This window comes from Pseudomonas sp. URMO17WK12:I6 (assembly GCF_003253625.1).
Classification (GTDB): Bacteria; Pseudomonadota; Gammaproteobacteria; order Pseudomonadales; family Pseudomonadaceae; genus Aquipseudomonas.
In genome coordinates this window covers 1-57,171 of sequence record NZ_QKYZ01000024.1, presented here as the reverse complement: position 1 = coordinate 57,171, position 57,171 = coordinate 1, and the positions used below count along the sequence as shown (strand labels likewise).

Below are 57,171 nucleotides of genomic sequence, written 5' to 3'. Positions count from 1 at the left end.
TGGCGGTCAGGGTGAAGTCGCCCGCTGGCGGGAACAGCATGATGCTCGCTCCGACGTGCAGTTGATCGTGCAAATGGTTGGAGGCGCGGCCACCGGTTTCGCGCTTGACGCTGATGCGGTACTGGCCCTTGTTGGCCAGCGCCGACAGCGAATAATTACGCCGGATTTCTTCGCCGTCGAGGATCAGTTTCATGCCGATGTACTGGCCGGGCTCGGCCGCGAGAATCGGCCCTTTATCCGCCGGTTCGAAGTAGAACGAAGTGATTTCCGAGCTTTCCTCGACCTTGGCCGCCACGATGAATTCCCGCGCGCCGCGCCAGCCGCCCGGTGCCTGGGCTTTCTGGTCGTAGATACTGGCTTCGGCACCGATCAGGATTTCGGCCAGTTGGTTGTAGGCCGCGCCCCAGGCGCTCATCACTTCAGGCGTGGCAATTTCGTCGCCCAGTACTTCAGAGATGGCTCGCAACAGGCAGCTGCCCACGATCGGGTAATGTTCCGGGAGGATTTGCAGGGCCACGTGCTTGTTGATGATCTTGGCCACCAGGTCGCCCAACTGATCGAGCTGGTCGATGTGCCGCGCGTACATCAATACACCATTGGCCAAGGCGCGAGGCTGATCGCCGCTGGCCTGGTGGGCCTGGTTGAACAGCGGGCGGACTTCCGGGTATTCGGAGAGCATCATGCGGTAGAAGTGAGTGATCAATGCCTCGCCACCGCTTTCCAGCAGCGGTACGGTGGACTTGACGATGGCACGGTCTTGAACGCTAAGCATAAGAGCAACTCCTGGGCTTTATATGAATACCCTTTGCTTATCAGTTTTCATGCCAACAATTAAAACCTTAAAAATCAAACAGTTAAAAACAAAGTAGTCATATCGACACTCATCCATTTATAGTCATAGCGACTACACGGAGTCATTATGACTGCAAAATTACTGCTCACGACCCTGCTGCCCCTGGTCTCCGACCTGTCCCGCGAGCTGCCCGAAGGCGAGCGCTATCGGCGCCTGCTCGAAGCCATGCGCGCCCTGCTCCCTTGCGATGCCGCCGCCCTGCTGCGACTCGACGGCGAATGGCTGGTGCCGCTGGCTGTGGACGGGTTGAGCACCGACACCCTCGGCCGCCGCTTCAAGGTCAGCGAACACCCGCGCTTCGAAGCGCTGCTCAGCAGCCCCGGCCCGACCCGCTTCGCCGCCGACAGCGACTTGCCCGATCCTTATGACGGCCTGGTCGATGGCCTGCACGAGCATTTGGAAGTCCACGACTGCATGGGCTGCCCGCTGTTTATCGACGAGCGCCCGTGGGGCCTGCTGACCCTCGACGCCCTCGACCCTGAGCGCTTCGAGCCGATCGAACTGGATGCCCTGCAAGCCTTCGCCAGCCTCGCCGCCGCCACCGTAAACGCCGCCGAGCGCATCGAACGGCTGGCCAATCGCGCCGAAGACGAACATCAGCGCGCCGAGGTTTACCGCCAGGCCAGCGGCCAGCAGAACCGTGAAATGATCGGCCAGAGCAAGACTTACAAGCGCCTGATGGAAGAGATCAATCTGGTGGGAGGCAGCGATCTCACTGTGTTGATCACCGGGGAAACCGGGGTCGGTAAAGAGCTGGTGGCCCAAGCCATCCACGCCGCGTCGCCCCGGGCCGACAAACCGATCATCAGCCTCAACTGCGCCGCCCTGCCGGACACCCTGGTGGAGAGCGAACTGTTCGGCCATGTGCGTGGCGCCTTCACCGGCGCGATGAATGATCGTCGCGGCAAGTTCGAACTGGCCAATGGCGGCACGTTGTTCCTCGATGAAGTGGGCGAACTGTCGCTGGCGGTGCAGGCCAAATTGCTCAGGGTGCTGCAGAGCGGGCAATTGCAGCGGCTGGGGTCGGACAAGGAGCATCAGGTCGACGTGCGACTGATCGCAGCGACCAACCGCGACCTGGCCGAGGAAGTACGCAGCGGCCGCTACCGCGCCGACTTCTATCATCGCCTGAGTGTTTACCCGCTGCTGGTGCCCGCATTGCGGGATCGCGGTCGGGATGTGCTGCTGCTCAGTGGCTACTTCCTGGAGCAAAACCGCTCACGCATGGGCCTCAACAGCCTGCGCCTGACCAGCGATGCCCAAGCGGCGTTGTTGGGGTATGGTTGGCCGGGGAACGTGCGGGAACTGGAGCACTTGATTGGCCGCAGCGCGTTGAAGGCGCTGGGTAATTGCACGCAACGGCCGAAGATTCTCAGCTTGAGCGCGGCGGATCTGGATTTGCCCAATAGCGGCGTAGAACAGGCAGCGGAACCCGTGGTCGCTGCGCCGGTAGCTGAGTTGATTCCAGGGGATTTGCGTGAAGCCACCGAGCACTATCAGCGCCAACTGATCAGCGCTTGCCTGGAACGACACCACCACAACTGGGCCAGCGCGGCGCGGGAGTTGGGCCTGGATCGGGCGAACCTGGGGCGAATGGCCAAGCGGTTGGGCATGAAATAGTTTCACCAGAATGAAGTAATACCCTTGTGGCGAGGGAGCTTGCTCCCGTTGGAGTGCGCTGCGCTCCTAAATCAGTCACCGCGTTGTATCAGGCAATACGCAGTTGCCGGTTTTGCGACTGCTACGCAGCCGAGCGGGAGCAAGCTCCCTCGCCACAGGGGGCACCGTTTGGCTGGCAATAGGCATTTCCCCTAAAGCCAGCCCCCAACAAGTCGATAACCCGGCATCGATAGCTGTTGGCGATGCTCATAATCGCCTCACCTTTTCCACAGAAGGTTTTTATGTCTTCCAACAAAGCCCGCGCAGATTCACTTTCGCTTCTGCTGTTTACCTTGCGCAGCGGCAAGCTGATGGCGATCAACCTGCTGAAAGTCAGCGAAATCATCCCCTGCCCGCCGCTGACCAAGCTGCCGGAGTCGCATCCCCACGTCAAAGGCATCGCCACCCTGCGCGGCGCGTCGTTGTCGGTGATCGACCTGAGCCGCGCCATCGGCGAACGACCGCTGGAAGACCCGAACGGTGGCTGTCTGATCGTCACCGACGTCAGCCGCTCCAAGCAGGGCCTGCACGTTCAGGCGGTGAGCAAGATCGTCCACTGCCTGACCACCGACATCCGTCCACCCCCCTTCGGCTCTGGCGGCGTGCGCTCGTACATCACCGGCGTGACGTCGGTCGACGGTACGCTGGTGCAGGTGCTGGACATCGAAAAGGTCATCCACGGCATTGCGCCGGCGCAGATCGAAATGGCCCCGACCGAACTGAGCATGGAAGAGGCTGAAGTACTGGGCAATGCGCGAATTCTGGTGGTCGATGACAGCCAGGTCGCACTGCAACAATCGGTGCACACCCTGCGCAACCTCGGCCTGCAATGCCACACCGCCCGCAGCGCCAAGGAAGCCATCGACTGCCTGCTGGACCTGCAAGGCACCGCCCAGCAGATCAACCTGATCGTCTCGGACATCGAAATGTCGGAGATGGATGGCTATGCCTTCACCCGCACCTTGCGCGAAACCCCGGACTTCTCGCACCTCTACGTGTTGCTGCACACCTCGCTGGACAGCGCGATGAACAGCGAGAAGGCTCGACTGGCCGGGGCCAACGGGGTGCTGACCAAGTTCTCCTCGCCAGAACTGACCAAGTGCCTGATCGAGGCGGCCAGGGTCGTCGCCGAACAAGGTCACTGAGTGTGGCCGAGGACTTTTGTTTTCTGATGCGGCGCAACCTCGCCGAGGGTGTGCCGCCTTTCACTTGGCCAAACGACATTGAGTTGACCGAGTACCGTCCCGAACTCGCCGAAGCCGTTCATCACTTGATGGAACTGGGTTATCGGGAAGGCGGCGGTCGCGTGCCGGCGCTGGAAGTCTGGCAACAGCGTTTCGAAACCGATCCTGAATACGATCCTACCCTGTGCTTCATCGCTCTGGATGCCAAAGGCATCGTCGGCGTCGCCCAGTGCTGGACCAGTGCCTACATCAAGGACTTGGTGGTGCACCCGCGTGCTCGAGGCCTCGGACTTGGCCGTGCGCTGCTGCTCCATGCTTTCAAGGTGTTTGCGCAGCGCCGCGAAGGTTTTGTGGATTTGAAGGTGCGGGAAGACAACCTTCGGGCGCGGGGTTTGTATGAAAGTGCCGGGATGTATGTGGTCCGCCGGGAGCCTGTGCCTGTCTGACAGACCGCTTTCGCGAGCAAGCCATCAGGCATACTCCGACCTTGACCACTACACGCCAAGGATGCCTGATCATGAAAGCCACCACCCTGACCTTCCTCTGTCTCACCACCCTCGCCGCCCATGCCCACGCCTCCAGCCCCGATGCCTGGGCCGCCTTCGACAGAGCCGTGCTCGCCAGTTGCACCAAGGCCAGCGGCCTGAAAAACCCCCAACCCGTCGGCAACGCCGCGCAGTTCGATGACCGGGTCGGTTATACCGCACTCCTGCTGCAAGGCCAGTACCCGCAAAAACACATGAAAGGCCAGCAAGGCACCGAGCTGTGCCTCTACAACAAGAAAATCAAAACCGCCTACGTCACCGAATGGGACTCCATCCGTCCAACGGCAAAAGCGCAGTGACTGGCGCATAACTTGCTTCGGCACTGGCCTTTGCGGTGGCTTTCTGTCGCCGTTTCATGCCCTCACAGGTCACTGGCCGTTCAATGAATACACCGTTTTCCTGCGTCGGTTGTGGCAAATGCTGCACCGACCACCATGTTCCCCTGACACTGGCCGAAGCCCGCATGTGGGCGGCCGATGGCGGCCAGGTGATCGTGCTGGTGGAAGCCTTTCTCGCCAACGGCCTGGGCCTGCCAACACAACAACGCGAACACGCCGAACGCCGTTCGGCGCTGGTTCGCAGTGGCACTTGCGAAGCGCATGTGGCGATCACCTTTGCCGCCTACAACGTCGGCCCCTGCCGGAATCTTGACGAAGACAACCTCTGCCGCATCTACGAACGCCGCCCGCTGGTGTGCCGCATCTATCCGATGGAAATCAACCCGCACATCCCGCTCAACCCGGCAGCAAAGGATTGCCCGCCCGAGTCATGGGACAAAGGCCCGGATCTGATTGTTGGCGGTGAACTGGTCGATCAGGAACTGGCGGGATTGATCCAGCGCTCCCGCCAAGCGGATCGCGATGAGATTCAGGCCAAGGATGCGATATGCGCGCTATTGGGGATTCAAACGACAGCGCTGAAAGGCGATGGGTTTACCGCTTATCTGCCGGACATGACTGCGTTTGCCATGGTGATCGATCAGCTGGCGCAGCAACCGCAGGCCGGGGCGGGCGGTGAATGGCTGTTTCATCTGTCTGGCGATGATATCGCCGGGCAAGTGCTGGCGGCCGGGGCGCAGGTGGTGACTGAAGCGCCGCTGAACTATGCGTTTATTTCGTTGCGGGCAGCGTAAACGCCAAACCGCCGCGCAGCATCCGTGCGCAGCGGTTCTTTTACTTTAGCGAGCAGCAACCGCCAGGCATTCGACCTCCACGCGCGCATCCAGCACCAGCTTTTGGCCAGCGAATGTCGTGCGAGCAGGCAAACGGTCCGCCGGAAAATAGCGGCTATACACCGTATTCATCGCAGCAAAATCATTGATGTCTGCAAGGATGACCGTGCATTTGACCAGCTGAGACAACGTCGAACCAGTGCGGTGTAATGCGGTTTGCAGATTCTCCATGGTCTGGGTCATCTGCGGGACAATCCCGCCCTTGACCAACTCGCCATCGGAGCCCGTCCCGAGCACGCCGGACAGATAGAGGGTGGTGCCGGCTTGCACCGCTTCGGAGAATGGCAAGCCTCCTTCAGCAGGGAAATAGCGTGGCGAATCTGGCACGGTGGGCGGTAGGTACCGCCCGGTAATCGCCTGGTACTGGCCATTCTGCTTGAGACGCTCAAGGGCCGCATTCAGCTCATCGCGCAAGGCGGTGTCGGATTTTCGCACAGCCATCGCCACGCCACTGCCCAGCATGGGGTCCTTGAGCGCAGGCCCGGCAAAATCAAATCCTTGCCCCTGAGGCTGACTTAAAAACGCCTGGGTGATTTCAATCGAGTCTTGCAGGGTCGCGTCGATCTCACCCGCCAGCAGGCTGGCTATCAGTTGACTGTTGAAATGAAAACTGCGCACCGTCACTCCCGCGGGAGCCCAACGGGACTTGGCGAACGCCTCACGGCTGGTGCCTGTCAGAACGCCGACACGCTTGCCTTTGAGCGATAGCGCATCCGGGTGCAGATTCGCCCCTGTACGCGCCACCAGACGGCTGCTCAAGGGATAAAGATTATCGGTGAAGTCGAGCCGTTCTCGACGCGCCGGCGTTGCCGTCATGGGCATGATCACATCGAAACGGTTGGCCTCCAGGGCCTGGATGTTGGTGGCGTAATCCTGATCAACCCAGACACAGCGTTTTTTGAGTTCGGCACATAGCGCATTACCCAGTTCGATGTTCAATCCGACCAGCTCACCTTTGTCGTTGCGACTCTCGAAGGGGGGAACCAGGGCCTCGACCCCGAAACGGATCTGTGTATTGGCCGCAGACGAAACACAGCCGGCGGTCAGGACCACCAGCGACAACAGGGAGAAGATTTTTACCAAAGGCATTTCGGTGACCGTCATCAAGCATTCAGGGACATGAATCTTTGATGAGTGGTCACCGACTTCCCAGAGGACAAATCGCTCATCCTTGTGGGAATTGTCTCAATGACAGAAGGAACTGCTACCGACAAAAAACGCCTGGCGGTCAGCGTTTGCCCATCGAACGACGAGTGCCGGGAGGCGCTGCGCCCGGGGTCTTGGTGTGGCCGTTCTTGGCGCCATTCTTGTACCAAGGCTGGCTGGCGCTCTTCGCGGCGGCCAGTTCGCCCGGCTTGAACGGAAACTTGAACGCTGGGATCGCCGCTTTGGTTTCGCTGTCGGCGCTGGAGTCGACGCTGTCGGGCAGGTCTGCCTGGTCGTCGCGCAAAGCGTCGGCAACCGGCGGTTGTGTCGGGGAAGTCATGAAAGCTCCGGGTGATGCTAAAGAGTCGGGCCCGGTAGGCGAGCCGCGAAAGGCGGCAGTATACCTGTGTCGGAGGCCGCAAGCTTCAAGCCGCGAGCGAGTCCGTCGGGTTTTGTGCTGACGGACCTGCCGCCTTCGCGGGCAAGCCTCGCTCCTACAGGTCATGTGTCGATCACATCGAATTCTGTAGGAGCGAGGCTGCCCGCGAAGAACGATAACGCGGTCAATCTGACTGAACGCCTGCCTACGTCTGCGGATCGACGTTATCCAGCGCCCGGTTCACCGCCAGCTCCGCCAGCATGATGCTCTGTTGAATCGCCAGCGCCATGTAGCGCTGCGGGCCGGTCAGGTCGTTGGCGAAATCGCTGGCCAGGACACTCGCCGTGGCTAACGATTCGTAGGCGTGGGCCAGGAGGCTTTCGGTATCCATATTCGGGGCGACGATGAACATGGTGCTGGGGCGGCGTTTTTTTTCGGTGTAGGGCGTTGGGGGATCGAGGTAGTAGTCGAGCGCGCGTTTTATGGCTTCGCGGTCTTTGAGTAATTCTTCGGCGCGCAGGGTGTCGGCGATAGGGTTGGTTTTATTGAAGTTCGAATCAGAATTACCGTCATCCATCTGTAGCTCCTAATCTCAATTGGAGCCATCACTTACCGTTATGGTCGTGAGGCTTTCGCCTACTTATTGCGGGGATCTCACGCCCGGTCGCTGAATGTGCAGCGACAGCCAAAGACTAGAGAGCCCGCTTCCGACGGACAACCTGAAAGATACGTGGGAAAGGTCTGCGTTCAGGCACATCCATTAAACATTCAAAAGCGGAACGCGGAGCGTCCCTGGAGGCGTTCCCACGCAGGAGAGTGGGAACGATCATTCAGGGACAGACGAAAGAGATGGGTCGGCTGTCAGGCCGCCTTCGCGGGCAAGCCTCGCTCCTACGATGAAGCGGCGTACACCCGCCAAACTACAGGCCGAGCGTTAGCTCGCCTGCCGCTTTTGATCTTGATTCACCCGCCCCTTCGGGAGGCCTCGTTCCGGTGTTCATCTGGGGATTGGCGCGCAGCGCCGTTCGACGCAGTCGAACACATCGCATGTAGGTTGAAGCGAAGCCAACCGTAGGGCGATGCCCCCAGATGGATACCGGAGCGAAGGAACGCCGAGCCTTAGCGAGGGGCCGTACGTTCGGGGCGAGACCTTTTGGTTACTTTTGGCTGGGCCGGCATTCCGGGCGTTTGCCAAAAGTGACCCGCTGTAAGAGCGGAACCATAAGTGGCCGTTACCGCAGAAATGGATATGTACTCAGTCAGCAAGAACCTGGTCGGCTATAAGGCCGCCAAGATCAAAACAAGATCCCGGTCCAAACTGACAGAGCCGTCAGTTACCAGTCACGCTCCTGACCGGCGAACAGGTTTATAAAGGAAGGTATAAACCTGACAAAACCAGACCACTCAGCCCGGCGCCCCACTCGCATGCGAATTCAGAAAAAAACCGCCCTGCTCGCCGCCCTTCTGATCGCCCTGGCAGCGACGGGCGTTTGGTACGCCACCAAACCCGCCGCCACCAAACTGGCCGCCCCCACCGCCATTCCCGTGCGGGTGGTCAGCGTCGTCGAAAAAGATGTGCCCCGCTACGTCAGCGGCATCGGCTCGGTGTTGTCCTTGCACAGCGTGGTCGTGCGCCCGCAAATCGACGGCATCCTCACCAAACTGCTGGTCAAGGAAGGCCAACTGGTGAACCAGGGCGACCTGCTGGCCACCCTCGATGACCGCTCGATCCGCGCCAGCCTCGACCAGGCCCGGGCGCAACTGGGCGAAAGCCAGGCGCAACTGCAAGTGGCCCAGGTCAACCTCAAGCGCTACAAACTGCTCAGTGTCGACGACGGCGTGTCCAAGCAGACCTACGACCAGCAACAAGCTCTGGTCAACCAACTCAAAGCCACCGCCCAAGGCAATCAGGCCTCCATCGACGCCGCTCTGGTGCAGCTTTCCTACACACAGATTCGCTCGCCAGTCACCGGTCGCGTTGGTATTCGCACAGTCGATGAAGGCAACTTCCTGCGCATGACCGACACCCAAGGTCTGTTCACGGTGACCCAGATCGACCCGATCGCCGTGGAGTTTTCCCTGCCGCAGCAAATGCTGCCGACCCTGCAAGGCCTGATCAACAATCCACAGCAAGCACCGGTCAAGGCTTACATCGGCGCTGACACTGACGGTGAAACCGGCAACCTGCTGGGCGAAGGTCACCTGACCCTGATCGACAACCAGATCAACGCCAACACCGGCACCATCCGCGCCAAGGCCGAATTCGCCAACCCCGCACAGAAACTCTGGCCGGGCCTGCTGGTGACGGTAAAGATTCAGACAGCGCTGGATAAAAATGCGTTGGTGGTGCCGCCCACGGTCGTACAACGCGGGCTCGATCAACATTTCGTGTACAGGGTCAACGGCGACAAGGTCGAAGCCGTGCAGGTACAGATGGTTTATCAAGGCAGCGGCCAGGACATTATCAAAGGCGTTAAACCGGGCGACGTGCTGGTCAGCGACGGCCAATCGAGACTCAAACCCGGCTCGACGGTTCAGGTACTGAGCGAGCCACCGCAAGTGGTCCAGTCGGAGCCAAAACCATGAAGGGCCACGGTTCCATTTCCGCGTGGTGCATCGATCATCCGGTGGCGACGGTCCTGCTGACCTTTGCCCTTATATTGCTCGGCGTCATCGCCTTCCCGCGACTGTCGATCGCGCCACTGCCGGAAGCGGAATTCCCGACCATTCAGGTGGCCGCGCAGCTGCCCGGTGCCAACCCGGAGACCATGGCCTCGTCGGTGGCCACGCCGCTTGAAGTGCAATTCAGCGCCATCCCCGGCGTGACCCAGATGACCTCGAGCAGCGCCCTGGGCTCGACCATCCTGACCCTGCAATTCACCCTCGACAAAAGCATCGACACCGCCGCCCAGGAAGTCCAGGCCGCGATCAACACCGCCGCCGGCAAACTGCCCAAAGATATGCCCAACCTGCCAACCTGGCGCAAGGTCAACCCGGCTGACAGTCCGGTGCTGATTCTCAGCATCAATTCACCGCAAATGCCCGGCACCGAACTCAGCGATCTGGTGGAAACCCTGCTCGCCCGTCAGATCAGTCAGATCGACGGTGTAGGCCAAGTGAACATCACCGGTCAGCAACGTCCGGCGATTCGCGTGCAGGCCTCGGCGGACAAACTCGCCGCCATTGGCCTGACCCTGGCGGACATTCGCCTGGCGATCCAGAAAACCAGCCTCAACCAGGCCAAAGGTGCGTTGTACGGCGAGTCGAGCATCTCGACCCTGTCCACCAACGACCAGTTGTTCCACCCCGAGGATTACAGCCAACTCATCGTTTCCTACAAGAACGGTGCCCCAGTTCATCTCAAGGACGTGGCCAAAGTGGTCAACGGTTCAGAAGATGCCTACATCCAGGCCTGGGCTGACGGCCAGCCGGGGGTGAACCTGGTGATTTTCCGGCAACCGAGCGCCAACATCGTCGAGACCGTTGATCGTATTCAAGCGGCCCTGCCGACGCTGAATGCCATGTTGCCGGCCTCGGTGCAGGTCAAGGTGCTGATCGACCGCACCCAGACCATCCGCGCCTCGCTGCATGAAGTGGAAGTCACCCTGCTGATCGCGATCCTGCTGGTGGTGGCGGTGATGGCGCTGTTCCTGCGGCAACTGTCGGCGACCCTGATCGTGACAGCGGTGCTCGGTGTGTCGCTGACTGCCAGTTTCGCCCTGATGTACATCATGGGCTTCAGCCTGAATAACCTGACGCTGGTGGCGATCGTGGTGTCCGTCGGGTTTGTGGTCGACGATGCGATTGTGGTGGTGGAAAACATTCACCGGCACCTGGAGGCCGGCGACGGCATGCGCGAGGCGGCGATCAAAGGCGCCGGCGAGATCGGTTTTACCGTGGTCTCGATCAGTTTCTCGCTGGTGGCGGCGTTCATTCCGCTGCTGTTCATGGGCGGCGTGGTCGGGCGGCTGTTCAAGGAGTTCGCCTTGACCGCGACCTCGACCATCCTGATTTCGGTGGTGGTGTCCCTGACCCTGGCACCGACGCTGGCCGCGCTGTTCATGCGCGCACCGGTGCATCATGCCCACAGCAAGCCGGGTTTCGGCGAGCGCTTGCTGGCGCTGTACGATAAGGGCCTGCGCCGCGCCCTCGCCCATCAGACATTGATGATCGGTGTGTTCGGCCTGTCGCTGGGGCTGGCCATTGCCGGTTACATCTTCATCCCCAAAGGCTTCTTCCCGATACAGGACACCGGATTCGTCCTCGGCACCACCGAAGCAGCTGCAGATATTTCCTACGGCGACATGGTGAAAAAACACTTGGCGATGGCCGAAATCGTCGCCGCCGACCCCGCCGTCGAGACGTTCTCGCACTCGGTCGGCGTTTCAGGCAGCAACCAGACCATCGCCAACGGCCGCTTCTGGATTTCGCTGAAAAAGCGTGGCGACCGCGATGTATCCGCCAGCCAGTTCATCGACCGGATTCGCCCGCAACTGATGAAAGTCCCGGGCATCGTGCTGTACCTGCGCGCCGGACAAGACATCAACCTTAGTTCCGGCCCGAGCCGCGCCCAGTACCAATATGTGCTCAAGAGCAACGACGGTGCCCTCCTGAGTACCTGGACCCAGCGCCTGACGGAAAAACTGCGCAGCAACCCGGCGTTCCGTGACATTTCCAACGACTTGCAACTGGGCGGCAGCATCACCCACATCAGCATCGACCGCAGCGCGGCGGCGCGTTTCGGCCTGACCGCCAGCGACGTCGACGAAGCGCTGTACGACGCCTTCGGCCAGCGGCAGATCAATGAATTCCAGACCCAGACCAACCAGTACAACGTGATTCTGGAACTGGACACCAAACAGCGCGGCAAGGCCGAAAGCCTCAACTATTTCTACCTGCGCTCGCCGCTGAGTGGGGAAATGGTGCCGCTGTCGGCCCTGGCGAAATTCGATGCGCCGACCATCGGCCCGCTGTCCATCGCTCACGACGGAATGTTCCCGGCGGCCAACCTGTCATTCAACCTGGCTTCCGGCGTGGCGTTGGGTGATGCGGTGATCATGCTCAACCAGGCCAAGGCTGACATCGGTATGCCGGCCGCCATCAGCGGTAACTTCCAGGGCGCGGCCCAGGCGTTCCAGAGTTCGCTGGCCAGCCAGCCGTGGTTGATTCTGGCGGCGTTGGTGGCGGTGTACATCATTCTCGGCGTGCTGTACGAAAGCTTCGTGCATCCACTGACGATCATTTCGACCCTGCCTTCGGCGGGGCTCGGGGCGGTGATCATGCTGTGGATCTGCGGCCAGGACTTTTCGATCATGGCGCTGATCGGGCTGGTGCTGCTGATCGGTATCGTCAAGAAGAACGGTATCCTGATGATCGACTTCGCGCTGGATGCCCAGCGCAACCGTGGCCTGCCACCGCTGGAGGCAATCCATGAGGCCTGCCTCACACGGTTCCGGCCGATCATCATGACCACGCTTGCCGCCCTGCTCGGCGCCTTGCCGTTGATGATCGGCTACGGCACCGGCGCCGAACTGCGCCAGCCATTGGGCATCGCGGTGGTCGGCGGTTTGCTGGTGAGTCAGGCGCTGACGCTGTTCACTACGCCGGTCATATACTTGTGGCTTGAGCGGATATTCCATAGACCCACACCAGCACAGCAGCCGGTGCTGGCGACCACAGACTGAGGCGGGGTCATGCGCGTTCTGATTATCGAAGACGAGGAAAAAACCGCGGATTATCTGCACCGCGGTCTGACGGAACAGGGTTACACCGTGGACGTGGCCCGCGATGGCGTCGAAGGCCTGCACCTGGCGCTGGAAAATGACTACGCGGTGATTGTCCTCGACGTCATGCTGCCGGGCCTCGACGGTTTCGGCGTGCTGCGCGCATTGCGTGCGCGCAAGCAAACCCCGGTGATCATGCTCACCGCCCGCGAGCGGGTAGAAGATCGCATCAAAGGCTTGCGCGATGGCGCGGACGATTACCTCGGCAAACCGTTTTCCTTCCTCGAACTGGTGGCGCGTTTGCAAGCGCTGACCCGGCGCAGCGGTGGCCATGAGCCGGTGCAGGTGAGCATCGCCGACCTGTGGATAGATTTGATCAGCCGCAAAGCCACCCGCGCCGGCACCCGCCTGGACCTGACCGCCAAGGAATTCTCGCTGCTCAGCGTACTGGCGCGGCGACAAGGGGAAATCCTCTCGAAAACCGCCATCGCCGAGATGGTCTGGGACATTAATTTCGACAGCGACGCCAACGTGGTCGAAGTCGCGATCAAACGCCTGCGGGCCAAGCTCGACGGGCCGTTCGACGAGAAATTGCTGCACACCATTCGGGGCATGGGTTATGTGCTGGAGAGCCGTGGTGTCCAGTAATTCCATCGCGCTGCGCCTGAGCGGGATGTTTACGCTGGTGGCGCTGCTGGTGTTTCTGTTGATCGGCGGTGCGCTGTATCAACAGGTCGACAAGGGCTTGGGCCTGCTGCCCGAAGCCGAGCTCGATGCCCGCTACAGCGTGCTCGAATCGGCGCTCAACCGTTACGGCACGCCCGAGCATTGGGTGAAGATCAACGCCAAGCTCAAGCTGCTGAGCGAAGAAGACAAGCGCATTCGCTTTTGGGTGGTCAGCGGTAATCCCGGTTATGAATACGGCCAACCCGACGCGTCGATCCGCGCGTTCGCCCAAGGCCCATTGGGCATGCGCGACATGGAATTACCCGACCATCCGTACCCGCTGAAAGTGCTGCTAACCGAGTTGCCAGCCAAGGACCAGCGCCCACCGCTGCGCTTCATGATCGGCATCGACACCGAAACCTTTTACGAGACGCAGCACCACTTGCTGATCGCCCTGATCAGCCTGGCGATCATTGGGGTATTGCTGGCCTCGCTACTCGGTTACTGGGTGGCGCGGATCGGCCTCAAACCACTGATCAAGTTGTCGCAGGAAGCCCAGCGCCTGGCACCACCGAGGCTGTCCGGGCGCCTGCAACTGTCGCCATTGCCCCCGGAGCTCGATCAGTTCGTCAGTTCGTTCAACGCCACGCTGGAACGGGTGGAACAGGCCTACTCGCGGCTGGAATCGTTCAATGCCGACGTGGCCCATGAACTGCGCTCGCCGCTGACCAACCTGATCGGTCAGACCCAGGTTGCACTGACACGCGGGCGTTCAGCCGAACACTATTTCGAAGTGCTGCAATCGAACCTTGAAGAGCTTGAACGGCTGCGCTCGATCATCAATGACATGCTGTTCCTCGCCAGCGCCGACCAAGGCAGCAAGGCCACCCAACTGACGTCCACCTCACTGGCCGACGAAGTGGCGACGACGCTGGAATATCTGGATTTCATTCTTGAGGATGCACAGGTTCAGGTCGAGGTCAGTGGCGACGCGCAGGTGCGAATCGAGATCGCACATCTGCGCCGGGCGTTGATCAACTTGCTGAGCAACGCGGTGCAGCACACCGCGCCTGGGCAAGTGATTCAGGTGCGGATCGAAGTCGAGGAGCACCAAGTAAGCATCGGCGTCGCCAACCCGGGGTCGCCGATTGCCAATGAGCATCTGCCGCGCCTGTTCGAACGTTTCTACCGGGTTGATGCGTCACGCAGTAACAGTGGCAACAACCATGGCCTGGGGTTGGCGATCGTCAAGGCGATTGCGCTGATGCATGGCGGGGATGTGTTTGTGCGCAGTGATCATGGGATGAATACCTTCGGCATTCATCTTCCAGTCTGACCCCCCACTCCCTGTGGCGAGCGAGCTTGCTCGCGCTGGGCTGCGAAGCGGCCCCAAAAATACGACTACATTCAATCAGACAGGCCACATACTCCGATTACGACTGCTGCGCAGCCGAGCGGGAGCAAGCTCCCTCGCCACAAAAAAAGCCAAACCACTTGCAACTGCGGACTATTACTTTTAGCGCAACAGTCATTTATGCAATCCACTCTTTTTCCCCTCGCCCAAGCCCCTTATCGTTGCCCCATCAAACAGCACTTGCCAAGCAAGAAGGTTCAAAAGATGTCCAACAGTATGGGTATTGCCAGCGCTTTCGTTTTGTCGTCCCTGTTCCTGTCTCCGTTCGCCATGGCTGAAGAGTCGCAGACATTCGTCGCACAAAATGCCGAACGCGCCAAGGCCTACGAACAGTATCAAAACGAACTGACAGCCAAGGCCCAAGAGGCTGCGCAAACCCCTCAAGCGTCGAGTACTCAAGCCCAGCCACGGGTTGAGAAAGACAGCTGATCCATACGTATCGCTCTGTTTCCCTCGACACTTTTCATCGGCTCTTCCCTTTGAAAAGTTGTCTTCAAAGCCGCTGCTATCAGCGGCTTTTTTTCGTGGTGGTTTTAAACCCCTTCAGTTCATCTTCCCTGACAACAAACATCCGCACTTCAAAACAATGAAGTAATTAGTTGACCCAAGGAGCTTTACCGCACGTGCGTTTCCCTCTCAGATTCAGTCCGCTGTTCATTGCAATCACTGCAACGATGGCCAACAACGCGCAGGCCGATGACGAATCCAGCCGCGAAGGCTTTGTCGATGGGGCGAGCCTCAACCTCAATGCCCGCAACTACTACATGAACCGCAATCGCCTGCAAAAGGCCGATGACAACATCGAGTGGGGTCAGGGCTTTCTTGGCCGCTTCGAATCGGGATTCAGCCAGGGCACCATCGGTTTCGGCGTTGATGCCCACGCGATGCTCGGGCTCAAGCTCGACGGCGGTGGTGGCACCGACGGGTCGAGCATCCTGCCGATCAGCGATGGCAACGGCAAGGCACCGGGCTCGTTTTCCACGGCTGGCGGCACCCTGAAAATGCGTGCCTTCGATACCGAATTGAAGGCCGGCGACCTGTTCCTTGCCAACCCGGTGATCGCCGGTGGCGAAACCCGCATGCTGCCGCAGACCTTTCGCGGCGTCAGCCTGACCAACCACAGTGTCGACGGGTTGATGATCGAGGGCGGTCAGGCCAGCTTCACCAAACTCTACAACCAAAGCGGCCACACCCGCATCGGCACGTCCTATGGCAGCCTGGCCGACGGCGATGAAAGCCGGCATCTGAATTGGGCCGGCGTGGCCTGGAGCGGCCTACCGGGCCTGACCAGCAGCCTGTATGCGGCCGAACTCAAGGACATCTGGAACCAGTACTACTACGACCTGGATTACACCTATGCGCTGAATGACTTGGTCAGCCTCAACCCGGGCCTGCACTTCTATCACACGCAAGACACCGGCGATGCACTGCTGGGCAACATCGACAACAACACCTACAGCCTGCATTTCACCGTCGACGTGGGCCATCACAGCGTCACCGCCGCCTACCAGCGGGTCAACGGCAACACGCCGTTCGATTACATCAGCCAGGCCGACAGCATTTATCTCGACAACTCCCAGCAGTATTCGGACTTCAACGGTCCGAATGAGCGCTCGTGGAAACTCAAGTACGCCTACGACTTTGCTGGCCTCGACATGCCCGGCCTGACCTCGGCGGTGTCCTACTCACGGGGTGAACTGGACCTGACCAAGGTCGATCCGGACAGCCGCGGCTACGCCTCGTGGCACAGCGCCGACGGCAGAAACGCCAGGCATCGGGAACGAGACATCGAGCTCAAGTACGTGGTCCAGGGTGGCAAGGCCAAAGACCTGGCGATGCGTCTGCAATGGGCGTCTAACCGTGGCGGCAACGGTTACGGTGCGGTGGATCAGGACACGGATGAATACCGGGTAATTGTCGACTACCCGGTGAATGTCTTCTAAGCTTCAATTAGCAAAAGGCCAGCATGTTTTGCTGGCCTTTTTATTATCCGGGATTTATATAGGCGCGCAGGACGCGACCGGTTTCTGGGACTCTGCCCGATTGTTGTAAAAGCACTTTCATAACGCCTTATTTGCAGAAGTCAGAACCATGAGTGTGAACAGTGCGAAATCCCGTGATCCGATCCGTTCGACACGCTCGGAGCGGCTTCTGGTTCTCAGTAGTGTGTTGTTGGTGATTGCAATACTGAGCATCGTCGCGTTCCTGCTGATCCGCGAACACGCCAATGCCAAATTGTCCGCCGCTCGCGCCGCCAACAATATCGTGCAATTGATCGACGCCGACGTGCTGCGCAATGTCGAACTCTATGACGTGTCCCTGCTGGGTTTGATCGCTGCCTCCCAGCGGGAAGACCTCAAGAGCGTTTCCCCAGCCATTCGTCACCTGGCCTATTTCGACCGCGCCACTGCCGCGCCGTACAAGGGCAACATCTTGTTGCTCGACAACAAGGGCTATGTGATCGCCGACTCGGCCTCGGTGGAGCCCAGAAAGGGCAACTTTGCCGATCGCGAATACTTCCAGGCCCACATCAACAATCCGGACCCGGGCATGTTCATCAGTCGCCCTTTCAAGGCCCGGCCGCCGGAACAGGATTGGCGGATCAGTTTCAGCCGCCGGGTGAACGGCACCCAGGGTGAGTTCCTCGGCGTGGCCGAGGCCGCCATGCATTTGAGCTACTTCGATCAGTTGTTCAACAGCTTGAGCATCGGCCGCGACAGTACGGTCAGCCTGATCAGCAAGGACGGGATTCTCCTGGCCCACCAACCCCACCTGGCCGAAGAGCTGATCGGCAAGGATTTCAGCAACCGCCCCAATTTCCAGCGCATCGTCAAAGAAGGCAACGGCAGCTTCACCGGCATGTCCAGTCGATACAACGATGAGCGCTTGTACACCTTCTCCAAGGTCGGGAATTTGCCGTTGATCGTCATCGTTGCGCTGTCCAGCGATGAAGTCTTTGCGGCCTGGAAGCGCACCGCGGTGGTAGTCACTTCTGCGACCGTTGCCCTGTGCGTGAGCCTGCTGTGGCTGACCTGGTTGCTCTGCCGGGAGCTGCGTCGACGCCAAAGTGCCGAGCAGGAGCTGGCACAACTGGCCGCCACCGACCCCTTGACCGGTCTGGCCAATCGCCGAAGCCTGGATCAGGCTCTGCACCATGAATGGTTTCGTGCCCAGCGTTCCGGTCAGCCGTTGTCGCTATTGATGATCGATATCGATCATTTCAAGGCGTTCAATGATCGCCACGGCCACCGAGGGGGCGACGATGCCTTGCGCTCGGTGGCCAAGGTGATCGACACCCATGTTCGACGGCCGGCGGACCTGGTCGCCCGGTATGGTGGCGAGGAGTTTTCAGTGATCCTGGCTGAAACCGACAGCGCCGGAGCCCGACAGATTGCCGAAAAAATCCGTATGGCGGTGGAGCAATTGCCGTTGGTGGGAGGTGATGTGTCACCGATTACTGTCAGTATTGGTATCAGTACCTGGACGACAGCAACCGACATCAGCCTGGAACAGTTGCTGTTTGCAGCGGACAAGGCGCTGTATCAGGCCAAGGAAAACGGGCGGAACCGGGTGGTCGCTGCGGATTGATCGTTCCCGCTGGCATAAAAAAAGGCCACCCGAAGGTAGCCTTTAAAAAACTAGAGAGGTTTTTTGCTTACACGGCCGCAACAGGACGCATGTAAGAGATCGGTGCGGTGCTGGCGTCTTCGAACGTCACGACTTCCCAAGCATCTGTCTGCTCAATCAACTTGCGCAGCAGCTGGTTGTTCAATGCGTGTCCGGACTTGAAGCCCTTGAACTCACCAATCAGGCTATTGCCCAGCAGGTAGAGGTCACCAATCGCATCGAGGATTTTGTGCTTCACGAATTCGTCTTCATAGCGAAGGCCGTCTTCGTTCAGTACACCATCCGCGTCGACCACAATTGCGTTTTCAACGCTGCCGCCGAGTGCGAGGTTGTGCTTGCGCAGGTACTCGATATCACTCATGAAACCAAAGGTACGCGCGCGGCTGACTTCTTTTACGAACGAAGTGCTGGAAAAATCCACGCTTGCACTTTGTGTGCGGTCACGGAAAACCGGGTGATCGAAATCGATCTCGAAGCTCACTTTGAAACCTTCGAAAGGGACGAAAGTGGCGCGCTTGTCGCCGTCTTCCACTGTCACTTCCCGCAGGATCCGGATGAACTTCTTGGCGGCGTCCTGCTCTTCCAGGCCGGCCGATTGAATCAGGAATACGAAGGGGCCAGCGCTACCATCCATGATCGGGACTTCGGACGCGGAGAGCTCGACGTAGGCGTTATCGATGCCCAGGCCAGCCATGGCCGAGAGCAGGTGCTCCACCGTGTCCACTTTGACGTCACCGTTAACAAGCGTGGTCGACATAGTGGTTTCGCCAACGTTTTCCGCGCGGGCAGGAATCTGCACCACAGGGTCGAGGTCAGCACGACAAAACACAATGCCGGTATCGACAGGCGCTGGCTTGAGGGTCAGGTAGACCTTCTCCCCGGAGTGCAGGCCGACACCTGTGGCACGGATAATATTCTTCAGGGTGCGTTGTTTAATCATGGCATGGGCCGCTTCAGCGCAAATTGCGAACTGGTATCAACAAAGGCTGGCGATGATAGCAGACCAGACCTTTGCTGAACACCAATCACCCTAATACCCCTGATACATTTCATCAATCGGCCTGACGACGCAGGAAAGCCGGGATGTCCAGGTAGTCCAGATCATCTTGCGGGTTCATCTTCGCGGCAGTCGCAGCACCGGCCTGAGCCTGGTTGCGCATGACGGTCGGACGGTCCAGGTCACGGTAATTCACCGCTGGCTGTTCCTGACGAACAGGGGCTTGTTGTTGTGGCTGGGAGGCCATCGAGGTGTGAACGGTATTGTCGATGACCTTCACAGGCTTCTCGATTTTGGCGCCCAGACCAGTGGCAACCACGGTCACGTGCAGTTCGTCGCGCATGTCCGGATCGATAACGGTACCGACCTTGACCATTGCGTGCTCGGAAGCGAAAGCTTCGATGATGCTACCCACGTCGGAGTACTCACCCAGAGACAGGTCAGGACCGGCGGTGATATTCACCAGGATGCCGCGTGCACCTTGCAGGTTCACGTCTTCGAGCAGCGGGTTGCGAATGGCCGCTTCGGTCGCTTCACGTGCACGGTTCGGACCGCTGGCGCAGCCAGTGCCCATCATCGCCATGCCCATTTCGCTCATCACGGTACGTACGTCGGCGAAGTCGACGTTGATCATGCCCGGACGCTTGATGATGTCGGAGATACCGCGAACGGCGCCGGCCAGTACATCGTCGGCCTTGGCGAAAGCCGACAGGAGGCTTGCGTCTTTACCGAGGATGGTCAGCAGCTTCTCGTTGGGAATGGTGATCAACGAGTCGACGCTTTCAGACAGCAGACGGATACCTTCGTCGGCGAGCTGCATGCGCTTGCGGCCTTCGAACGGGAACGGACGGGTCACCACCGCAACGGTGAGGATCCCCATTTCCTTGGCCACTTCAGCAATGATTGGCGCTGCACCGGTACCGGTACCGCCGCCCATGCCGGTCGTGATGAACACCATGTTGGTGCCCTGCAGGACTTCGGCAATGCGCTCACGGTCTTCGAGAGCGGCCTGACGACCTACTTCAGGGTTGGCGCCGGCGCCCAGACCTTTGGTCACGCTGGTACCCAGTTGCAGAATGGTGCGCGCGCTGATGCTTTTCAGCGCTTGGGCATCAGTGTTGGCGCAGATGAATTCAACGCCTTCAATGTTGCTCTTGACCATGTGATTGACAGCGTTGCCGCCGCCTCCGCCAACACCGATAACTTTAATAACCGGGCTTGCGGGGATGTTGTCTACGAGTTCGAACATTTTCCCTCTCCTTACATTCTCTAGTTTTTTCGCCTACTGCTTTTGAAGCGGTGTTGCGGTAAAGCTTTAGAAATTGCCTTGTACCCAGCTCTTGATGCGATCGAGCAGAGCGGCTTTCGGTTCGTCATTGCTGTAGCTGTCGCGGCTGCCGATGCCCGAGAACGAAATCCCGTCGGACTGCTTCTGCAGGCCGTACATCAACAGGCCAACGCCGGTGGAATAGATCGGGTTGCGGACCACGTCGTCCAGGCCCTTGACGCCATGGGGCACGCCCAGGCGAACCGGCATGTGGAAGATCTCTTCGGCCAGTTCGACCGCGCCTTCCATCTTCGACGTACCGCCGGTCAGCACGATGCCGGCCGGGATCAGGTCTTCATAGCCGCTGCGACGCAGTTCGGCCTGGATCAGGGTGAACAGCTCGTCGTAACGCGGCTCGACCACTTCGGCCAGGGCCTGGCGGGACAGTTCGCGCGGTGGACGGTCGCCGACACTCGGTACCTTGATGGTTTCGCCGGCACCGGCCAGTTTGGCCAGGGCGCAGGCATAGCGAATCTTGATTTCTTCGGCGTACTGGGTCGGGGTGCGCAACGCCATCGCGATGTCGTTGGTCACCTGGTCGCCCGCAATCGGGATCACTGCGGTGTGGCGGATCGCGCCTTCGGTGAAGATCGCGATGTCGGTGGTACCGCCGCCGATGTCCACCAGGCACACGCCCAGTTCTTTCTCGTCGTCGGTCAGCACCGAATACGCCGAAGCCAGTTGCTCGAGAATGATGTCGTCGATTTCCAGGCCGCAGCGACGCACGCACTTTTCAATGTTCTGTGCGGCGTTGACGGCGCAGGTGACCACGTGAACCTTGGCTTCCAGACGCACGCCGGACATGCCCAGCGGCTCGCGCACGCCTTCCTGGTTATCGATCACATAATCCTGCGGCAGGGTGTGCAGCACGCGCTGGTCAGCCGGGATTGCCACAGCCTGGGCGGCGTCGAGGACGCGTTCAAGGTCGGCGGAGCTGACTTCGCGATCACGAATCGCCACGATGCCGTGGGAGTTCAGGCTGCGGATGTGATTGCCGGCCACGCCGACGAACGCCGAGTGGATCCGGCAACCGGCCATCAGCTGCGCTTCTTCGATAGCGCGCTGGATCGACTGGACGGTGGACTCGATGTTCACCACTACGCCTTTTTTCAGGCCGCGGGACGGATGTGTACCGATCCCGACGATTTCGAGCGTGCCGTCGTCCGCGACCTCGCCGACCAGCGCCACCACCTTGGAGGTGCCGATATCGAGACCGACGATCATTTTGCCGCTTTGCACGTTTGCCATGGGTCCTGCCTCTTCTTAATTCTTTGCGACAGCGGGTTGGGCTGTCGTCGGCGCTACAGGTTCCCGCCAGCCAACGGCAAGGCCGTTGGCGTAGCGCAGATCGATGCGCGCAATGTTCGTAATCTGCTCTTTGAGCGTCTTGTCATAGATGGCAATGAAGCGGCGCATCTTTTCCACCAGGTTGCCGCGTCCCAGCAGCAGTTCGATTCCGGGACCGGCGCTGCCTGCGCCGGTGGTCAGGAACCAGCTGCCTCGTTCACGCAACTCCAGGCGTGCAATCGAGAAGCCCAATGGCCTGAGCATCTGGCTCAGCACCTGGTATTGCTGCATCACTTGTTGCTGGGCCCGCTGCGGGCCGAACAGCTGTGGCAAGTGTTCGTAGTTCGCCAGCTCGCGCGGGGTGAACGCCTGTCCCTGGTTATTCAACAGCGACTCATCGCCCCAACGGGCCACCGGCAGTTGTTCTTCCAGGCGAATCACTACCTGATCCGGCCACACCCGACGCACTTCGGCGTGGGCAATCCATGGCATCTGTTCAAGCTCGGTGCGCATGCTCGCCAGGTCGATGGTGAAGAAGCTCGACGCCACGTACGGGGCGATCCGCTGCTGCACCGCTTGCTGGCTGATGTAACTCAAGTCGCCCTGCACGGCGATTTTGGTGATCGGCCGGTCGGCGTACGGCAGCAAACGCTGTGCGCCTTCGTAAGTACCGAACCCCAACGCCACCAGCAACACGGGCCAGAACAGGCTTTTCAGAAAACCGAAGTTGGCTTTCGGCAGGCGCACGGACATCGGCTCTTTGGCCACCATTCGGCTGGCACCCCGCGGCACCGGCTTGCGGCCGGGTGGTGCGGAGGGCTGATGTCTCAGCTGTGCGCCTTGCATGGTCTTACCCTCGTGGCTCGATGCTTGCGGCCAGAATCGCCAGAACCAGTTGCTGGAAATCCAGGCCGGCGGCACGGGCCGCCATTGGTACCAGACTGTGATCGGTCATGCCCGGTGCGGTGTTGACTTCCAGGAACCAGAACTGCCCGTCGGCGTCCTGCATCACGTCCGCCCTGCCCCAACCGGCGATACCCAGCGCCTCACAGGCTTTGGCCGTGAGGTCCATGAGTTCCTTTTCTTTGTCGCTGTCCAGGCCGCACGGAATGCGGTACTGGGTATCGTTGGCGATGTACTTGGCGTCGTAGTCGTAGAAACTGTGCGTCGTGCCCAAGGCAATCGGTGGCAACACCTGGTCACGCAGGGTGGCGATGGTGAACTCCGGACCATGAATCCATTGCTCGACCAACACTTGCGAATCGTAGGTACTGGCCGCTTTCCACGCCTCGATCAACTCGGGCGCGGTCGTCACTTTGGCCATCCCGATACTGGAACCTTCATGGGCCGGTTTGACGATCAACGGGAAGCCCAGTTCCTTGGCCGCCGAAATACAATCGGCCTCGCAGCGCAGTACCGCGTGGCGTGGCGTCGGAATGCCTAGGCTGTGCCAGACCTGCTTGGTGCGCAGTTTGTCCATGGCCAGGGCCGAGGCCAGAATGCCGCTGCCGGTGTACGGAATTCCTGCGCATTCGAGCAGGCCCTGCATGCTGCCGTCTTCACCGCCACGACCGTGGAGGATGATGAAGGCGCGGTCGATTTTTTCGTTCAGCAAGCGTTGCAGCAGGTCATCGCCTACATCAATACCGAACGCGTCCACGCCGGCGCTTTGCAGTGCTTCGATCACCGCGTTACCCGACTTCAGGGACACTTCACGCTCGGCACTCTTGCCGCCGAACAGCACGGCAACGCGACCGAAATCCTTCGGCGCTACAGTGGAGACGAGGTTGGCGTAAGCAGCAGTCATTTCAACTTCCCCTCTACCGGTGCGGCAACGGCCCCGGCGAACAACGGACTGTTCAACAGTTTGGGTGCGAGACCGCCGATATCACCGGCGCCCTGGCACAGCAGAATGTCGCCGGCACGCAGCAGCGGCTTGACGATCGGCGCGAGATCGATGCCGCGCTCGATGTAGATCGGGTCGAGCTGACCGCGCTGACGGATGCTGTTGCACAGCTTGCGGCTGTCGGCGCCCGGAATCGGCTCTTCGCCGGCCGGATAGACTTCCATTAGCAGCAGCACGTTGGCGTCGGCCAGCACATTGACGAAATCGTCGTACAGGTCGCGGGTGCGGCTGTAACGGTGCGGCTGGTAGACCATCACCAGACGGCGCTCCGGCCAGCCACCGCGCACGGCTTTGATCACGGCCGCGACTTCGGTCGGGTGGTGACCGTAGTCGTCCACCAGCATCACGTTGCCGCCTTCGACCGGCAGTTCGCCGTACACCTGGAAGCGACGGCCAACACCCTGGAAGCCGGACAGGCCCTGGACGATGGCTTCATCGCTGACGCCTTCGTCGGTGGCGATGCAAATGGTCGCCAGCGCGTTCAACACGTTGTGGTTGCCCGGCATGTTCACCGAGACATCCAGCGGCTCGCGATCAGGGCGCAGCACGGTGAAGAAAGTCTGCATGCCTTGTTGGCGTACGTTGATGGCGCGTACGTCGGCGTCATCGCCGAAGCCGTAAGTGACCGTCGGACGCTTCACCAGCGGGAGGATTTCACGCACCACCGGATCGTCCAGGCACACCACCGCCAAACCGTAGAACGGCAGGTTGTGCAGGAACTCGACGAAGGTTTTCTTCAGCTTGTTGAAGTCACCGTCGTAGGTCGCCATGTGGTCGGCGTCGATGTTGGTGACCACGGCCACCAGCGGCTGCAAGTGCAGGAAGCTGGCATCGCTTTCGTCGGCTTCGGCGATCAGGTAGCGGCTGGTGCCGAGCTGGGCATTGGTGCCCGCGGCATTCAGACGGCCACCGATGACGAACGTCGGGTCCAGGCCACCGGCGGCGAACACCGAAGCGATCAGGCTGGTGGTGGTGGTTTTGCCGTGGGTACCGGCGACGGCGATGCCGTGGCGGTAGCGCATCAGCTCGGCGAGCATCTCGGCACGCGGCACCACCGGAATCCGGCGTTCCAGCGCGGTCGCGACTTCCGGGTTGGACGTGTTGACGGCGCTCGACACCACCAGCACGTCGGCGGCTGCGGCATTCTCGGCACGGTGGCCGATGAAAATATGCGCACCAAAAGATTCCAGGCGCTCGGTCACCGGCGAAGCTTTCAAGTCGGAACCGGACACTTGATAGCCCAGGTTCAGCAACACTTCGGCGATACCGCACATACCCACACCGCCGATTCCGACGAAGTGGATACGACGGATACGGCGCATTTCCGGTTGTGGCATGGCTTTCTTGTTCTCAACCATGGGCCACCTCAAGGCAAGTATCGACCACGTTACGAGTGGCATCGGGTTTGGCCAGGCGGCGTGCCGCGCTGGCCATGTCGTTGAGTCGTTGCGGTTGCATCAAGACCTCTGTCAGGCGAGCGGCAAGGTCCGCTGCGCCAGTCGTTCTTTGCGGCATCAGGAAGGCAGCGCCTTCACGGGCCAAATAATCGGCGTTGCGGGTCTGGTGATCGTCGATCGCGTGGGGCAAAGGCACCAGCATCGAGGGCAGACCGGCGGCCGCCAGTTCACTGATGGTCAGCGCTCCTGCGCGGCACACCACCAGGTCGGCCCAGCCATAGGCTTGGGCCATGTCTTTGATGAATGGCTGCACTTGCGCCTCGACGCCAGCCGCGCGATAGCGCTCTGCAGTCACTTCATCGTGGTTTTTGCCGGCCTGATGGAACACGTCCGGGCGCAGGTCGGGGGCGACTTGCGACAGGGCTTCAGGCAGCAACTTGTTCAACGGCTCTGCGCCCAGGCTTCCGCCCAGGATCAGCAAACGCGCCTTGCGACCGGCCAGGGCAGGTCGCGGTGTTTCGAGGAACAGCTCGGTGCGCACTGGGTTACCGGTGGTCCGACGGCTGTCCGACAGGGTAAAGGTGTCGGGGAACGCTTCACAGACTCGGGCGGCCAACGGCACCAGCAACCGATTGGCGGTACCGGCCACGGCGTTCTGCTCGTGAACGATGACCGGCACGCCGGCCAGTCTGGCTGCAACGCCGCCAGGGCCAGTCACAAAACCACCAAAGCCGACCACACAGACTGGCCGCAGCTGACGAATGATCGCCCGCGCCTGCCAGATCGACTTGAGCAACATGACCGGCGCCTTGAGCAGGGACAATTTGCCCTTGCCGCGCAAACCGCTGGCGTGGATCCGATGCAATTCAATACCGGCCGCCGGCACCAGATCGTTTTCGATCCCGCGGGGCGTACCGAGCCAGTGCACGGTGTAGCCGCGGGCCTGGAACTCACGCGCACAGGAAAGTGCCGGGAACACATGGCCCCCGGTGCCGCCAGCCATGATCAGTACGTTAGCGCCCATGGTTCGGCTCCTCGGCGAAGTCGCTCTCATGGAATTCCATTTCTTCGCTGCCCAAATGGGTTCGACTCTCCCACTCGATGCGCAGCAACAAGCCAAGACAGGCACAGCAGATAACCAACGAACTGCCGCCATAACTGAGGAATGGCAGGGTCAGACCTTTGGTCGGCAACAGGCCGACGTTCACGCCGATGTTGATCAGGAACTGGCCGATCCACAGGAACGACAAGCCGTAAGCAACGTAGGCGGCAAAAAACTGTTTGGCTTTCTCGGCCCACAGGCCGATGTACATGCCACGAATACACACGAAGACGAACAGCGCCACCGTGCACAAGGAACCTACGGCCCCCAGCTCTTCAGCCAGCACCGAAAACACGAAGTCGGTATGGGCTTCCGGCAGGTAGAACTGTTTCTGCACGCTGTTGCCCAGGCCGACGCCCAGCCATTCGCCGCGACCGAAAGCGATCAAGGCCTGGGAGAGCTGATAGCCGGCACCGAACTGGTCGGCCCACGGATCGGCAAAGTTGGTCAGACGCGCCATTCGATACGGCTGCATCTGAATCAACAACACCACCGCCGCGACGGCCAGGACCACCATCAGGGAAAACCGGAACAGCCCGACCCCGCCGAGGAACAGCATCGCCGCAGCTGCCCCCATCATCACGACGGTGGCACCGAAGTCTGGCTCCATCAGCAACAGACCCGCCATTGGCAACAGCACGATGAACGGCTTGAAGAAGCCCATCCAGCTTTCACGCACTTCTTTCTGGCGACGCACCAGATAACCGGCGAGGTAGATCACCACGAACACCTTGGCGATCTCGGAAGGCTGAACGTTGAAGAAACTGAAGCCGATCCAGCGCATCGAACCGTTCACTTCCCGGCCGATCCCCGGGATGATCACCATCACCAGCAAGCCGAATGCACCAATCAACATCAGCCAGCCCAAGCGTTGCCAGGTGGCAATCGGAATCATCATGGTGACGACGCAGGCACCCAGGCCCAGCACAACGTAAACAAGGTGGCGAATCATGTAGTACAGGGCGCTGCCCGACTGCACCGCCCCCACCTCGGTCGATGCCGAGGCAATCATGATCAGCCCCAGGCCGAGCAGTGCCAGGCAACCGGCGAGCATCGGGAAATCGAGGTCGATACCGCGCCCGGTGATCAGCGGCGATGGATACGGCTTGATGATGTTTCTCAAGCTCATGCCAGATCCTCCACGGCGCGGACGAACTGGTGACCACGGTCTTCATAGTTCTTGAACATGTCGAAGCTGGCGCAGGCCGGCGACAGCAGCACCGCGTCGCCCTTTTCGGCGATGGCGCGGCATTGCTCGACCGCTTCGATCAGCGAGCCGACGCGAATCAGTGGCACGGCATCGCCGATGGCCTCACCGATCTTGTCGGAATCACGGCCCATCAAAATGACGGCGCGGCAGTTGGCCGCCACCGGATCACGCAAATCCTTGAATTCGGCGCCCTTGCCATCGCCACCGGCGATCAGCACAAGCTTGCCGTCGATGTCCGCCCCCAGGCCCTCGATGGCCGCCAATGCGGCGCCGACGTTGGTGGCTTTGGAATCGTTGTAGTAGCTCACGCCATCAAGGTCGCGGACCCACTGGCAGCGGTGCTCGAGCCCGGCGAAATTGCGCAGGGCTGAAAGCATGGCGTCGAACGGCAGGCCGACGGCGTGACCGAGCGCCAATGCCGCGAGGGCGTTGGACTGGTTATGCGCACCACGAACTTTCAGCTCGCGTACCGGCATCAGGTTCTGGAATTCGAAGGCCAGGTATTTCTCGCCGCTCTCTTCTCGAATGCCGAAGGCCTTGAAGTCGGGTTTGTTCAAACCGAAGGTCCAGCACGGCTGACCTTCACCCATCAGCGGACGGCTCAGGGCGTCCTGACGGTTGACCACAAACTGCCTGGCGCCCCGGAAGATCCGGTGCTTGGCCAAGTGATAGGCCGGCAGACCGCTGTAGCGGTCCATGTGGTCTTCACTGATGTTGAGCACGGTCGCCACTTCGGCGTTGAGCTGATCGGTGGTTTCGAGCTGGAAGCTCGACAGTTCCATCACGTACAGCTCGATGTCGTCGCTGAGCAAATCCAGCGCCGGCGTGCCGAGGTTGCCACCAACGGCAACACGCTTGCCGGCCGCAGCCGCCATCTCGCCGACCAGGGTGGTGACGGTACTTTTGGCGTTGGAACCGGTAATGGCGACAATCGGCGCTTTCGCGTTACGCGCGAACAGCTCGATGTCTCCGGACATTTTCACGCCACGGGCGGCGGCAGCCTGCAGGGCCGGGGTCGCCAGCGCCAGGCCGGGGCTCACGTAGAGCTCGTCGGCACGGCACAGGAATTCGACGTCCAGCTCGCCACAACGCACTTCCACGTGCGGATAGTCACGCTTGAGCGTGGCCAGTTCCGGTGGATTTTCCCGCGTATCGGCGACAGCAAACGACACGCCCCGGTTCGCCAGGAAGCGAACCAGGGACATGCCGCTCTTGCCGAGGCCGACAACGATGCGGAAGTGGTCAGAAGCGATCAGAGACACTCGTTCTACCTCAGCTTCAGGGTGGCAAGGCCGATCAACACGAGAATCACGGTGATGATCCAGAAACGGACGATCACGCGCGGCTCGGGCCAGCCCTTGAGTTCAAAGTGGTGGTGAATCGGTGCCATGCGGAACACACGGCGACCGGTCAGCTTAAAGGAGGCAACCTGAATGACGACTGACAGGGTCTCCATCACGAACACACCGCCCATGATGAACAGGACGATTTCCTGACGGACGATCACTGCGATGGTGCCCAGGGCCGCACCCAGCGCCAGCGCGCCAACGTCGCCCATGAAGACTTGTGCCGGATAGGTGTTGAACCAGAGGAAGCCCAGGCCAGCACCGATCAAGGCGCCGCAGAACACAATCAGCTCGCCCGCGCCCGGTACGTAAGGAATCAGCAGGTATTCGGCGAACTTCACGTTACCCGACAGGTAGCAGAAGATCCCCAGGCCGCCGCCGACCATCACGGTGGGCATGATCGCCAGACCGTCGAGGCCGTCGGTCAGGTTGACCGCGTTGCTCGAGCCGACAATCACGAAATAGGTCAGGACGATGAAACCTGCGCCCAGCGGAATGCTGTAGTCCTTGAGCATCGGCAGGATCAGGGTGGTTTCCACCGGCGTCGCGGCAGTCATATAAAGGAAGATCGCCGCGCCCAGGCCGAACACCGACTGCCAGAAATACTTCCAGCGGCTCGGAAGGCCGCGGGAGTTTTTCTCGATGACTTTGCGATAGTCGTCAACCCAGCCGATGGCGCCGAACAGCAGGGTCACCAACAACACGACCCAAACGTAACGGTTGGTCAGGTCAGCCCAAAGCAAGGTGCTGACGCCGATGGAGGAAAGAATCAGCGCGCCGCCCATGGTCGGGGTGCCTGACTTCGACAGGTGCGATTGCGGGCCGTCGTTGCGAACGGATTGACCGATCTGACGGTTCTGCAGAGTGCGGATCATCCACGGGCCATAGCACAGCGACAAGACCAGCGCGGTCAGTACACCGAGAATCCCGCGCAGGGTCAGGTACTGAAAGACCGCGAAGCCTTTGTAGAACTGTTGCAGATACTCCGCTAGCAGCAGCAGCATTAATGTTTCTCCAGACTGGTCCCGCACAAAGCGGCAACGATGTTTTCCATCGCAGCGCTGCGCGAGCCCTTGATCAAAAAGGTAGTGTTTGTGTCCTGCTCGGCTTCCAGGGCCTTGATCAGTTCAGCCTGTGTGCTGAAGTGAAAGGCCTGCTCGCCGAAAGCGTTCACGGCGTGAGCCATCATTGGCCCGACGGCGTAAAGCGCGGAAACCTTGCCGCGGGCGTAATCGCCCACATCGCGGTGCCCCTGCTCTGCCCACGCGCCCAACTCGCCGATATCCCCGAGCACCAAAACGGTGCGGCCGGAAAAGCCGGCGAGTATATCAACGGCGGCGCACATAGAGGTGGGGTTCGCGTTGTATGTGTCATCGATTACGCGCATGCCGTTAGGCGCCAGTTGCGCGACGGTGCGTCCCTTGACCGGTTGCACCGCGCCAAGGCCGGTGGCGATGCCGAACAGCGACACACCCAAGGCATGCGCGGCAGCGGCAGCGGCCATGGCATTGGCGACGTTATGGGTGCCGAGCAGATTCAGCTGAACCCGCTCCACACCTTCAGGGCTGTGCAGGTTGAACGCCGGGCAACCGCGGGCATCGCGATCCAGGTCGCTGGCATGGAAATCGGCGTTGACGTTGCTCAGGGCAAAAGTCAGCACTTTTCGACCGGCGGCACGGGTCTTCCAGATGTCGAAGGCCTTGTCGTCGAGATTCAGCACGGCGATGCCATCGGCATCCAGCCCTTCGAGAATCTCGCCCTTGGCTTCGACGATTTTTTCCGGCCCGCCGAACTCTCCAACGTGGGCAGTCCCGGCGTTGTTGATGATGGCCACGTGGGGTTTGGTCATGGCGACGGTGTAGGCAATCTCGCCAATGCGCGAAGCGCCGAGTTCGATCACGGCGGCGGTGTGTTCCGGCGCCAGTTCGAGCAGGGTCAGCGGAGCGCCGAGGTCATTGTTCAGGTTGCCACGGGTCGCCAGCACCGGACCGCGTGTGCGCAGGATGCTCGCCAGCATTTCCTTGACCGTGGTCTTGCCGCTGGAGCCGGTAACGGCCGCGACCGGCTGAGTGAACGCGGCACGGTTGATCGCGCCCAACTGGCCGAGGGCCTGGCGGGTGTCCTTGACCAGCAGTTGCGGCAGCGAGCTGTCGGCCACTTCGCGCTCGACCAGTGCACCCACGGCGCCTTTGGCGGCGACGTCATTCAGGTAGTCATGGCCATCGAAACGTGGACCGGCCAGAGCAATAAACAGCTGGCCGGGCTTGATCGCGCGGCTGTCGATGCTGACACCATCGAAGCTGGCATCGACGGAGATCAGACGGGCATTCAGTGCGCCGGTCAGTTCGCTCAGTTTCAAGGCTTTAAGCATGGGCCACCTCCCACGCGGTCAGCGCATGATCGGCCTCGACCAGATCGGAGAAAGCGAGGCGTTCGCCATTGATTTCCTGATAGTCCTCATGACCTTTACCGGCCAAGACAATCACGTCATCCGCCGAAGCGCTGGCGATCAACTGGGCAATCGCCTGGCCACGACCGGCGACGAAGGTGACTTTATCCACAGCGGTGAAACCGGCGCGGATGTCGTCGAAAATCGCGGCGGGGTCTTCGGTGCGCGGGTTGTCGTCGGTGACCAGCACACCATCGGCCAGACGCTCGACCACTTCAGCCATCAGCGGACGCTTGCCGCGATCGCGATCACCGCCGCAACCGAACAGGCACAGCAACCGGCCTTTGGCGTGAGGACGCAGGGCCATCAAGACTTTTTCCAGCGCATCCGGCGTGTGGGCGTAATCGACCACCACCAACGGCTGAGTGCCGCCGCCCAGACGCTGCATGCGACCGGCCGGACCTTCGAGCTTTGGCAACACGTTGAGGATTTCGTCCAGCGCATAGTCCAGACCGAGCAAGGCACCGACCGCGGCCAACACGTTGCTCAGGTTGAAACGGCCGAGCAAGGTGCTGCGCAAATGGTGTTCGCCTTGCGGGGTAACCAGCGTGGCGCGCACGCCTTCGTCACTGAACTGCGCTTCGCGGCAATACAGGTAAGCGCGGGAGTCTTCCAGGCTGTAAGTGATCAGCCGCGACTCACCCTCATCAGCCGCCAGTTGCCGGCCAAAATCGTCGTCGAGGTTGACCACCCGGCACTTCAGATCATTCCAGGCAAACAACTTGGCCTTGGTTTCGCCATAGGCCTGCATGGTGCCGTGGTAATCCAGATGATCGCGCGACAGGTTGGTCATCACCGCCACATCGAAGGCCAGCGCGGTTACGCGGCCCTGATCCAGCCCATGGGAAGAGACTTCCATGGCCACGGCTTTGGCACCGGCCTTTTTCAGGTCGGCGAGGGTTGCTTGCAGCGCAATCGGGTTCGGCGTGGTGTGCAAGCCGCTTTCCAGCGCGCCATGGAAACCGGAGCCCAAAGTGCCAACGATACCGCAGTGTTGACCGAGCAAATCCAAGGCTTGCGCGACCAACTGGGTCACGCTGGTTTTACCGTTGGTGCCGGTCACGCCGATCAGGTTCATGTGACGGCTCGGGTCGCCGTAAAAGCGCCCGGCGATATCCGACAGCTGCGCCGCCAGGCCTTTGACCGGAATCAGCGGCACGTCGGTAATCGGCAGCACGGTCGCGCCTTCGACTTCATAAGCCACGGCGGCAGCACCGCGCTGCAAGGCGTCGGCGATGTGCGCACGACCGTCGAACTTGCCACCAGGGACCGCAAGGAACAAATCACCTGCCCGTACGTTACGGCTGTCCAGCGCCAATTCGCGGATCAATAGATCATGGCCGGCGTGGGCGAAAATCTTGTTCAGGCTCAGCGACATCAGCCGCGCCCTCCATTAGCTTTCAGCGGAACGACCGGTGCGGCGTTCGCTTGTTGAGTGGCTGGCAGGTTGTCCGGGGTGATGTTCATCAGGCGCAAGGTCCCGGACATCACTTTGCTGAACACCGGCGCCGATACCAGACCACCGAAGTAACCGGCCTTGGTCGGTTCGTCGATCACCACCACGATCGCGTAACGCGGGTCGCTCATCGGGCCGAAACCGGCGAACAGCGAGCGGTAGGAGTTCTCGGCGTAGCCTTTGGTTCCGACCGACGTCTTACGCGCAGTACCCGACTTGCCGCCCACGTGATACGCCGGCACCTGCGCACGGAATACGCCGCGCGGGGCTTCGATCACTTGTTGCAGCATGCCTTGCATGGTTTTCGCGACGGCTTCTGGCAGCACCTGAGTGGTTTGCGGCGCCTTGTCGGTTTTGATCAGGGTCAACGGCGCGAGGCGACCATTGTTGGCCAGGGCCGAGAAGGCGTGGACCAACTGGATCGCGGTCACGGAAATACCGTAGCCGTAGGACAGCGTGGCGGTTTCAGCCTTGCGCCATTCGCGGTAGTTCGGCAGGTTGCCGACGCGCTCACCCGGGAAACCCAAGCCGGTGTCCTGGCCGAGGCCAACTTTCTGTGCCAGACGGAAAATCGTTTCGCCACCGATATCGAACGCGACCTTACTCATGCCGACGTTACTGGAATTGATCAGGATACCGGTCAGGTCGAGCACCGGACCTTCGGTCTTGGATACGTCCTTGATGGTGTATTTACCAATCTGCAAACTGCCCGGGTACACCTCGACGGTGTCGCTCGGTTTCCAGCGCCCGGTTTCGATCGCGGCGCTCATGGAGATCGCTTTCATGGTCGAACCCGGCTCGAACACGTCGATCATCGCGCGGTTGCGCATCATCGCCGGTTGCAGGTTGCGACGGTTGTTCGGGTTGTAGGTCGGCTGGTTGACCATGGCGAGAATCTCGCCGGTCTTCACGTCCATGATCACCAGGCTACCGGCCTTGGCGCCGTTCTCGATGATCGCGTTGCGCAGTTCGCGGTTGGCCAGGTATTGCAGGCGCAGGTCAATGGACAACGCCAAGGGCTTGCCGGCCTTGGCGTTTTTGGTGACCTGGACATCTTTGATCAGCCGGCCGCGCCGGTCCTTGATGACCTGTCGCTTGCCGGGCACCCCGGCCAGCCATTCGTCGTAGGCCAGCTCGACGCCTTCGCGTCCGTGATCGTCGATGTCGGTAAAGCCGACCATGTGGGCGGTGACTTCACCCGCCGGGTAGAAACGCCGGAACTCTTCGATGCCATAAACGCCCGGCACTTTCAGATCGAGCACAGCCTGGCCCTGCTCAGGGGTCAGCCCGCGCACCAGGTAGATGAATTCTTTGTTGGCCTGGGCTTCGAGACGTTCGGCCAGGGCTTTGGGATCCTGCCCCAAGGCAGCCGCCAGTGCCGGCCATTTCTCTTTGGCCAGCTGCATTTCCTTGGCGTTGGCCCACAGGGTGGTGACCGGGGTACTCACGGCCAACGGCTCGCCGTTACGGTCGGTGATCAGACCACGGTGAGCCGGGATTGGAATATGACGAACACTGCGCGCGTCGCCCTGACCTTTAAGGAAGTCACGGTCGACCACTTGCAGATCAATGATGCGCCAGGAAATCGCCACCACCATGATGCCGAGCAAGCCCAGCACCAGACGGAATCGCCACGGGAAGAGTGCGCCTTCGAGTTTCATCATGGCGCCACCATCTGCACTTCAGCAGCGCCAGGAATGCGCATCTTCAGTTGTTCGGTCGCCAACACTTCGATACGGCTGTGGGCGGTCCAGGTGCTTTGTTCGAGAATCAACCGGCCCCACTCCGCCTGCGCCTTGTCGCGCACGCTCAATTCGTTGTACAGCGAATTCAACAGCTGACGGTTCCAGTGGGCGCTATAGGACACACCGATGGCCGACACGAGCACACCGATAAACAGCAGCAGCATGAAAAAGCTTCCGCCGGGAAGTGGTTTGGCGAAAAGCTTGCTCACCGCAGTTTCTCCGCGACACGCATGATGGCGCTACGGGAACGTGGGTTGGCTTTGAGTTCGGCCTCGGAGGCGGACTGCGCTTTGCCATGGACTTTGATTTTCGGTTCGAAGGCGACGTGACGGACCGGCAAGTTGCGCGGCAGGTTGTCGGCTTCGCCTTTCACCAGTTTGCGCATGAACAGTTTGACGATGCGGTCTTCCAGCGAGTGGAAGCTGATCACCACCAGGCGACCGCCGACTTCCAGGCACTCCAGAGCGGCTTCGAGACCGGCTTCCAGATCGCCCAGCTCGTTGTTGACGTGAATACGCAGCCCCTGGAATGCACGGGTGGCCGGGTTCTTGCCCTTTTCCCATGCAGGGTTGGCGACTTTCAGCACTTCTGCCAGATCGGCAGTGCGCTCGAACGGCTTGATGTCGCGACGTTCGGCCACGGCACGCGCCATGCGGCCTGAGAAACGTTCTTCGCCGTATTCCTTGAACACCCGGGCGATTTCCTCCACCGGCGCGGTATTGACGAACTCGGCGGCGCTGATCCCGCGGGACGGGTCCATTCGCATGTCCAACGGGCCGTCGTTGAGAAAACTGAAGCCGCGCTCAGGGTCGTCGAGCTGAGGCGAAGACACGCCCAGGTCAAGCAGAACACCGCTGACCTTGCCGGCCAGACCGCGTTCGGCGACTTCCGAACCGAGCTCGGCAAAGCTGCGCTGTACAACGACAAAGCGGCCGTCTTCGGCCGCTAGCGTTTGCCCGGTGGCAATCGCTTGAGGATCTTTGTCGAACCCGAGTAACCGACCATCGGGCCCGAGCTTGCTGAGAATCAACCGGCTATGTCCGCCGCGTCCGAACGTGCCGTCCAGATAGCAGCCATCAGGACGTACGGCGAGAGCCTCGACGGCTTCGTCAAGCAGTACGGTGATGTGGTTAAAGCCGCTATCAATAGTCACAGGATCAAATCACGCAGTTCATCAGGCATGGCGCCCGGTTGTTGAATAGCAGCCAGGTCAGCGGCAGAAACCGCATTCCAGGCATCCTCGTCCCACAATTGGAACTTGTTCAGTTGGCCTACCAACATTGCGCGCTTATCCAACTTGGCATATTCGCGAAGACGCGGCGGGACCAGAAAACGACCACTGCCATCGAGCTCGAGGTCGACGGCATTACCAATCAGTAAACGTTGCAGGCGGCGGTTTTCTTCGCGAAGCGAAGGCAGTGCACGCAGTTTGGTTTCGATAATTTCCCACTCATCGAGGGGATAAACACACAAACACGGATCAACGGCATCGATGGTGACGATTAATTGACCGGAACTACGCGAAACGAGCTCGTCACGGTACCGGCTCGGCATGGCGAGACGGCCCTTTGCATCGAGACTGATAGCGTTAGCTCCGCGAAACACGTCAGCGTTTCTCCAAATATTAGCGTTTTGCGCTCAAAAAACCCACTTCATGCCACTTTCCGCCACTTGCGCACACTATAGGAATGCGCCCACCACACCGTCAAGGCGCGGATAGAAGGAAAAGCCTTACAGAACGGAGATTTAGGAGTGTAAAAGGAGGGGAAACGAGAATCTGGCGGATGAATTCGTTCAATAACTTGAATCAGCACAGAAGGCTGCGTTCAGAAGTTAAAGTAGTTTGTTAAGAGTAAGATTTTTTCGGTATTACAAAAGCGCTTCTGCTATTGATTCAGCAGGGAGGGAAACTGCCATTACGCATATCGCTGCCAATGATTGAAGCAGAGAGAAAAAAAGGTGGAGAGTCGATCTGTAAGCCGGGTTCTGTCTTGAACAGTCATTCGTCTACGATGGCCATCACTGGACATCTTTAGCAACCTACCCGGTCCCAGCGCGGGCCACGCCTTGGGACCCTATTTGGTCTTGCTCCAAGTGGGGTTTACCTAGCCACGAACTGTTGCCAGACGTGCGGTGCGCTCTTACCGCACCTTTTCACCCTTACCGGCGCCGAAGCGCTTAGGCGGTTATTTTCTGTGGCACTTTCCGTAGGCTCACGCCTCCCAGGCATTACCTGGCACTTCGCCCTATGGAGCCCGGACTTTCCTCCCCCCCCTAATTTTCATAGAGGGCAGCGACTGTCCGATCGACTCTCCGCCGCGAAGATTAACGGCAGAGCGGTCGAAGAACAAGCTCTAAAAGCCTCTGGCCGGCGCTGCGCGTCGCTTTTTTACTCGCCCTTCTGCTTATCCAGCGCAACCTGATAGAGCACATTCTTGCGCTCGCCAGTAATTTGCGCCGCCAATGCCGCCGCACGCTTGAGCGGCATTTCTTCAAGCAGCAGATTGAGAATACGCATGGCTTCGCTGCTGACAGCGTCCTCAGTCTCGGGAGCAGACCAGCCAGCGACCAGCACTACGCACTCGCCGCGCTGCTGGTTGCTGTCCGATTCGACGAACTCGCGCAGCTCGGCCAGCGGCAAGCCTTTAAGGGTTTCGAAGGTCTTGGTCAACTCGCGCGCCAGCAATGCCGGACGATCGGCGCCGAATACCAGCTCCATGTCTTGCAGGCATTCAAGGATGCGGTGTGGAGCTTCATAAAAGATCAGCGTGCGCGGCTCTTCTTTTATCAGTTCCAGGCGAGCGCGTCGGCCGACAGCCTTGGCCGGTAGAAACCCTTCGAAGATGAAACGGTCCGATGGCAACCCCGCCGCCGAGAGCGCCGCAATCAATGCACAGGCCCCCGGAACCGGCACCACATTGATCCCTGCGGCACGGGCCTGACGCACCAGGTGATAACCCGGATCGGAAATCAGCGGTGTCCCGGCATCGGAGATCAATGCCACATCGTCGCCAGCGAGCAAGCGAGTGATAAAGCGACTGCCTTCATCCCTCTCATTGTGTTCATGGCAGGCCGCCAGCGGCGTGGGGATACCGAAGTGCTGCATCAATCGCTGGGAATGGCGAGTGTCTTCGGCAGCAATCAACGAAACCTCGCGCAGGATCTTCAGCGCACGCGCACTGATGTCGTCCAGGTTGCCGATGGGCGTCGCCACCACATAAAGCGAGCCAGCAGCGGAATTCAAAGCACCTGGAGCAGTCAAAGCGCACACCTCATAATCGGTAAAAGCCGCCATTGTAGCGCGTAGCGACATTCGCGATACCTGCAAGCAACCCTCGGTTTTCCAGCCTTTTGTGCAGTGTCGCAACATTTGCATGAGCTAAATTGATCGATTCACGCCAGTAACATCGCGCCCCGGCCAGCGCTTGGGTACAATTCCACGCTTATTTGATCGAGTATCAGGAACACTTACATGATCGCTTGCCTGCGGCTGTTCTCTGCCCTCTGCCTCGCTGCCTTGCTGGCGGCTTGCGCCAGCTCGCCCTCCTCCAGCCTTGGCGAACTTCCACGGACCCCGGATGCCAGTGTCGAGCAACTGCTCGAACAGGCCACTCAAAGTAAAACGCCGGACAAGGCAGCCTTGCTGCGCTTGAGCGCGGCAGACCTGGCTTATCGTCAGGGCAATGCCGGCCAATCCGCGCAAATTCTGCAACAAGTACCGATGGAACAACTCAAGCCTGGCCAACAGGTCTTCGCCAGCACCCTGGCGGCTGAATTGGCCATGGTGCGCAATCAGCCCAAAGCGGCGCTGACGGCCCTGAGCCATCCGAGCCTGCAACGCCTGAGCGAACTGCCAGCCGAACAACAGGTTCGCACCGGCACCGTCCATGCCCGCGCCCTTGAGGCCGACGGTCAGACCCTGGCCGCCGCACGGGAGCGCATTTTCATCGCCCCCATGCTGAGCGATCAAGCTGCGAGCAAAAACCACGAAGCGATCTGGACCCTGATCGCTTCACTGCCGACCGATCAATTGCAGCCGACCACCGACGACGACCTCGGCGGCTGGCTGAGCCTGGCCCGGGCAGTGAAAACAGCCGGCACCCTGGAACAGCAGCAAGCCGCGATCGACAACTGGCGCGCGAACAATCCAAAGCACCCGGCCGCCATCCAGCTGCCGCTGCCATTGACCAAACTCAAGGATCTGGCCAGCCAGCCCCTGAGCAAGATTGCCCTGCTGCTGCCGCAAGACGGCCCGCTGGCCTCGGTCGGCAAAGCATTGCGCGAAGGTTTCATGGCCGCACACTACCAGGCGCAACAAGCCGGGCAGAAGCCGCCAGCCGTCGAGTTCTATGACAGCTCGCGCCTGACCTCCCTTGACGAGTTCTATCGCAAGGCCCAGGCCGACGGCGTGCAATTGGTGGTCGGGCCGCTGGAAAAACCGCTGGTCAAACAGCTCAGCGCTCGCCCGCAACTACCGATCACCACCCTGGCGCTGAACTACAGCGAAGGCGAACAAGGTCCGCCCCAGCTGTTCCAATTCGGCCTTGCCGCTGAAGACGAAGCCCGCGAAGTATCCCGTCGTGCGCGCGCCGATGGCCTGCATCGTGCCGCCATCATGGTGCCGAAAGGCGAATGGGGTGACCGCGTACTCAGAGCATTCAGCCAGGATTGGCAAGCCAACGGCGGCAGCATTGTCGCGACCGAGCGCGTCGACCAACCGGTGCAACTGGCCCAGCAAATTGCCGACATGTTCCAGCTGCGTCAGAGCGAAGGCCGCGCCAAGAGCCTGCAAAACACCGTTGGCTCACAGGTAGCCGCCCAGCCTTCGCGTCGTCAGGACATCGAGTTCATCTTCCTGGCCGCGACGCCGCAACAGGCTCAACAGATCAAACCGACCCTGAACTTCCAGTACGCGGGTGACGTGCCGGTTTACGCCACCTCCCACGTGTTCAGCGCCAGCGGCGACCAGAACCAGTACAACGACATGAACGGTATTCGCTTCTGCGAAACCCCATGGCTGCTGGATGCCAACGACCCGCTGCGCAAACAGGTCACCGCACAATGGCCACAAGCCGCTGGCAGCCTGGGCCGTCTATACGCGATGGGCGTTGACGCCTATCGCCTGGCACCACGCCTGGGGCAACTCAAGGCCTTGCCGGACAGCCGCATCGAAGGTCAATCGGGCAGCCTGGGCATGACTCAGAATCAACGGGTCGTGCGTCAGTTGCCATGGGCAGAGTTCGTCAACGGTCAGGTTCAACGCCTGCCGGACACCTCGCACTGATGCCCGACAGGTCACGCCAGCAAAGCGGTAAGGATGCCGAGCGCCATGCGCTCGAGCATCTTCAGCAACAAGGTCTGCGCCTGCTGGCGCAGAACTGGTTATGTAAACGCGGCGAGCTTGATCTGGTCATGCTTGATGGCGATACAGTAGTATTCGTCGAAGTCCGCTACAGAAAAAACACCCAATGGGGTGGCGCGCTCGATAGCATCGATGAGCGCAAACGGCAGAAACTGATTTTCGCCGCGCAGTATTTTCTTCAGCGCGAGTCGCGTTGGGCCGATTCCCCCTGCCGCTTCGACGTGGTTGCCATCGACAGCAGCCTCGATCAGTTGAACTGGATGCAAAATGCCTTCGACTGCTGATCGCTTGCGCCCCGAACCGGACACCTACACCCAACACTTTTGCTCTTTGCTTTGCGGGCTGCACTTTCATGTGCCAAGTAGCCGCGCTAATTAAGGTCACACAGATGGACATGCAATCCCGAATTCGCCAGCTTTTTCAGGCCAGTATCGACACCAAGCAAATGGCGATGGACGTACTTGCACCGCACATCGAGCAAGCCAGCCAGGTGATGGTCAACGCCCTGCTCAACGAGGGCAAAATGCTTTCGTGCGGCAACGGTGGCTCCGCCGGCGATGCACAGCACTTTTCGTCCGAGCTGCTCAATCGCTTCGAGCGTGAACGTCCGAGCCTGCCAGCCATTGCGCTGACCACCGACAGCTCGACGATCACCTCGATTGCCAACGATTACAGCTACAACGAAATCTTCTCCAAACAGATCCGCGCCCTCGGCCAGCCGGGCGACGTATTGCTGGCGATTTCCACCAGCGGCAACTCGGCGAACATTATTCAAGCGATCCAGGCCGCACATGATCGCGAAATGATTGTCGTAGCATTGACGGGTCGCGATGGCGGCGGCATGGCATCGCTGCTATTGCCTGAAGACGTCGAGATTCGCGTACCGGCCAATGTCACTGCACGTATTCAGGAAGTCCACCTGCTGGCGATCCATTGCCTTTGCGATCTGATCGACAGCCAACTGTTCGGGAGTGAAGAATGACCCCTAATCGCCTAAGCCTTCTGGCCTTGACCCTGTGCCTCGGCATCAGCGGCTGCACATCAGTGGTTAACGCCAGCCGTGAAGCGCCGATCGAAGATGACCGCGGTACGCGCACCTTCGGCAGCAAGATCGACGATTCTCTGATCGACACCAAGGTCGGCGTGAACATCGCCAAGGCCGATCCGGCCCTGGACAACGATTCGCACATCGTCGTAACCAGCTTCAACGGTGTTGTGTTGCTCGCCGGGCAAACCCCGCGCGCCGACCTCAAGGCCAAGGCCGAACAGGTCGCCGCCTCCGTTCAGCGCGTGAAGAAGGTGCACAACGAACTGCAAGTGCTGCAGCCCTCCTCGCTGCTGGCACGCCAGAACGACACCTGGCTGACCACCAAGATCAAGACTCAGATGCTCACCGATCCCTCCATCCCGGGCTCGCGCATCAAGGTTGTGACCGAGAACGGCATCGTTTATCTGCTCGGCCTGCTGACCAAGCAGGAAGCGGCGCAGGCGACCAATCTGGTGCAAGGCGTTTCTGGCGTGCAGAAGATTGTGAAGCTGTTTGAGTACATCGACTGATACTTGCTTACGCGATGGCATCCTTGAGATCGCCTTCGCCGGCAAGCCTGGCTCCTACAGTAATAAAAAAGGCGATCCTTGCGGATCGCCTTTTTTATTACTTCACCACCTTCAAACTGGGTCGACCGCTGGGACGCGGCGGCTCGCTGTCGGGTGGCGGGATATCATCATCCGGCTCGATGTCTTCCTCGTCCTCTAGCGGCGATTCCATATCGAACACCATGCCCTGGCCGTTCTCCCGAGCGTAAATGCCCAGGATCGACGCGATAGGCACGTACAGGGTGTGTGGCACGCCACCGAAGCGCCCCTCGAAACTGACCGCCTCGTTATCCATGTGCAAATGACGCACGGCTGCCGGGGATACGTTCAGGACAATCTGCCCGTCACTGGCAAAACCCTGAGGCACCTGCACCGACGGATACTCGGAATTGACCAGCATGTGCGGGGTGCAATCGTTGTCCACAATCCACTCGTAGAGCGCGCGGACCAGATAAGGTCGACTGGAGTTCATAGCGGCTCCTTAAGCCTTAGCGCATATCGCGTTCGACACCAGACAGACTCGCCTGGAAAGCCTCACGCGCAAACTGGCGCTCCATGTAATCAAGCAGCGGCTTGGCAGGCCGCGGCAGTTCTATACCCAAAATCGGCAATCGCCAGAGTATTGGTAGTAGGCAGCAATCCACCAGACTTTGTTCCTCACTGAGGAAAAACGGCTTGTCGGCGAATAGCGGCGACACGCCTGTCAGGCTTTCGCGCAGCTCTTTACGAGCCACCACGCGAGCTGCTTCCTTGGTCCGCGAATCCAGAATCAGATCCACCAGGCCACACCAGTCACGCTGAATGCGATGAATCAGCAGACGGCTGTTGGCACGCGCCACAGGATAAACCGGCAGTAGTGGCGGATGCGGGTAACGCTCATCCAGATATTCCATCACCACGGTCGACTCCCACAACGCCAGGTCACGATCGACCAGGGTGGGCAGGCTTCCGTAAGGGTTCACTTCAATCAGTTTAGGCGGCTGACGACCAGCCTCCACGTAAATGATCTCGGCGCTGACACCCTTCTCTGCAAGTACGATGCGCACTCGGTGGGAATAGTGGTCGGCGGGGTCGGAGTAACAGGCCAACCGATTGGTCACGCCCATGGCGGTCCTCCTCGCTTGTTGAAATTATCGAAAACGGAAAAACACGCGCGCCCAGAGGGCGCCTCCCGTAACGCCTGGATCACCAGACTCGTTACACCTTCAGAGACGCCCCTGGGCGCGTGCGATTAACAGCAATGGCTTACAACGTTATCAATGGACGTCTTTCCAGTATTCACGCTTGAGCAAGTAAGCGAATACGAAGAAGAACGCCAGGTACAGCAACACATAGGTACCGATGCGCTGATGCTGCAGCTTCACCGGGTTGGCCGAGTAGGCCAGGAAGGTCACCAGATTCTTGACCTTCTCGTTGAACTGCTCTTCGGTCAGCGTGCCGGTTTTCGGCAATACGGTCAGTTGATCGCAGGCTTCATGAGTCAAAGCGGTGCCGGTCAGCGGATCGAACTGCTTCTTGCCGTCATCGACGACTTGAACCTGTTTACAGCCTACCACCTGGCGACCCTGCAAGCCGACCAGAACGTTAGGCATGCCGACGTTCGGGAACACCTTGTTGTTCACGCCCCATGGACGCGACGGGTCTTCATAGAACGAACGCAGGTAGCCATAGAGCCAATCCGTGCCACGAACGCGAGCCACCAGTGTCAGGTCGGGTGGCGCCGCACCAAACCAGGTCTTGGCGTCAGCCGGCTGCATGCCGATGCTCATGTGGTCGCCGATCTTGGCGCCAGTGAACACCAGCTTCTCGAGCATCAGCTCGTGAGGAATGCCCAGGTCATCGGCGACACGCTCGTAGCGCTGGAACTTGGCACTGTGGCAGCCCATGCAATAGTTGGCGAACGTACGTGCGCCATCCTGCATGGCAGCCTTGTCGGAAACGTCGATGTCGACTTTTTCCAGCTCTGGGCCGCCGTGTTCGGCCGCGAAGGACAGTGCTGGCAGAGCAGCAAGAATCAGTACAGCAAATAGTTTTTTCATCAGCCAGTCACCCTTTCCGGAACCGGTTTGGTCTTCTCGAGCCTGGTGTAGAACGGCATCAGAATGAAGTAGGCGAAGTACAGGAAGGTACAAACCTGCGACAGCAACGTACGTTCCGGGGTAGGCGCCATGACGCCCAGCCAGCCAAGAATCACGAAGGAGATGCAGAATACCCAGAGCCAGATCTTGCTCAGCCAGCCCTTGTAGCGCATGGACTTGACCGGGCTACGGTCAAGCCAGGGCAGGACGAACAGCAAGGCAATCGAAGCACCCATGGCAACAACACCCAGGAGCTTGTCCGGAACTGCCCGCAGAATCGCGTAGAACGGCGTGAAGTACCAGACCGGAGCGATGTGCTCAGGGGTCTTGAAGGCGTTCGCCACTTCAAAGTTCGGCTTCTCGAGGAAGTAGCCGCCCATTTCCGGGAAGAAGAACACGATCGCGCAGAAGATGAACAGGAACACCACCACGCCGACGATATCTTTCACGGTGTAGTACGGATGGAAAGCAATGCCGTCCAGCGGTACGCCGTTTTCGTCTTTGTGTTTCTTGATGTCCACGCCGTCCGGGTTGTTCGAACCCACTTCGTGCAACGCCAGAATGTGCAGCACCACCAGGCCAAGGATCACGATCGGCAAGGCAACCACATGCAAGGCGAAGAAACGGTTCAGGGTAATACCGGAAATCAGGTAGTCACCACGGATCCACTGGGTCAGGTCGTTTCCGATGACCGGGATCGCACCGAACAGCGAGATGATCACCTGGGCGCCCCAGTAGGACATCTGGCCCCACGGCAGCAGGTAACCCATGAAGGCTTCAGCCATCAGCGCCAGGTAGATCAGCATGCCGAACACCCACACCAGCTCACGCGGCTTCTGGTACGAACCGTAGAGCAGGCCACGGAACATGTGCAGATAAACCACGATGAAGAACGCCGAAGCGCCAGTGGAGTGCAGCAGACGCAGGATCGAGCCGTACTCGACGTCGCGCATGATGTATTCGACGGAAGCGAATGCTTCTTCCGCCGACGGGGTATAGCTCATGGTCAGCCAGACACCGGTAACGATCTGGTTGACCAGAACGAGCAGCGCCAGGGAGCCAAAGAAATAGAAGAAGTTGAAGTTCTTCGGGGCGTAATACTTACTGAGATGGTCTTCCCACATTTTGGTCGCGGGAAAGCGCGCATCAACCCAATCCATGAACTTGCTCATCACGCTTTCTCCGTATCGACGCCAACGACAATGATGTCATCGGTCTCATAGGAATGCGGGGGAACTGGCAGGTTCAAAGGCGCGGGTTGCGACTTGTAGACGCGGCCAGCCAAATCGTAGTGGGAACCGTGGCAAGGGCAGAAGTAGCCCCCGACCCAATCCTTGCCCAGATCGGCAGGTGCCACTTCCGGACGGAAGGTCGGCGAGCACCCCAGGTGAGTGCAGATACCGATCAGCAGCAGGACTTCTGGCTTGATCGAACGCGTCTGCGGGTCGACATAGGTCGGTTGCGTCGAGCTCTTGGAGGCGGGGTCAGACAGCTGGCCCTCAATCTTTTTCAGATTCCCCAGGATTTCCTCGGTACGGCGGACGATGAACACCGGCTGGCCGCGCCACTCAGCAATCATTTGCTGGCCTGGCTCGATTTTGCTGACATTCACTTTCACCGGTGCACCTGCGGCTTTCGCCTTGGCACTGGGAAACCATGACCCCACGAACGGGACCGCAGCCCCCACCGCTCCTGCAGCACCCACCACGGATGTGGCTGCTACCAAGAAGCGACGCCGGCCTGCATTCACGCCGTCATTGCTCATTCAGTCCTCTCCCATCAGCTTTGTGGCCTGTTAAATCAGGCGTCTACTAAGTAAAAATCTGAACTTATAAAAATTTTGCCGAATGGTAATGAAAAGCCCCAATTCTGACAAGGTAATTACCGAAGGGCTCCACTGCCAAGCCTTGTAGTATAGGGCCTCTGCGGATGTGGCAAGTTGTCACAGCGCAATTCGTTGATAAATAGCGCCCATAAAAAAACGCCCAGCTTCGCAAGGAAACTGGGCGTTCTTTTTGAACGTGAAAGCGAATTAACGCTTCGAGTACTGCGGACGCTTACGCGCTTTACGCAGACCGACTTTCTTACGTTCAACTTCACGTGCATCGCGGGTTACGAAGCCAGCTTTGCGCAGAGCAGAGCGCAGAGTTTCGTCGTAGTCCATCAGAGCGCGAGTGATACCGTGGCGGATTGCGCCAGCTTGACCACTTACACCACCGCCGATCACGGTGACGTAGATGTCGAACTTCTCGACAGTCTCAGTCAATTCCAGCGGCTGACGAACTACCATGCGGGCAGTTTCGCGGCCGAAGAAATTATCCAGCGAACGGTTGTTGATGGAGATGTTACCAGTGCCCGGACGCAGGAAAACGCGTGCGGTTGCAGTCTTGCGACGGCCAGTGCCGTAATTTTGAGTCGCCGACATAATGAACTATTCCGTTAAAACTTCAGTTCTTGGGGCTGCTGAGCAGTATGAGGGTGAGCAGCGCCCGCATAGACTTTCAGCTTACGATACATGTCGCGACCCAGCGGGTTCTTAGGCAGCATGCCTTTGACCGCGGTCTCGATCACGCGCTCAGGGGCTTTAGCGATCAGCTTTTCGAAGTTGATCGACTTGATGCCGCCCGGGAAACCGGAGTGGGAGTAGTACATTTTGTCAGTGGTTTTAGCGCCAGTAACACGTACTTGCTCAGCGTTGATTACGACGATGTAGTCGCCAGTGTCAACGTGAGGAGTGTACTCAGCCTTGTGCTTGCCACGCAGACGGCTCGCGATTTCAGTGGCCAGACGACCCAGGGTCTGACCAGCAGCGTCGACGACAAACCAGTCGCGCTTTACTGTTTCCGGTTTAGCAGTAAAAGTTTTCATTCTTTATAGCCTCAGGGGCCGCCCTGTAAATTAGACGGCGGATCTTACTGAATAGTGCGTACTTTGACAAGTCAAAGGCAGCCGGATACAGACGCTTTCGGGGGCTCGGGTCGGCGCGTCCGTTCAACGGCAAGATTCTTCGGCGGCGGCGCATCACTTCCACTGCAGAAAGAGGTGCGCAATTATGCAGATTGCGAAAAATATTTCAACCTGCTTTTATGATTGTTTTGCCCAAGGAGCACCCGATGGACTATCGCCAGCTAGGCCGTACCGATCTGAACGTGAGCGCCATCTGCCTCGGCACCATGACCTGGGGCGAGCAAAACAGTGAGACTGAAGCCTTCGCCCAGATCGAACGCGCCAAGGGCGCCGGGATCAATTTCATCGACACCGCCGAGATGTACCCGGTGCCGCCCAAGGCCGAAACCTACGCCACCACCGAACGCTACATCGGCAACTACTTCAAAAGTCGCGGCGATCGCGCCGACTGGATCCTGGCGAGCAAGATCGCCGGCCCCGGCAACACCATCGACTACATTCGCGACAAAAACCTGCGGCACAACCGCCAACACATCAGCGAAGCCGTGGACGCCAGCCTCAAGCGCTTGCAGACCGATTACATCGACCTCTATCAACTGCACTGGCCGGAACGCAGTACCAATTTCTTTGGCCAGCTCGGTTACAAACACAAGATCGAAGCCAATCTGACGCCACTGGAGGACACCCTCGAAGCGCTGGACGAACAGGTCAAGGCTGGCAAGATCCGCCACATCGGCCTGTCCAACGAAACCCCGTGGGGCACCATGCGCTTCCTTGCCCTCGCCGAAGCCCGTGGCTGGCCCCGCGCGGTATCCATCCAGAACCCCTACAACCTGCTCAATCGCAGCTTCGAAGTCGGCCTGGCGGAAATTGCCATCCGCGAACAATGTGGCTTGCTGGCCTACTCGCCACTGGCGTTCGGCTTTCTGTCGGGCAAGTACGAAGGTGGCGCGCGTCCGCCCAAAGGTCGCCTGAGCCTCTACAGCCGCTTCAGCCGCTATTTCAACCCACAGTCGGAAGCAGCGTGCAGTCGTTACGTGGCACTGGCCCGTCAACACGGCCTGGACCCGGCGCAGATGGCGCTGGCATTCGTCACACAACAGCCATTCGTGACCAGCAACATCATTGGCGCCACCACGCTTGAGCAACTGGACAGCAACATTGCCAGCATCAATTTGAAGCTGTCGGATGAAGTGCTGGCAGGCATTGAGGCGATTCACCAGGATCAGCCGAATCCTGCGCCGTAACTTACGTCGACGATCGTTCCCACGCTCTGCGTGGGAATGCATCCCGTGACGCTCCGCGTCACTTCCGAAGCGGACGCAGAGCGTCCATGGCGGCATTCCCACGCAGAGCATGGGAACGATCACGCTGCATTACAGCGACCGCGCAATAATCTCCTTCATGATTTCATTGGTCCCGGCATAAATCCGCTGCACCCGCGCATCCGCCCATGCCCGGGCGATCGGGTATTCCCACATGAATCCGTAACCGCCATGCAACTGCACGCATTCGTCGAGCACCTTGCATTGCAGGTCGGTGCCCCAGTACTTGGCCATCGCCGCCGTCGGCACGTCGAGCTTGCCTTGCAGATGCAGTTCCAGGCAGCGATCGACGAAAACCCGGCCGATCTGGATCTCGGTCGCCATTTCAGCGAGCTTGAAGCGGGTGTTCTGGAAGTCGGCGATGGCCTTGCCGAAAGCCTTGCGCTCACGGGTGTAATCCAGCGTCCACTGCAACGCCGCTTCGGCTGACGCCAAGCCTCCCACCGCGACCGTCAAGCGCTCCTGCGGTAATTCCTGCATCAGGTAAGCGAAGCCCATCCCCGCTTGGCCCAACAGGTTTTCCTTGGGCACCCGAACGTCCTGGAAGAACAGCTCCGAGGTATCTTGAGCCTTCATGCCGACCTTTTCCAGGCGCTTGCCCTTGGCGAAACCCGGCGTGTTGGCCTCCACCAGAAACAGACTGGTGCCCTTCGCCCCCGCTTTCGGATCAGTCTTGGCCACGACGATCACCAGGTCAGCCAGAAAGCCGTTGGTGATGAAAGTCTTCGAACCGTTGATCACGTATTCGTCGCCCTCCAGCACCGCGGTAGTCTTCACCCCCTGCAGGTCGGAGCCAGCACCCGGCTCGGTCATGGCGATCGCAGTGACCATCTCGCCAGACACCAGCTTGGGCAGGTATTTGTGTTTCAGCGCCTCACTGCCGTAATGCAGGATATAAGGCGCAACAATGTCCGAATGAAGAGAAAATCCGATCCCGGTCAGCCCCAGACGACCGACCTCCTCGATCACCACTGCGCTATAGAGAAAGTCTGCCCCCAGCCCGCCGTATTCTTCCGGCAGATGCGAACAGAGCATCCCCGCCTCCCCCGCCTTGTTCCAGAGATTGCGGTCGATATAGCCTTGTTTCTCCCATTGCCCATGGAACGGCACGGCCTCTTTTTCGAGGAACGTTCGCACGCTGTCGCGAAAAAGTTCGTGCTCGGGGCTGAACAAGGTTCTGGGGATCATGCGTCACCTGTCGTTATTGTCAGACGGAATTGATCTTCAGAGACTAAGCCTCGCTTCCGATACAGGACACTGGACACATCCGACAAAAAATAAGACGATCCAGCCGTCTGGTGACCACTTTCCCCTATAAGAATAAAGTTGAATTATGTCTAACCAAGCCTCCAAGCCCTTGCGGCGCGTCAGCATCCTGGCTATCGACCGGGTTTTCGCTTCCACCCTCATGCAAGCCAAGGATTTCTTCCATCTGGCCAGCCTGCGCTATGGCAAACAACTGGGCCACGGCCTGACACCGGCGTTCGAAACCCGGCTGGTCAGCCCCGACGGCAAACCGGTGAACAGCTTCAGCGACGTGATCATGCCGGTGGACGGCGGCCTGGAAAATGCCGACGTCATCATCCTCCCCGCCTTCTGGGACGATTTCGACACGCTCTGCAAACGTTATCCACAGGTCCTGCCGTGGCTGCGCGAACAACACGCCCGCGGGGCAGTGCTGTGTGGCGAGGCCACGGGGGTGTTCTGGCTCGCCGAAGCCGGACTGCTCAACGGCAAGGAAGCGACCACGTACTGGCGCTTCTTCAATGCTTTCGCTGAGCGCTTCCCGCAGGTTCATCTCAATCAGGACAAACACCTGACCGACGCCGACAACCTGTATTGCGCCGGCGGCACCACCTCGGCCTGCGACCTCTACATTTACCTGATCGAGCGCTTTTGCGGTGCCAACGTGGCCCAGGCCGTGGCTCGCGACATTCTCTACGAAGTACAACGCAGCTATGCGCCGGGGCGGATCGGTTTCGGCGGGCAAAAACTGCACCAGGATGTGATCATCCTGCAGATCCAGCATTGGCTCGAAGAACACTTCGCCGATAAATTCCGCTTCGAAGACGTGGCCCGCGAACACGGCATGAGCATCCGCAACTTCATGCGACGCTTCCAGACCGCCACCGGCGATAAACCGCTGCATTACCTGCAACGCCTGCGCATCGAGACCGCCAAGGGCTTGTTGTCCGGCAGCCGCAAGAGCATCAAGACCATCAGCTATGAAGTCGGATACGACGATGCGAGCTTCTTCGCCCGACTGTTCCGCCAGCATACGGAGTTGTCGCCGAATCAGTATCGACAGCAGTTTCAACAAGCAGCTTAAGGGCTGGACACCAATCCAGATTGGCTCTTCAGCGCGCATAAAAAAGGGCCTGCAATGCAGGCCCTTTTTATTTTCCGAAATGTCCTACGGCTTGTGCGCCCGGGACAGGAATTCGTGAGACTGCATTTCCAGCAAGCGGCTAAGCGTGCGCTGGAACTCGAAGGTCAGGCGACCGCCGGTGTAGAGGTCTTTAAGCTCGACTTCGGCGGAGATGATCAGCTTCACGTTGCGGTCGTAGAACTCGTCGACCATGTTGATAAAACGTCGGGCGATGTCGTCGGTGGTGACGCTCATCTGCTCGACGCCGCTGAGCAACACGGCATGGAAGATCTTGCCCAGTTCGATGTAGTCGTTCTGGCTGCGCGGGCCGTCGCACAGTTCGCGGAAGTCGAACCAAGCCACGTCATCGCAAGTGCGCACGGCGCGGATTTCACGGTTCTCGATCATCAGCACGTCGTTCTCGACGGCAGCCGTGCATTCCGGCGTCAGGGCCCGGAAACTCTTGCGCAGGCTTTCCTGGGCGGCTTCGTCCAGCGGGAAGTGGAACAGTTCCGCTTGCTCGAGGTGACGCAGACGGTAATCGACGCCGCTGTCGACGTTGACGATTTCGGTGTTCTGCTTGATCAGCGCAATGGCCGGCAAGAAGCGCGCACGTTGCAGGCCGTCCTTGTACAGACCGTCCGGCACGATGTTCGAGGTCGCGACCAGGGTCACGCCGTTCTTGAACAGTTCTTCCATCAGCGTGCCAAGGATCATGGCGTCGGTGATGTCGGAGACGAAGAATTCGTCGAAACAGATCACTCGCGTTTCGTCGGAAAAGCGCTTGGCGATGATCGTCAGCGGGTTTTTCTCGCCGCCCAGAGTCTTCATCTCTTCGTGCACGCGCTTCATGAAGCGGTGGAAGTGAGTACGGGTCTTTTCCTTGAACGGCAGCGCTTCAAAGAAGGTGTCGACCAGGTAAGTCTTGCCGCGACCCACGCCACCCCAGAAGTACAGGCCTTTGACCGGCGCCTGGTCCTTCTTGCCAAACAGTTTGCCGAGCAGGCCCGGTTTGTTCTGCGAGGCCGCGACCAGATCGTCGTACAGGCGCTGCAAATGACGCACTGCCGTTTCCTGCGCAGCATCGTGGAAGAATTCCGGGCGTTTCAGATCAGCTTGGTATCGTTCTAGGGGCGTCATAATTCGTTAGCAAGGCAACAAAAACGGGCCGTCACTGTAGCGACGGCCCGTGGGAATGGCAATCGACCCTTGGTCGGACCGAACCGTTGTTTATTCCTGAACCGGTGTCAGTGCAACCCGCAATGCGCCGATGGCAGCATCGCGAGCAGCACTGTCGGCGAAGGCCGGGCTGTCGGCCACGCACTCGCCTTCCAGCCAGACGCTGAAGTTCAGGTCTTCACTGCGCACGTCCAATGGCTGGCCGGATTGCAGTTGTTTGGTCACCTGACCTGCGGTTTTGCCATCGGCGAAGTGCCGCGACAGCAGCAGCTGCTCACCATCGGCTGCCAGCAGACGGAAGCGGAAACTGCCATCGTCTTCACGGAAGCTGACAAAACGCGCGGCTTTCGCGGCTTTCTTCTTGGTGGTGGCAGCGACTTGAGTCTGGGCGACGAAAGAACGCAGGCCGACCGCTTCACGCAACTCGTTGAGGAACGGCGTGGCCACTGCACGGGCCTTTTTCGCGCCGTGTTGCAGGATGTCTTCCAGATCCGCCGGACGCTCGATCAGTTGGTGATAACGCTCGCGGGACTCGCCCAACTCGTTGTCCAGCAACTGGAACAGGCGATTCTTCGCCTCGCCCCAACCCAGGCCCTGGAGCAATTCGCTGCGGAACTCGTCGGCTTGTGCCGGTGTAGCGAAAGCCTGGAACAAGGTGAACAGGTGCGAGTTGTCCGGATCTTTGGCTTCGCCCGGGGCACGGGAGTCGGTCACGATCCGCGAAATCGCGTCTTTCATCTCTTTGGCGCTGCTGAACAACGGAATGGTGTTGTCGTAGCTCTTCGACATCTTGCGACCGTCGAGGCCTGGCAGCGTGGCGACGCTTTCCTCGATCAGCGCTTCGGGCATGGTGAAGAACTCCTTGCCCTGGCCGAACAAGTGGTTGAAGCGCTGGCCGATGTCACGGGCCATTTCCACGTGCTGGATCTGGTCACGACCGACCGGCACCTTGTGGGCGTTGAACATCAGGATGTCCGCGGCCATCAGCACCGGGTAGCTGTACAGGCCCATGGTGATGCCCGCATCCGGGTCTTCGCCATTCTCGACGTTCTTGTCCACCGACGCCTTGTAGGCGTGGGCGCGGTTGAGCAAGCCCTTGGCGGCCACGCAGGTCAGCAGCCAGGTCAGCTCCGGGATTTCCGGGATGTCGGACTGGCGATAGAACGTCACCCGGTCCACGTCCAGGCCACCGGCCAGCCAGGTCGCGGCGATTTCCAGACGCGAGCGCTGGATGCGCAGCGGGTCATCGCATTTGATCAGGGCGTGGTAGTCGGCCAGGAAGTAGAACGAATCGGCATTGCTATCGCGGCTGGCAAGAATCGCCGGGCGGATAGCCCCCGCGTAATTGCCCAGGTGCGGCGTGCCGGTGGTGGTGATGCCGGTGAGGATACGGGTACGAGTCGTCATGGGTAATCGCTTGTCAGACTGCAATCAATTCGAAAGACGCGGCAGGATCAGATCCTTGAGATCGGTCAGCTTGCCATGAAAAAAGTGTCCGCATTCTGCCACTTTCAGCAGCTCATGGGGGCGATCGAGTGCGTCGGACCAATCGTAAACGAGTTGCGGATCGATCACTTCGTCGGTTTCCGGCTGGATCAGGGTCAATGTACCTTGGTGCGGCAGTTGATCCTGATCGCCCAGACGCATGACCGCAGGCGCGACCATGAACAGATGCTTGATCTGCTCACCCTTGGCCTCCAGCCGTCCGCCGAGACTGGCTGCAACAAAACCGCCGAAGGAGAAGCCGAACAGGGTCAAAGGTAATTCAGGATGTTTGGCCCGCAGCCACTCGGCCGCTGCCTGGGCATCGTCGACTTCGCCGGAGCCCATGTCGTGCGAGCCTTCACTGGCACCGACGCCACGGTAGTTGAAACGCAAGGTAATCAAACCGGCGTCCCGCGCGGTGCGCTGCAGGGTCGAGACGACTTTGTTGAGCATCGTGCCGCCCTGCACCGGGTTCGGATGGCAGATCAGCGCCAGGCCGCGGGGCTGCTCATTGTCCGGGCTCATGTTTTCCAGATACAGGGCTTCCAACTGACCCACCGGGCCATCAATCACTACAGGGGTTTCGCGCATAAGCAAGGAAGGAACTCCGTGACCTCGAATCGGGTCGACTCGTCTAGCAAATTGTCTGTGCCAATCTATTGCGAGTGAATCGCGGTATACAGCGCAGGTTCGAGCCGTTAACGTAAAGCAAAGCCGTTTATAGAGGAAGGACTCGTGGAACACTCGCTCTTAGTTTGGTTGTTGCCGACTCTTGCCCTGGTTGTGGGTGTCGCCATTGGATTCCTGATCGCTCGCCTGGTGCCGAATGCCGCTCCGAGCAGCACGCAACGTCAGCTGGATGATATTCAGGAACGTTTTGACAAGTATCAGAACGAAGTGGTCACCCACTTCAACAGCACTGCATCCCTGGTCAAGAAACTGACTCAGAGCTATCAGGAAGTGCAGGATCATCTCGCCGAGGGTGCCAACCGCCTGGCCCTGGACGAGCAGACTCGCCAACGCTTGCTGGCTGCCCTGCACGCTGACGCGGTGCAGGCTCCACGGGAACGCCTGACGCCACCGCGCGATCAGGAACCGCCTCGCGATTACGCTCCCAAAGCCCCGAACGCGCCGGGCATGCTCGATGAGCATTACGGCCTGAAGAAGTAATCAGGTTTCGCGCGACACAAAAAGCCCTCGGACGAGTGATTGTCCGAGGGCTTTTTTATTCTGAATTTTTCATCGCCTGAACAAGCGACACAAAAAAATGCCCGATCCTTTAAGGATCGGGCATTTTCATTTCAGGGAGAGGTCAGCCTCTCATGGGTACTGCTGGACAGTGCCTTGCTGTTGCTGGCCGCCGTATTGCTGGCCCGGAATCGCCTTCAGGTTGACCTCGACGCGGCGGTTCTGTGCCCGGCCATTGGCATCACCGTTGCTGGCAATCGGGTTATCCGGCCCGGCACCACGTGCCGACAGGTTGGCGCCGCTGACACCCTGTGAGGTCAGGTAAGTCGCCACGCTCTGGGCGCGACGCTGGGACAGGTCCATGTTGTGCTGGCGGCTGCCGGTGCTGTCGGTGTAGCCGACGATCTCGATCTGGTTCTGGTTGAACTCCTTGAGCGAGCCCGCCAGGTTGTTCAGCGGCTGGTAGAAGCTTGAGGCAATGTTCGCCGAATCGGTGGCGAACGTGATGTTGCCCGGCATGATCAGCTTGATCTGATCGCCCTGGCGCTGCACCTCAACCCCGGTGTTGGCCATGCTGGCGCGCAGCTTTTTCTCTTGCTGGTCGGCGTAGTAACCGTAACCGGCAGCAGAAGCACCCACCACGGCGGCGCCAATCAGCGCGCCCTTGCCACGGTTATCGTGACTGATGGCAGCACCGGCCAGCGCACCGGCCAGGGCGCCGAGGCCACCGTATTTGGCGGTATTGCTCATGCCCGTGGAGCTGCCATCGGCCTGACCCTGGTTGTCATAAGGGTTCGGCGATGCACAACCGGACAACAGAGCCACTGCAGTAGCGACAACGATCAAACGACGCGAGGTGAACATGGAGGAGCTCCTACTTTTTTTGCATTCTGTGGTGCAACGGACTTAAGCAATGAACCTTTGCGGGCGTTGGATCACTGGCAATGACAAAAATTCCGTCAGAGCCCTTCAAGCTCTTACAAAGGGGTTACCGCGCATTTCATCGCCCAGACAGGTGTCCGGGCCATGCCCGGCCACCACGGTTGCCTCTTCGTCGAGGGTATACAACCGCTGCTTGATCGATCGCACGAGTGTTGCCTGATCACCACCCCACAAATCCGTGCGCCCTACCCCACGCTTGAACAGCGTGTCACCGGCAATCAGCAGCTTAGCCTCTGAAAACCAAAAGCTCATGGAACCCGGCGTATGACCCGGCGTGTGCAACGCCACGCCACACCCGCACGCCAACTCTTCATCATCGGCCAACCAGCGATCCGGCGATGGCACCGGGGTGTAAGGCACACCGAACATCTGGCACTGCATCTCCAGGTTGTCCCAGAGAAATTGATCTTCTTTATGCAGGTGCAGGGTCGCGCCGGTTTTCTCCTTCAACTGACCGGAGGCGAGGAAGTGATCGAGGTGTGCGTGGGTGTGAATGATGCTGACCACCTTCAGGCCCAGGGCGTCGAGCCGCGCCAGGATCAGCTCGTGATTGCCGCCTGGGTCGACGACGATGGCTTTTTTGGTGATGGGGTCGCCGATGATTGTGCAATTGCACTGCAAAGGGCCGACGGGGAAGGTTTCGCGGATGAGGGTGGGGGTCGGAGCGTTCACGGGAGGCCCTGATAAGTCGATTTCGAACAGGATACCAGCGCGCATTCCTCAAGACTCACTGGCGCACGTCGACACAGATTTACTGGCCAGTTTTTTGACGCCATTATTAAAAAAATAGTGGCCATGTAATATCAATTGACGCTGACTCTGGTGCAAAATCGCGTCCTTGTAGCGGCCACATACAGGACGGTCGCAGCCTTCTCAGGATATTTAGAATGTCGTCTCCTCTTGGTTACATTTTAACAAAGCCATCTGTTCTAACCGGTAACCAACAAGTCGACAGCCTGATCTATGGCACCTCCTGGCTGAGCCCTGACTTCGGCGCAGACATCTTCGCGACAAGGCTGACCTATAGTTTCGTCACCCCCGGCCAATCGTATTTCTCTGCCAAATACAGCTTAAAAAATGAATTCCTGAACAGCTTCGCTCTGACATCGGCTCAACAAAACGCCGTGACCGGTGCGCTTGGCGCCTGGAGCGCCGTGGCTAACGTCAAGTTCACTCTGGTCAGTGACAACATCAACACTGTGGGCGACTTGCGATTCGGCGGCTATTGGGACATGGACGACGACGCCGCTGCCTGGGCCTACTTCCCCGACCGGACACCGCTGGCCGGGGATGTATGGATCAGCCCGGATACGAACAACCCTACCCCCGTCAAAGGCACTTACGACTTCATGACGTTCGTGCATGAAATCGGTCATGCCCTGGGCCTCAAACATCCATTCGAGTCGAGCCAATCCAACAGTACGCTGATCTCGCCCCTGCTCGATGATACGCATTACACGATCATGAGCTACAACAATGCGTACTCCTATCAGCCGACGACACCGATGCTGCTGGATATTCTCGCTATCCAGAAAATTTACGGCGCCAACATGCTTTGGCAAACCGGTGACAACGTCTATCGCTGGGCACCCGACCAATCAGTATTCGAAACCATCTGGGATGCCGGCGGAAACGATACGATCGATGCCAGCAACCAGCAGGCGGCTGTCAGACTGAACCTGAATGAGGGTGAGTTCAGCAACATCGGCAAGGCATTCGTCGACATCCCGAACCTGCAACTGGTCAATGACGGGCTGGCGATCGCCTTTGGCACCAAAATCGAAAATGCCACCGGTTCGGCTTTTAACGATGAGCTTATCGGCAATGCGCTGGGTAACGTTCTCGATGGTGGTGCCGGCCAAGACGTCATGATTGGCGGTGCAGGCAATGACGTTTACGTTGTGGATAACGTGGGTGACGTGGTGGTGGAAACCGGCACCTCGCTGAGCGAAATCGACACGGTTATGTCGTCGATCAGCTACACCCTGGGCAGCAACCTCGAGAACCTGACACTCACCGGCAGCGACCAGCTCGACGCCACCGGCAACGCCCTGAACAACGTGCTGATCGGCAACAGCGGCAACAACGTGCT

54 protein-coding genes and 1 other RNA gene (1 of these 55 only partly in view) are annotated in these 57,171 nt (G+C 59.6%); 20 read left to right on the top strand and 35 right to left on the bottom strand.

Annotated features, from left to right (window positions below):
* Positions 1-772, bottom strand: the 5' portion of a protein-coding gene (gene hmpA, locus F475_RS28395; RefSeq protein ID WP_018930152.1) for an NO-inducible flavohemoprotein. The gene continues 410 nt to the left of window position 1, outside the view; the window shows 772 of its 1,182 coding nt (coding positions 1-772); the start codon lies at positions 770-772; its stop codon lies off the left edge, out of view.
* A gap of 147 nt (positions 773-919) precedes the next feature.
* Between hmpA and norR the strand changes: the two genes are divergently transcribed.
* The 5 genes from norR to F475_RS28370 all read left to right on the top strand — a co-directional run bounded on the left by norR (position 920) and on the right by F475_RS28370 (position 5,373).
* Positions 920-2,473 (top strand): nitric oxide reductase transcriptional regulator NorR, encoded by a 1,554-nt coding sequence (gene norR, locus F475_RS28390; RefSeq protein ID WP_111455308.1) that lies wholly within the window; start codon positions 920-922, stop codon positions 2,471-2,473.
* A gap of 281 nt (positions 2,474-2,754) precedes the next feature.
* Entirely contained in the window at positions 2,755-3,657 is a 903-nt protein-coding gene (locus F475_RS28385; protein WP_018930150.1) for a chemotaxis protein CheV, read from the top strand.
* A gap of 26 nt (positions 3,658-3,683) precedes the next feature.
* On the top strand, positions 3,684-4,142 hold the full coding sequence (locus F475_RS28380) for a GNAT family N-acetyltransferase (RefSeq protein WP_111455318.1): 459 nt from the start codon (positions 3,684-3,686) through the stop codon (positions 4,140-4,142).
* A 71-nt stretch (positions 4,143-4,213) separates the two neighbouring features.
* Complete coding sequence (locus F475_RS28375; protein WP_111455307.1) at positions 4,214-4,540, top strand: hypothetical protein; 327 nt, start codon at positions 4,214-4,216, stop codon at positions 4,538-4,540.
* Between the two features lie 83 nt (positions 4,541-4,623).
* Positions 4,624-5,373: a YkgJ family cysteine cluster protein gene (locus F475_RS28370; RefSeq protein ID WP_111455306.1), complete on the top strand. Its 750-nt coding sequence runs from the start codon at positions 4,624-4,626 to the stop codon at positions 5,371-5,373.
* A gap of 45 nt (positions 5,374-5,418) precedes the next feature.
* Here the strand turns inward: F475_RS28370 and F475_RS28365 are convergent, their stop codons facing one another.
* From F475_RS28365 to F475_RS28355, 3 genes are all read right to left on the bottom strand, one after another.
* On the bottom strand, positions 5,419-6,561 hold the full coding sequence (locus F475_RS28365) for a transporter substrate-binding domain-containing protein (protein WP_111455317.1): 1,143 nt from the start codon (positions 6,559-6,561) through the stop codon (positions 5,419-5,421).
* 139 nt (positions 6,562-6,700) lie between these two features.
* Complete coding sequence (locus tag F475_RS28360) at positions 6,701-6,958, bottom strand: hypothetical protein (RefSeq protein ID WP_018930146.1); 258 nt, start codon at positions 6,956-6,958, stop codon at positions 6,701-6,703.
* Between the two features lie 244 nt (positions 6,959-7,202).
* A complete protein-coding gene (locus F475_RS28355) occupies positions 7,203-7,574 on the bottom strand; it encodes a DUF6124 family protein (RefSeq protein ID WP_111455305.1) in 372 nt (123 codons plus the stop codon).
* A gap of 848 nt (positions 7,575-8,422) precedes the next feature.
* Between F475_RS28355 and F475_RS28345 the strand changes: the two genes are divergently transcribed.
* From F475_RS28345 to F475_RS28315, 7 genes are all read left to right on the top strand, one after another.
* Positions 8,423-9,583, top strand: coding sequence for an efflux RND transporter periplasmic adaptor subunit (locus F475_RS28345; protein ID WP_111455303.1), 1,161 nt, complete (start codon positions 8,423-8,425; stop codon positions 9,581-9,583).
* Positions 9,580-12,681, top strand: a complete 3,102-nt coding sequence (locus F475_RS28340; protein ID WP_111455302.1) for a multidrug efflux RND transporter permease subunit — start codon at positions 9,580-9,582, stop codon at positions 12,679-12,681. Before F475_RS28345 ends, F475_RS28340 begins: the two co-directional genes overlap by 4 nt.
* Positions 12,682-12,690: 9 nt before the next feature.
* Positions 12,691-13,368, top strand: a complete 678-nt coding sequence (locus F475_RS28335; RefSeq protein ID WP_018930141.1) for a heavy metal response regulator transcription factor — start codon at positions 12,691-12,693, stop codon at positions 13,366-13,368.
* The gene (locus F475_RS28330) at positions 13,358-14,722 is read left to right on the top strand and encodes a heavy metal sensor histidine kinase (RefSeq protein WP_018930140.1); all 1,365 of its coding nucleotides are present in this window, start codon (positions 13,358-13,360) and stop codon (positions 14,720-14,722) included. The genes F475_RS28335 and F475_RS28330 overlap by 11 nt, the downstream gene beginning before the upstream one ends.
* Before the next feature lie 282 nt (positions 14,723-15,004).
* Positions 15,005-15,229 (top strand): hypothetical protein, encoded by a 225-nt coding sequence (locus F475_RS28325; protein WP_064616208.1) that lies wholly within the window; start codon positions 15,005-15,007, stop codon positions 15,227-15,229.
* Positions 15,230-15,423: 194 nt separating this feature from the next.
* Entirely contained in the window at positions 15,424-16,743 is a 1,320-nt protein-coding gene (locus F475_RS28320; protein ID WP_111455301.1) for an OprD family porin, read from the top strand.
* Positions 16,744-16,891: 148 nt separating this feature from the next.
* On the top strand, positions 16,892-18,388 hold the full coding sequence (locus F475_RS28315) for a sensor domain-containing diguanylate cyclase (protein WP_111455300.1): 1,497 nt from the start codon (positions 16,892-16,894) through the stop codon (positions 18,386-18,388).
* Positions 18,389-18,455: 67 nt separating this feature from the next.
* Here F475_RS28315 and lpxC read toward each other — a convergent pair whose 3' ends face one another.
* From lpxC to rsmI, 18 genes are all read right to left on the bottom strand, one after another.
* A complete protein-coding gene (gene lpxC / locus F475_RS28310; protein ID WP_007939852.1) occupies positions 18,456-19,367 on the bottom strand; it encodes a UDP-3-O-acyl-N-acetylglucosamine deacetylase in 912 nt (303 codons plus the stop codon).
* A gap of 112 nt (positions 19,368-19,479) precedes the next feature.
* Positions 19,480-20,673 carry a cell division protein FtsZ gene (ftsZ, locus tag F475_RS28305; protein ID WP_007939850.1) on the bottom strand — a complete coding sequence of 398 codons (1,194 nt, stop codon included), beginning with the start codon at positions 20,671-20,673 and terminating at the stop codon, positions 19,480-19,482.
* A 66-nt stretch (positions 20,674-20,739) separates the two neighbouring features.
* The gene (gene ftsA, locus F475_RS28300; RefSeq protein ID WP_007939849.1) at positions 20,740-21,999 is read right to left on the bottom strand and encodes a cell division protein FtsA; all 1,260 of its coding nucleotides are present in this window, start codon (positions 21,997-21,999) and stop codon (positions 20,740-20,742) included.
* Between the two features lie 15 nt (positions 22,000-22,014).
* Complete coding sequence (locus F475_RS28295) at positions 22,015-22,884, bottom strand: cell division protein FtsQ/DivIB (RefSeq protein WP_007939848.1); 870 nt, start codon at positions 22,882-22,884, stop codon at positions 22,015-22,017.
* Between the two features lie 4 nt (positions 22,885-22,888).
* A complete protein-coding gene (locus tag F475_RS28290) occupies positions 22,889-23,845 on the bottom strand; it encodes a D-alanine--D-alanine ligase (RefSeq protein WP_111455299.1) in 957 nt (318 codons plus the stop codon).
* Complete coding sequence (murC, locus tag F475_RS28285) at positions 23,842-25,302, bottom strand: UDP-N-acetylmuramate--L-alanine ligase (RefSeq protein ID WP_018930135.1); 1,461 nt, start codon at positions 25,300-25,302, stop codon at positions 23,842-23,844. Before murC ends, F475_RS28290 begins: the two co-directional genes overlap by 4 nt.
* Entirely contained in the window at positions 25,295-26,365 is a 1,071-nt protein-coding gene (gene murG, locus F475_RS28280; protein ID WP_018930134.1) for an undecaprenyldiphospho-muramoylpentapeptide beta-N-acetylglucosaminyltransferase, read from the bottom strand. Before murG ends, murC begins: the two co-directional genes overlap by 8 nt.
* Positions 26,355-27,572, bottom strand: a complete 1,218-nt coding sequence (gene ftsW, locus F475_RS28275) for a putative lipid II flippase FtsW (protein WP_064616204.1) — start codon at positions 27,570-27,572, stop codon at positions 26,355-26,357. Before ftsW ends, murG begins: the two co-directional genes overlap by 11 nt.
* Entirely contained in the window at positions 27,569-28,915 is a 1,347-nt protein-coding gene (murD, locus tag F475_RS28270; protein ID WP_064616203.1) for a UDP-N-acetylmuramoyl-L-alanine--D-glutamate ligase, read from the bottom strand. The genes ftsW and murD overlap by 4 nt, the downstream gene beginning before the upstream one ends.
* A 5-nt stretch (positions 28,916-28,920) precedes the next feature.
* Positions 28,921-30,003: a phospho-N-acetylmuramoyl-pentapeptide-transferase gene (gene mraY / locus F475_RS28265; RefSeq protein ID WP_008016698.1), complete on the bottom strand. Its 1,083-nt coding sequence runs from the start codon at positions 30,001-30,003 to the stop codon at positions 28,921-28,923.
* Positions 30,003-31,370, bottom strand: a complete 1,368-nt coding sequence (murF, locus tag F475_RS28260; protein WP_028939846.1) for a UDP-N-acetylmuramoyl-tripeptide--D-alanyl-D-alanine ligase — start codon at positions 31,368-31,370, stop codon at positions 30,003-30,005. The genes mraY and murF overlap by 1 nt, the downstream gene beginning before the upstream one ends.
* Positions 31,363-32,826 carry a UDP-N-acetylmuramoyl-L-alanyl-D-glutamate--2,6-diaminopimelate ligase gene (locus tag F475_RS28255; protein ID WP_018930130.1) on the bottom strand — a complete coding sequence of 488 codons (1,464 nt, stop codon included), beginning with the start codon at positions 32,824-32,826 and terminating at the stop codon, positions 31,363-31,365. The genes murF and F475_RS28255 overlap by 8 nt, the downstream gene beginning before the upstream one ends.
* Positions 32,826-34,565 (bottom strand): penicillin-binding protein 2, encoded by a 1,740-nt coding sequence (locus F475_RS28250; protein ID WP_018930129.1) that lies wholly within the window; start codon positions 34,563-34,565, stop codon positions 32,826-32,828. Before F475_RS28250 ends, F475_RS28255 begins: the two co-directional genes overlap by 1 nt.
* Complete coding sequence (gene ftsL / locus F475_RS28245) at positions 34,565-34,858, bottom strand: cell division protein FtsL (RefSeq protein WP_003205353.1); 294 nt, start codon at positions 34,856-34,858, stop codon at positions 34,565-34,567. Before ftsL ends, F475_RS28250 begins: the two co-directional genes overlap by 1 nt.
* Positions 34,855-35,802 carry a 16S rRNA (cytosine(1402)-N(4))-methyltransferase RsmH gene (gene rsmH, locus F475_RS28240; RefSeq protein ID WP_018930127.1) on the bottom strand — a complete coding sequence of 316 codons (948 nt, stop codon included), beginning with the start codon at positions 35,800-35,802 and terminating at the stop codon, positions 34,855-34,857. Before rsmH ends, ftsL begins: the two co-directional genes overlap by 4 nt.
* On the bottom strand, positions 35,799-36,254 hold the full coding sequence (gene mraZ, locus F475_RS28235) for a division/cell wall cluster transcriptional repressor MraZ (protein ID WP_003205355.1): 456 nt from the start codon (positions 36,252-36,254) through the stop codon (positions 35,799-35,801). Before mraZ ends, rsmH begins: the two co-directional genes overlap by 4 nt.
* A 354-nt stretch (positions 36,255-36,608) precedes the next feature.
* Positions 36,609-36,962, bottom strand: an RNA gene (gene rnpB / locus F475_RS28230) — RNase P RNA component class A.
* A 76-nt stretch (positions 36,963-37,038) separates the two neighbouring features.
* Positions 37,039-37,944 carry a 16S rRNA (cytidine(1402)-2'-O)-methyltransferase gene (gene rsmI, locus F475_RS28225; protein WP_177431141.1) on the bottom strand — a complete coding sequence of 302 codons (906 nt, stop codon included), beginning with the start codon at positions 37,942-37,944 and terminating at the stop codon, positions 37,039-37,041.
* 177 nt (positions 37,945-38,121) lie between these two features.
* Here rsmI and F475_RS28220 point away from each other — a divergent pair, with 177 nt between their 5' ends.
* From F475_RS28220 to F475_RS28205, 4 genes are all read left to right on the top strand, one after another.
* Positions 38,122-39,933 (top strand): penicillin-binding protein activator, encoded by a 1,812-nt coding sequence (locus F475_RS28220; protein ID WP_111455298.1) that lies wholly within the window; start codon positions 38,122-38,124, stop codon positions 39,931-39,933.
* Positions 39,933-40,295, top strand: a complete 363-nt coding sequence (locus F475_RS28215) for a YraN family protein (protein ID WP_111455297.1) — start codon at positions 39,933-39,935, stop codon at positions 40,293-40,295. Before F475_RS28220 ends, F475_RS28215 begins: the two co-directional genes overlap by 1 nt.
* A gap of 104 nt (positions 40,296-40,399) precedes the next feature.
* Positions 40,400-40,993 carry a phosphoheptose isomerase gene (locus F475_RS28210; RefSeq protein ID WP_008025961.1) on the top strand — a complete coding sequence of 198 codons (594 nt, stop codon included), beginning with the start codon at positions 40,400-40,402 and terminating at the stop codon, positions 40,991-40,993.
* Positions 40,990-41,568, top strand: coding sequence for a BON domain-containing protein (locus tag F475_RS28205; protein WP_018930122.1), 579 nt, complete (start codon positions 40,990-40,992; stop codon positions 41,566-41,568). Before F475_RS28210 ends, F475_RS28205 begins: the two co-directional genes overlap by 4 nt.
* A gap of 97 nt (positions 41,569-41,665) precedes the next feature.
* Here F475_RS28205 and F475_RS28200 read toward each other — a convergent pair whose 3' ends face one another.
* The 7 genes from F475_RS28200 to rplM form a co-directional block, all read right to left on the bottom strand.
* Positions 41,666-42,079, bottom strand: a complete 414-nt coding sequence (locus F475_RS28200) for a ClpXP protease specificity-enhancing factor (protein ID WP_064616201.1) — start codon at positions 42,077-42,079, stop codon at positions 41,666-41,668.
* A gap of 16 nt (positions 42,080-42,095) precedes the next feature.
* On the bottom strand, positions 42,096-42,713 hold the full coding sequence (locus tag F475_RS28195; protein ID WP_007939828.1) for a glutathione S-transferase N-terminal domain-containing protein: 618 nt from the start codon (positions 42,711-42,713) through the stop codon (positions 42,096-42,098).
* Between the two features lie 150 nt (positions 42,714-42,863).
* Positions 42,864-43,646 carry a cytochrome c1 gene (locus F475_RS28190; RefSeq protein WP_018930120.1) on the bottom strand — a complete coding sequence of 261 codons (783 nt, stop codon included), beginning with the start codon at positions 43,644-43,646 and terminating at the stop codon, positions 42,864-42,866.
* Entirely contained in the window at positions 43,646-44,857 is a 1,212-nt protein-coding gene (locus F475_RS28185) for a cytochrome bc complex cytochrome b subunit (protein WP_018930119.1), read from the bottom strand. Before F475_RS28185 ends, F475_RS28190 begins: the two co-directional genes overlap by 1 nt.
* Complete coding sequence (gene petA, locus F475_RS28180; RefSeq protein ID WP_111455296.1) at positions 44,857-45,450, bottom strand: ubiquinol-cytochrome c reductase iron-sulfur subunit; 594 nt, start codon at positions 45,448-45,450, stop codon at positions 44,857-44,859. Before petA ends, F475_RS28185 begins: the two co-directional genes overlap by 1 nt.
* 267 nt (positions 45,451-45,717) lie before the next feature.
* Positions 45,718-46,110 (bottom strand): 30S ribosomal protein S9, encoded by a 393-nt coding sequence (gene rpsI, locus F475_RS28175; RefSeq protein ID WP_003228056.1) that lies wholly within the window; start codon positions 46,108-46,110, stop codon positions 45,718-45,720.
* A 14-nt stretch (positions 46,111-46,124) separates the two neighbouring features.
* Positions 46,125-46,553: a 50S ribosomal protein L13 gene (gene rplM, locus F475_RS28170; RefSeq protein WP_007939824.1), complete on the bottom strand. Its 429-nt coding sequence runs from the start codon at positions 46,551-46,553 to the stop codon at positions 46,125-46,127.
* Between the two features lie 245 nt (positions 46,554-46,798).
* Here rplM and F475_RS28165 point away from each other — a divergent pair, with 245 nt between their 5' ends.
* Positions 46,799-47,839, top strand: a complete 1,041-nt coding sequence (locus tag F475_RS28165) for an NADP(H)-dependent aldo-keto reductase (RefSeq protein ID WP_111455295.1) — start codon at positions 46,799-46,801, stop codon at positions 47,837-47,839.
* 129 nt (positions 47,840-47,968) lie between these two features.
* Here the strand turns inward: F475_RS28165 and F475_RS28160 are convergent, their stop codons facing one another.
* Positions 47,969-49,105, bottom strand: a complete 1,137-nt coding sequence (locus F475_RS28160) for an acyl-CoA dehydrogenase family protein (protein WP_018930117.1) — start codon at positions 49,103-49,105, stop codon at positions 47,969-47,971.
* A gap of 244 nt (positions 49,106-49,349) precedes the next feature.
* On the opposite strand from F475_RS28160, the gene F475_RS28155 reads away from it, so the two are divergent.
* Positions 49,350-50,246, top strand: a complete 897-nt coding sequence (locus F475_RS28155) for a GlxA family transcriptional regulator (protein ID WP_172901249.1) — start codon at positions 49,350-49,352, stop codon at positions 50,244-50,246.
* An 84-nt stretch (positions 50,247-50,330) separates the two neighbouring features.
* On the opposite strand, the gene zapE is transcribed toward F475_RS28155, so the two are convergent.
* The 3 genes from zapE to F475_RS28140 all read right to left on the bottom strand — a co-directional run bounded on the left by zapE (position 50,331) and on the right by F475_RS28140 (position 53,540).
* On the bottom strand, positions 50,331-51,425 hold the full coding sequence (zapE, locus tag F475_RS28150) for a cell division protein ZapE (protein WP_019582361.1): 1,095 nt from the start codon (positions 51,423-51,425) through the stop codon (positions 50,331-50,333).
* A 90-nt stretch (positions 51,426-51,515) separates the two neighbouring features.
* Positions 51,516-52,871, bottom strand: a complete 1,356-nt coding sequence (locus tag F475_RS28145; protein WP_111455294.1) for a tryptophan--tRNA ligase — start codon at positions 52,869-52,871, stop codon at positions 51,516-51,518.
* A gap of 24 nt (positions 52,872-52,895) precedes the next feature.
* A complete protein-coding gene (locus F475_RS28140) occupies positions 52,896-53,540 on the bottom strand; it encodes an alpha/beta hydrolase (protein ID WP_019582363.1) in 645 nt (214 codons plus the stop codon).
* 144 nt (positions 53,541-53,684) lie between these two features.
* Here F475_RS28140 and F475_RS28135 point away from each other — a divergent pair, with 144 nt between their 5' ends.
* Positions 53,685-54,119 (top strand): YhcB family protein, encoded by a 435-nt coding sequence (locus tag F475_RS28135; protein ID WP_018930114.1) that lies wholly within the window; start codon positions 53,685-53,687, stop codon positions 54,117-54,119.
* A gap of 150 nt (positions 54,120-54,269) precedes the next feature.
* On the opposite strand, the gene F475_RS28130 is transcribed toward F475_RS28135, so the two are convergent.
* Complete coding sequence (locus tag F475_RS28130) at positions 54,270-55,001, bottom strand: OmpA family protein (RefSeq protein WP_064616197.1); 732 nt, start codon at positions 54,999-55,001, stop codon at positions 54,270-54,272.
* Positions 55,002-55,106: 105 nt separating this feature from the next.
* Positions 55,107-55,796, bottom strand: coding sequence for an MBL fold metallo-hydrolase (locus F475_RS28125; RefSeq protein WP_086946162.1), 690 nt, complete (start codon positions 55,794-55,796; stop codon positions 55,107-55,109).
* 170 nt (positions 55,797-55,966) lie between these two features.
* Here F475_RS28125 and F475_RS28120 point away from each other — a divergent pair.
* Positions 55,967-57,171: M10 family metallopeptidase (locus F475_RS28120; protein ID WP_146602960.1), on the top strand; the 1,205-nt coding region annotated here is incomplete at its 3' end.

What these genes read in the sequence shown, in the direction of transcription:
- F475_RS28370 (WP_111455306.1), top strand. Translation starts at nt 4,624, where the DNA reads ATGAATACACCGTTTTCCTGCGTCGGTTGTGGCAAATGCTGCACCGAC.
- lpxC (WP_007939852.1), bottom strand. Translation starts at nt 19,367, where the DNA reads ATGATTAAACAACGCACCCTGAAGAATATTATCCGTGCCACAGGTGTC.
- F475_RS28365 (WP_111455317.1), bottom strand. Translation starts at nt 6,561, where the DNA reads ATGCCTTTGGTAAAAATCTTCTCCCTGTTGTCGCTGGTGGTCCTGACC.
- F475_RS28340 (WP_111455302.1), top strand. Translation starts at nt 9,580, where the DNA reads ATGAAGGGCCACGGTTCCATTTCCGCGTGGTGCATCGATCATCCGGTG.
- ftsZ (WP_007939850.1), bottom strand. Translation starts at nt 20,673, where the DNA reads ATGTTCGAACTCGTAGACAACATCCCCGCAAGCCCGGTTATTAAAGTT.
- zapE (WP_019582361.1), bottom strand. Translation starts at nt 51,425, where the DNA reads ATGACGCCCCTAGAACGATACCAAGCTGATCTGAAACGCCCGGAATTC.
- petA (WP_111455296.1), bottom strand. Translation starts at nt 45,450, where the DNA reads ATGAGCAATGACGGCGTGAATGCAGGCCGGCGTCGCTTCTTGGTAGCA.
- F475_RS28160 (WP_018930117.1), bottom strand. Translation starts at nt 49,105, where the DNA reads ATGATCCCCAGAACCTTGTTCAGCCCCGAGCACGAACTTTTTCGCGAC.
- F475_RS28290 (WP_111455299.1), bottom strand. Translation starts at nt 23,845, where the DNA reads ATGACTGCTGCTTACGCCAACCTCGTCTCCACTGTAGCGCCGAAGGAT.
- F475_RS28165 (WP_111455295.1), top strand. Translation starts at nt 46,799, where the DNA reads ATGGACTATCGCCAGCTAGGCCGTACCGATCTGAACGTGAGCGCCATC.
- F475_RS28220 (WP_111455298.1), top strand. Translation starts at nt 38,122, where the DNA reads ATGATCGCTTGCCTGCGGCTGTTCTCTGCCCTCTGCCTCGCTGCCTTG.
- F475_RS28385 (WP_018930150.1), top strand. Translation starts at nt 2,755, where the DNA reads ATGTCTTCCAACAAAGCCCGCGCAGATTCACTTTCGCTTCTGCTGTTT.
- F475_RS28145 (WP_111455294.1), bottom strand. Translation starts at nt 52,871, where the DNA reads ATGACGACTCGTACCCGTATCCTCACCGGCATCACCACCACCGGCACG.
- rsmI (WP_177431141.1), bottom strand. Translation starts at nt 37,944, where the DNA reads ATGGCGGCTTTTACCGATTATGAGGTGTGCGCTTTGACTGCTCCAGGT.
- murF (WP_028939846.1), bottom strand. Translation starts at nt 31,370, where the DNA reads ATGCTTAAAGCCTTGAAACTGAGCGAACTGACCGGCGCACTGAATGCC.
- rplM (WP_007939824.1), bottom strand. Translation starts at nt 46,553, where the DNA reads ATGAAAACTTTTACTGCTAAACCGGAAACAGTAAAGCGCGACTGGTTT.
- F475_RS28380 (WP_111455318.1), top strand. Translation starts at nt 3,684, where the DNA reads ATGCGGCGCAACCTCGCCGAGGGTGTGCCGCCTTTCACTTGGCCAAAC.
- F475_RS28195 (WP_007939828.1), bottom strand. Translation starts at nt 42,713, where the DNA reads ATGGGCGTGACCAATCGGTTGGCCTGTTACTCCGACCCCGCCGACCAC.
- F475_RS28255 (WP_018930130.1), bottom strand. Translation starts at nt 32,826, where the DNA reads ATGTCGCTGAGCCTGAACAAGATTTTCGCCCACGCCGGCCATGATCTA.
- murC (WP_018930135.1), bottom strand. Translation starts at nt 25,302, where the DNA reads ATGGTTGAGAACAAGAAAGCCATGCCACAACCGGAAATGCGCCGTATC.
- F475_RS28200 (WP_064616201.1), bottom strand. Translation starts at nt 42,079, where the DNA reads ATGAACTCCAGTCGACCTTATCTGGTCCGCGCGCTCTACGAGTGGATT.
- F475_RS28355 (WP_111455305.1), bottom strand. Translation starts at nt 7,574, where the DNA reads ATGGATGACGGTAATTCTGATTCGAACTTCAATAAAACCAACCCTATC.
- F475_RS28185 (WP_018930119.1), bottom strand. Translation starts at nt 44,857, where the DNA reads ATGAGCAAGTTCATGGATTGGGTTGATGCGCGCTTTCCCGCGACCAAA.
- F475_RS28375 (WP_111455307.1), top strand. Translation starts at nt 4,214, where the DNA reads ATGAAAGCCACCACCCTGACCTTCCTCTGTCTCACCACCCTCGCCGCC.
- F475_RS28335 (WP_018930141.1), top strand. Translation starts at nt 12,691, where the DNA reads ATGCGCGTTCTGATTATCGAAGACGAGGAAAAAACCGCGGATTATCTG.
- F475_RS28140 (WP_019582363.1), bottom strand. Translation starts at nt 53,540, where the DNA reads ATGCGCGAAACCCCTGTAGTGATTGATGGCCCGGTGGGTCAGTTGGAA.
- F475_RS28315 (WP_111455300.1), top strand. Translation starts at nt 16,892, where the DNA reads ATGAGTGTGAACAGTGCGAAATCCCGTGATCCGATCCGTTCGACACGC.
- F475_RS28250 (WP_018930129.1), bottom strand. Translation starts at nt 34,565, where the DNA reads ATGAAACTCGAAGGCGCACTCTTCCCGTGGCGATTCCGTCTGGTGCTG.
- F475_RS28345 (WP_111455303.1), top strand. Translation starts at nt 8,423, where the DNA reads ATGCGAATTCAGAAAAAAACCGCCCTGCTCGCCGCCCTTCTGATCGCC.
- norR (WP_111455308.1), top strand. Translation starts at nt 920, where the DNA reads ATGACTGCAAAATTACTGCTCACGACCCTGCTGCCCCTGGTCTCCGAC.
- F475_RS28215 (WP_111455297.1), top strand. Translation starts at nt 39,933, where the DNA reads ATGCCCGACAGGTCACGCCAGCAAAGCGGTAAGGATGCCGAGCGCCAT.
- murG (WP_018930134.1), bottom strand. Translation starts at nt 26,365, where the DNA reads ATGGGCGCTAACGTACTGATCATGGCTGGCGGCACCGGGGGCCATGTG.
- F475_RS28205 (WP_018930122.1), top strand. Translation starts at nt 40,990, where the DNA reads ATGACCCCTAATCGCCTAAGCCTTCTGGCCTTGACCCTGTGCCTCGGC.
- ftsA (WP_007939849.1), bottom strand. Translation starts at nt 21,999, where the DNA reads ATGGCAAACGTGCAAAGCGGCAAAATGATCGTCGGTCTCGATATCGGC.
- mraY (WP_008016698.1), bottom strand. Translation starts at nt 30,003, where the DNA reads ATGCTGCTGCTGCTAGCGGAGTATCTGCAACAGTTCTACAAAGGCTTC.
- F475_RS28325 (WP_064616208.1), top strand. Translation starts at nt 15,005, where the DNA reads ATGTCCAACAGTATGGGTATTGCCAGCGCTTTCGTTTTGTCGTCCCTG.
- F475_RS28295 (WP_007939848.1), bottom strand. Translation starts at nt 22,884, where the DNA reads ATGCAAGGCGCACAGCTGAGACATCAGCCCTCCGCACCACCCGGCCGC.
- F475_RS28190 (WP_018930120.1), bottom strand. Translation starts at nt 43,646, where the DNA reads ATGAAAAAACTATTTGCTGTACTGATTCTTGCTGCTCTGCCAGCACTG.
- F475_RS28210 (WP_008025961.1), top strand. Translation starts at nt 40,400, where the DNA reads ATGGACATGCAATCCCGAATTCGCCAGCTTTTTCAGGCCAGTATCGAC.
- F475_RS28360 (WP_018930146.1), bottom strand. Translation starts at nt 6,958, where the DNA reads ATGACTTCCCCGACACAACCGCCGGTTGCCGACGCTTTGCGCGACGAC.
- F475_RS28130 (WP_064616197.1), bottom strand. Translation starts at nt 55,001, where the DNA reads ATGTTCACCTCGCGTCGTTTGATCGTTGTCGCTACTGCAGTGGCTCTG.
- F475_RS28125 (WP_086946162.1), bottom strand. Translation starts at nt 55,796, where the DNA reads ATGCGCGCTGGTATCCTGTTCGAAATCGACTTATCAGGGCCTCCCGTG.
- ftsW (WP_064616204.1), bottom strand. Translation starts at nt 27,572, where the DNA reads ATGAGCTTGAGAAACATCATCAAGCCGTATCCATCGCCGCTGATCACC.
- rpsI (WP_003228056.1), bottom strand. Translation starts at nt 46,110, where the DNA reads ATGTCGGCGACTCAAAATTACGGCACTGGCCGTCGCAAGACTGCAACC.